The sequence below is a fragment of the Streptosporangium saharense genome, from assembly GCF_014203715.1.
Taxonomy (GTDB): Bacteria; Actinomycetota; Actinomycetes; order Streptosporangiales; family Streptosporangiaceae; genus Streptosporangium; species Streptosporangium saharense.
In genome coordinates this window covers 1-55,748 of record NZ_JACHJP010000015.1, presented here as the reverse complement: position 1 = coordinate 55,748, position 55,748 = coordinate 1, and the positions used below count along the sequence as shown (strand labels likewise).

Here is a 55,748-nt window from a genome sequence, read left to right as displayed (position 1 = left end):
GACCACGTAGACGGAGCCCTTGGAGCCGTAGCCGCTGCTGCCCGAGAGGATCTTCTCCAGCTCGACGCTCCAGCCGTTGGAGCCGTTGGGAGCCGACTTGGAGGCGACGTACTTGTTGTCGCTGATGCTGTAGCCGCCACCGGTCGCGAGCTCGCCCGTGTTGCAGCTCGCCGTACCGCCGCTGCTGTCGAGGCTGGCCGAGGCGGTGCGCACGCTCAGCGTGACGTTCCCGCCGCCGCTGCCCGGCTCGCCCTTGGGGCCCTGCGGACCGGCCGGACCCTGCTCACCCTTCGGGCCCTGGGCGCCCTGCTCGCCCTTTTCACCCTTGGGACCCTGGGAACCGGGCCTGCCGTTCTCGCCGTCACGGCCGTTCTTGCCGTCCGTACCGTTCTTGCCGGCCGGACCCTGGGGACCCTGCTCGCCCTTGGCCCCAGGCTCGCCCTTGTCACCCTTGAGACCCTGCGGGCCCTGAGCGCCCTGCTCGCCCTTGGGGCCCTGCTCGCCGTCCTTGCCGTCCTTGCCGTCCTTGCCGGGGACGCCCTGGGGACCCTGCTCGCCCTTGTCACCCTTGAGGCCCTGCGGGCCCTGCTTGCCCGGGAAGCCGCGGTCGCCCTTGAGGCCCTGCGGACCGGCCGGACCCTGTGCCCCGTCCTTGCCCGGCGCGCCCTGCGGCCCACGGGGGCCGGAGCTGGCGATGCCCTGGCTGCCGCCGCTGCCGTCACCCCAGGTCACCCGGATCTCGGTGGTCCTGCACACGGCGGACGCGTTCACGATCCTGGCGTAACGCGTCTTCTTGTTCACACAGGCGTGAACCTCGGAACCGGCCGTGGCGGCGACGGCGCTGCCGCCCACGGTGAGCATGGTTCCGGCCAGCACTCCGACGGCCGCGACACTGAGTGTGCGGGCGCCCGGCACCTTGAAAGCCACGAGGCTTCCTCTCTGCTACACCAGTTACTGGTGTGGTGGAAGGGGTCATTTAGGACACGCTTGAACCGTTCCAACCGTTGCCATATGAAACGTCACGTTTTCATATCGCCGTCATCCGCGCAGGTAGACGGGACCCTCGAAGGTGCCGGGAATCCCGGTAGGTCAAACTGGGATATATGGTCGCCAACCCCCAGGACGTGCCAGACTCCCCCGAATACGCCGCGAAGCTCCGGCACGCCTGGCGCGTCTGCTCGGTGACCAGCCTCGGCATGCTGCTCATCGGCATCTCGGGCAGCACGCTCAACGTCGCGTTGCCCGAGGTCGTCAGGCACTTCCACGCCGACGCGTTCGCCTCGGGGTGGATCCTGCTGTCGTTCCTGCTCGTCAACACCGCGTGCCTGGTGTTCTTCGGCAGGGTGGCCGACCTGCTCGGGCGCAGGGAGGTCTACCTGACCGGATTCGCCCTCTTCGCGGTGGCGTCGCTGCTGGCGGGGCTGTCGCCGGGGGTGTGGTTCCTGGTCGCGATGCGGGTGCTCCAGGCCGTCGGGGCGGCGATGATCCTGGCCAACGGAACCGTGATCATCACGGACGCCTTCCCCCCGGACCGGCTCAGCCAGGGCATGGGCGTCTACATCGGCACCCTGTCGGTCGCCCAGCTCGCCGGTCCCACGCTCGGCGGACTGGTCGCGCAGGCCGCGGGCTGGCAGTGGATCTTCTGGGTGAACGTGCCGCCCGCGCTGGCCGCCGTCGTCTGGGGCGCCGCCACCCTGCGCAGGACACCGCGTGGCCGCCGCGAACCGATCGACATCCTCGGCAACCTCCTGGTGTTCGCCATGCTCTCCGCCGCGCTCGTCGCGCTCTCCGAGGCGGGCTCCCGCGGCCTGTCCAGCCCCGTGGTGATCACCGGCGCCGTGGTCGTCACGGTCCTGGCCCCGCTGCTGTTCCTCGTCGAGCGCAGGACCTCCAATCCGGTGCTGGACCTGCGGCTGTTCGGGCGGCGGATGCTGGCCTTCGCCAACGCGGCCTCCTTCTGCAGCGCGCTGGCCCGCGCCGCGCTGATCCTGCTGGTCGCGCTGTACTTCCAGGCGGCCAGGGGCGTGGACGCCGTCACCGCGGCGCTCGGCGTGCTCCCGCTGCCGATCGGCCTGGGGATCGCCTCACCGCTCGCGGGCGCGCTCGGCCGCAGGATCTCCCCCTACGCGATGAGCGTCGGCGGGGCCGTGATGAGCGTGACGGGCCTCGGCGTGCTGGCGATGACCACCGATCCGGCGACGCCGTACTGGATCGTCGGGGGTGGGCTGCTGCTGTGCGGGGGCGGCAACGGGGTCTTCCTGACCGGGAACACCACCCAGGTCATGGCCGCGCTGCCCAGCGGCAGTCTCGGCGTGGTGAACGGTTTCCGGCTGATGGTGATCAACGTCGGGGTCGTGCTCAGCGTCGCGGTCACGCTGAGCGTGCTGACCAGCCCGGTCAGCGCCGAGCTGCGCGGCCAGGTTTACGCGGGGACGCTGTCCAGCGTCTCGCCGGTCGCCGTCGAGCAGCTCATGACCGGTTTCCACAGGACCTACGCGGTGCTGTTCGCGGTCGCGCTCGCCGGTGCCGTCTGCGCCGCGCTCGCCAGGACGCCGAAGGGGCGCCCAGCCGTACCGGAAGAGGTCAGCGCCTCACGCTGACGATGCCGTACGGCGGGCCGCCATGACCTCGACACCGCCGATCAGCAGATCGACGCCGAAGGTGTCGTAGACCTCGGCCGAGCAGCCGTCCACGAGCGGGGCGGCCATCTCCACGATGTGCGGGTAGGAGTCGCGTGGCAGCGACTGCAGGCCGAGCCGCTTGACCCGTCTGGCCTCCGCCGCCTCCAGGTCCGACCGCCCGTGCCTGTCGCGGGCCTCCCCTCCGGCGAGGGCGATGGCGCCCTTCAGGAGGTATCTGGCGATCAGGCAGCTCTCCTCGTAGGTGAACCCGGCCTGGTTGATCAGGCCGAGAGCGGTGTCCCACACGCGCAGGAAGCTCGGCACCTCCATCTGGTCCACTTCCTCAAGCACGGAGGCGGCGCACGCGTGCCGCCGCAGCACGTCGACCAGGCCGCCGACGAGCCTGCGCAGCCGCTCGTTCCACGGCCCGGTCGCGTCCTCCTCGGTCGCGAAGCCGCGCACGAGGTGGTCGCCCATGCCGACGGTGAGCTGCTCCTTGTTCTTGAAGTGCCAGTACAGCGCCATGGGCGTGACACCCAGGTCCTGGGCGAGCCGCCTGATGGTCACCGCCTGGAGTCCCTCGTCGTCACCGATGCGCAGAGCCTGCTCGATGACGGCGTCGCGGGTCAGTTTTCCCATCACGGTTGACAACTATACGCCGTACAAGCTCAACTATGCCATGTACATGTACAACGTATAAGTACGCCGTATAGGAGTTGACGTGGCAACCGGCCGTAGATGGTGGGCACTGGGAGCGATCTCCCTCGGGACCTTCACGACATATCTCGACAACAACGTGGTGAACGTCGCGCTGCCGACGATCCAGCGGGACCTCGGGCTGAGCCTGTCCGGGCTCGAATGGATCGTCAGCAGCTACATCCTGGTCTTCGCCGGACTGATGCTGGCCGGAGGACGGCTCGCCGACGTCCTCGGACGACGGCGGATCTTCGTGATCGGGCTGAGCGTCTTCACCCTGGCCTCCCTCGCCGCGGGCCTGGCCACCAACGGCGCCACGCTGATCGCCGCCAGGGCCGTGCAGGGCGTCGGCGCCGCGCTCCTGACCCCGACCGCGCTCGCCCTGATCAGATCCGTCTTCCCTGACGCGAAGGAACGCGCGACCGCCATCGGCCTGTGGAGCTCCGTCGGCGCGCTCGCCCTGGCCCTCGGCCCGCTGACCGGCGGATTCATCAGCGAGAACTGGCACTGGGGCTGGATCTACCTGATCAACGTGCCCGTCGGGCTGGCGACGATCGGCCTGACCCTCTGGGCGATCAGGGACACCTCCGACGAGCGCGTACGGCACGGCCTCGACCTGCCCGGCCTGGCCACGTCGAGCCTCGCGATGTTCACCCTGACCTACGCGCTCATCGAGGGCGGACGGGCCGGATGGACCTCGCCGGAGATCCTCGGCGCGTTCGGGCTGGCCGTCGCCTCGGCGCTGGCGTTCGTGGTGATCGAGCGCCGCAGCCGGGAACCCATGATCGACCTGTCGCTGTTCAGGTCGCGGGTGGTCAGCGGGGGCATGCTCTCGATCGGCCTGTGGGCGTTCGGCGTGTTCGGGATCTACTTCTTCACCGCGCTCTACATGCAGAACGCGCTGGGCTTCTCCCCCCTTGAGGCCGGGGCCTCCTTCGTGCCGATGGCCCTGCTGATGGCCGTGAGCGCCGGTCTCTCCCCCAGGATCAGCCAGCTCATCGGCACCGCGCTGACCGTGGCGGTGGGCCTCCTGGTGATGGCCGTGGCGTTCTTCGGGATCTCCTTCGTCGGCCAGGGCGGCACCATCGGCGACCTGCTGCCGTGGTTCCTGCTCTACGGGCTCGGCGGCGGCCTGCTCGTTCCGGTCACCACGACCGTGCTAGGCATGCTCCCCGCCGACCGCGCCGGGATCGCCGCGGGCGCGCTGAACGTCTCACGGGAGATCTTCGGCCTGCTCGGCATCACGATCCTCGGGGCCATCCTGAACGGCAGGCAGACGGCCTTCCTCGCGGACGGCGTGGCCCCGCTGACGGCCTTCCTCGACGCCTACCGGGGAACCCTGGTGATCGCGGCGGCCATCGTGCTGGTCGGAGTGCCGGTCAGCCTGTTCTCCCTGCGCCGCTCCGGCCAGGGACGGGACGAGGACAGGCCCACGGAGGCCGTACCGGCGATGGCCCAGGGATGAGAGGTACGGCGCCGCCCGCGCACCCCGCCCAGGGGGGCACGCGGGCGGCACCGGGCTCACCGGGTCAGGAACCGACCCTCCCGCCCCGCCGGTGCCAGGTGACCACCACGGCGGGGCGGGGCTGGCTCGTGCCCCCGTCCGGCCAGTGGCTGCTCGGCGCCTCCGGGGTGGCGCCGTTGGTCTCCCCGGGGTGCTGGATGGCCGTGAAGACACTGCGCTGGTCGGGACTGACCAGGGGACCGCAGGTCTCCGCGCCGACCGGGACGCTCAGGAACTGCTTGAGGTGGCCGCGCTCAGAACCGCGCACCGGCATGACGAACAGGCCGTCGTTGGCGCCGAGCTGGTTGCCGTCTGTGGAGATCCAGAGGTTGCCCTCGCCGTCGAAGGCGACGTTGTCCGGACAGGAGATCGGCGAGACCTTCGTCTTGTCGAACCCGGCGAAGTAGGTCGTCGGGTCGCTCGGGTCACCGCAGACCAGCGGCAGCGACCAGGAGAAGGTCGTGGCGCCCGCGTCGTCCCGCAGCTCCGTGATCTCCAGGATATGGCCGTGCTTGTTGGCGGGACGCGGGTTGGCCTCGTCCACCTGGGCCGGGGTCCGGTTGGTGTTGTTGGTCAGCGCCACGTAGACGCCCCCGGTGACCGGGTTGCGCTCCACGTCCTCGGGGCGGTCCATCTTGGTGGCGCCCACCTTGTCCGCCGCGATCCTGGTGTAGACGAGGACCTCCTGGGCCGTCATCCCCGGCACGTGCGAGACACCACCGGTCACCAGCGGGATCCACTGCCCGGAGCCGTCGAAACGCCCGTCCGAGGGCAGCTTGCCACTGCCGTCGATCTCCTTCACGGGGCTGTCGCCGGTGAACTTCGCGACGTACAGCGTGCCCTCGTCGAGCAGCGTCCGGTTGTGCCGGTCGAAGCCGGGGATGTAACGCCGCTTGGAGACGAACTTGTAAACGTACTCGAACCGGGAGTCGTCGCCCATGTAGGCCACGACCCGGCCGTCCCTGGCCAGCGTGGTGGTCGCGCCCTCGTGGGCGAGCCTGCCCAGGGCGGTGCGCTTGATCGGGGTCGAGGTGGGGTCGAACGGGTCGATCTCCACGATCCACCCGAACCTATTGATCTCATTGGGGTGCTTGGCCAGGTCGAAACGCTCCTCGACCCGGTCGAACCTGCGGTTGCCCGACGGGATGCCGGTCGTGGGGCTCACGCCGTACCGGGTCAGGTACGGCTTCTGCGCCTCGGGAACGCCGTTGCCGTTGACGAAGTACTGGTTGAAGTTCTCCTCGCCGCTCAGCACCGTCCCCCACGGCGTCGTGCCGCCCGCGCAGTTGTTGAGCGTGCCGACCGGGGTGGTGCCCGCCGGGTCGGCGGCCGTCCTGAGCAGGTCGCTGCCCGCCGCGGGGCCGGTGAAGCGCATCGGGGTCAGCGCCGTGATCCGCCGGTTGTAGCGGCGGCGTCCCCGGGTGACGAGCCGCCACTGCCCGGTCCCGCCGACCCGCTCGACCTCGACCACCGAGCCGCCGTGCGCGGCCAGCGCGATCCTGATCTGCTCCTCGGTCGCGGCCTCGCCGGTCGTGTAACCGCGGAACATCAGGTTCTCGTCGGTGTACTCGTGGTTGACCCAGAGCAGGCCACGCTGGGTGCCCAGCGGGAAGAAGGTGACGAAGTCGTTGTTGTAGCCGAACTGCTTGGCCTGCGCGGCCGCGGTCTGGTTCTCGAAGTCGAAGGCGGGCGCGTCGGGCAGCACCGGGTCACCCCAGCGCACGACCGGCGCCGTCTGGTAGCCCTCGGGAACCGTCACCCTGTCATCGGTGTTCGGCGGCACCGCGGTGAACCCGAGCCTGCCGTTGTTACCACTGTGACCGTGGTTGCCGTTGTGACCGGGGGTGGCCGCCGCGGGGGCGGCGCCCACGGCGACGGCGCCGAGCGCGAGCGCGCCGAGGGTGCCCGCGCGCAGCACCCCGCGACGCGAGACGATCTCGGCGACCACGTCCCCGAAGTAGGCGTTCTCGCTGGTGTTCTGCACGTCGTGGGCGCACTGGTTGCCGCAGCGGAACCGGCAGGTCAGCGCGCTGCGTCCCCCCTTGTGGGGGCTCGTCAGCAGGGGAAGCGCTCTACTCGGTGACACGTTCGCCACGTGGGCCTCCAAGGTTGTGTGCGATCGGTTCGGCTGGACGTTACGAGGACCCGGGTAACCCGAAGTGAACGACGCCTGCCCACCCGATGAAGCATGCGTCGCGATCCCCATCCACCCCCGGCCGGACTCGCGGGATGATGGGGGCGTGCCTCCTCACAAGCCGGACCCCGCCAAGGTCCACGCCGCCCTCGACGCCCAGCTCGACGCGCTCGGCGAGCCCCCCTACGACGGTGGGGAGACGCTCGCCGAGCTGCTCGGGGCCTGCGTCGCCGTGGTGCTGCGGGCCTACGACCGCGGTCTGCGCCCCGAGCGGGAGGCCGCCCGCCTCGCCGTACGGCACCTGCTCGACCGGCTGGCCACGGCGGCGCCCGGGCGGACCGTCGAGGTGCGGGTCCCGCCGTACGCCGCCGTGCAGTGCGTCGAGGGTCCCCGGCACACCCGGGGCACCCCGCCGAACGTGATCGAGACCGACGCGCTCACCTGGCTCGAACTGGCCACGGGCCGCCTGACCTGGGAACGCGCCTCAGACGAGGGCAGAGTCACAGCGAGCGGAAGCCGCGCCGACCTGTCCCCCCACCTCCCCGTCGTCTGAGGCCCTCACCGGCTCCCTCACGCGCCTTCCCGTCGCCTGGGAACCCTCACCACGCGGCCTTGCCCGTCATCTGAAGGCTTCCGCCGCTACGGCAACCACTGTGGCGCGCTCTGGACCTGCACGCCCAGCCGCTCCTCGACGCAGCGCTGCTGCAGATTCTGCGGCAGGTTCATGCAGTCGCCGACCCTGCTGTAGAACCACGTCAGGAACACCACGGCGAGGACCAGCGCCAGCGCGCTCAGCGCGATGCCCCAGATGGCACGGCCCCGGTTGGAGTTCTTGGCGAGGGCGACGAGGCCGATGATCAGTCCGGCGATGGCCGTCAGCACACCGAGGCCACACGCCAGGAGCAGGAAGATGCTCGCGATGCCCAGTACGAGCGCCGTCGTGCCGAGCCCGCCTCCCGACTTCTGGTACGGGCTCTGATAGCCCCCCTGGTACGGCGGCGCCCCCGGATAGCCGGGTCCCCCCGGTGTCAGCGGAGCCTGGTACGGCTGCCCCTGCCCGGCCCCCGGATACTCCTGACCCGCCCCTGGATACCCCTGACCGGTTCCCGGGTACCCCTGGCCTGTCTCTGGATACCCCTGAGGTCCCTGGCCGGTTCCCGGATAGCCCTGCTGCCCCTGGCCGTAGGGGCCTTCCTGGCTCTCCTGGCCGTGGGCGGCCTGCTGGCCGTAGGACGGCGCCTCCCACTCCCCGGGCCGCGCCTGCCCACCCTGCCCGCCGTACGGCGTGCCCCGCTCACCGGGTTCCTGCCCGTACGGCACGCCCTGCCCCGAAGTGCCCTGTCCCGAAGACTCCTGCCCGTACGGCGCGCCCTGCCCTGAAGCGCCCTGGGCCGGGGTGCCCCAAACCGGAGGCTCCTGTCCCGAAGTACCCGGAGGCTCCTCCCGGCCTGCGGCGTGGGCTCCCCGGCTCGGGGGACTCTGGCCGTACGGCGTGCCCTGGCCCCCGTAGGGACTGGTTCCGGGGATGCCCTCGGGACGCCCGGCGTGCTGCCCGCCGTACTGGCCGGGCTCGGGGTGCTGGAACCGCTCCGTGGAGTCGTTCTGAAGGGGTTCGGGAACCTCGGGAGCCGTCGGCATGTCGGGATGACGCGGGGTCACCGGCTCGTCGGGTATGGAGAGCGGCTCCCCCGGCGGCCTCTCCCACGGAGGCCTCTCGCCGGGCGGTCTCTCTCCCGGCCCGGGCGACCCCGGCCCCGGCCCTCCCGGACCCGGCGTTCCCGGCTCTCCAGGTTCGGGTGTTCCCGGCTCGCGGGGTACCGGGCCGCGTGGTTCGGGGGACCATGGCTCAGGCTCCTCGGGGATCGGGCGCCTGGGGTCGGGAGAGCGCGGCTCGGGCTCCTCCCCCGGGGCCGGGTCCCGGCCTGGCGTCTCCTCCGGCTCCCCCTCGGGCCACCGGTCCCGCTGCTCCCGCCGCGGATCAGGCTGGTTCGGGTCCTCAGGTGTTGTCACGTCCACGCTCCCGACGTGTAGGGATGCCGGATATCTACCCTCCCCCGGCTCATTGCCGTGAAACAGGCCGACACGGCAAAACGCCGACGATTGTTCGGCAAGGGTGCGGCAGACGGTGGATACGGCCCCCGGGTTCGAGCAGCGAGGAAGCCGACCTAGACTGAAGCATGTGCTGAAAGGCGACGGCCAGCTGAGCCATGACCTTGACCCCCGTGACCGGCCCCCGAAAGACGCGTGCGGCGTCTTCGGCGTCTGGGCACCAGGGGAGGAAGTCTCCAAACTCACCTACTACGGGCTGTACGCGTTGCAGCACCGCGGACAGGAGTCCGCGGGCATCGCGGTCAGCGAGGGCAGCCGCATCCTCGTCTACAAGGACATGGGGCTTGTCGCCCAGGTCTTCGACGAGTCGATCCTCGGAACCCTCCGCGGCCACCTGGCGGTCGGTCACTGCCGCTACTCGACCACCGGGTCGAGCGTCTGGGAGAACGCCCAGCCGACACTGAGCTCGACCGAGGAGGGCGGCCTTGCGCTCGCCCACAACGGAAACCTGATCAACACTCCCGAGCTGTCCCAGCGGCTCGCCCCCGGCTCGACCAGGGCGACTACCGACACCGAGGTGCTCGCCTCACTGCTCGCCCAGGACCGCAGCCAGCCCATCGAGGACGCGGCCGCCGAGCTTCTCCCCCAGGTCAAGGGTGCCTACTCGCTCGTCTTCATGGACGAGCGCACCCTCTATGCTGCCCGTGACCCGCAGGGCATCCGCCCGCTGGTGCTCGGCCGTCTCGAACGCGGCTGGGTCGTCGCCTCGGAGACCGCCGCGCTCGACATCGTGGGCGCGACCTTCGTCCGCGAGATCGAGCCTGGCGAGCTGCTCACCATCGACGAGCGGGGCGTGCGCTCGCGCAAGTTCGCGATCGCCGAGCCCAAGGGCTGCCTGTTCGAGTACGTCTACCTGGCCCGTCCCGACACCACGATCGCCGGGCGTGGCGTGCAGACCACCCGCGTCGAGGTCGGCCGCGTGCTGGCCCGCGAGCACCCCGTCGAGGCCGACCTGGTCATCCCGACGCCCGAGTCGGGCACCCCCGCCGCCGTCGGCTACGCCGAGGAGAGCGGCATCCCGTACGGCCAGGGCCTGGTCAAGAACTCCTACGTCGGCCGCACGTTCATCCAGCCGTCCCAGACGATCCGTCAGCTCGGCATCCGGCTGAAGCTCAACCCGCTGAAGGAGGTCGTCGCGGGCAAGCGCCTGGTGGTCGTCGACGACTCCATCGTGCGCGGCAACACCCAGCGGGCGATCGTCAAGATGCTGCGTGAGGCGGGTGCCAGGGAGGTCCACGTCCGCATCTCCTCCCCGCCGGTCGCCTGGCCGTGCTTCTACGGCATCGACTTCGCGACGCGGGCCGAGCTGATCGCCGGTTCGCTCAGCGTCGAGGAGATCCGCGCCTCCCTCGGGGCCGACTCCCTCGGCTACATCTCGCTTGAGGGGCTGACCGCGGCGACCACGATCCCCGCGGACCGGCTCTGCCGGGCCTGCTTCGACGGCGTCTACCCGATCGCCATCGACCGCGACAACGTCGGCAAGTACGTCCTTGAGGCCAAGCTGTGATCCCGCAGAACACCCCGGAGACCGCATGACCAGTTACGCCGCCGCCGGTGTGGACATCGACGCCGGAGAGCGCGCCGTCGAGCTGATGAAGGCGAAGGTCGCGCGTGCGCGGCGGCCCGAGGTGGTCGACGACGCCAGCGGCTTCGCCGGTCTGTTCGACGCCTCGGCGCTGCTCGGCTACCGGCGTCCGCTGCTGACCACCTCGACCGACGGGGTCGGCACCAAGGTCATGCTGGCCCAGCGCCTCGGAAAGCACGACACGATCGGCATCGACCTGGTCGGCATGGTCGTGGACGACCTGGTGGTCTGCGGCGCCGAGCCGCTCTTCATGACCGACTACATCGCCTGCGGCAAGGTCGTCCCGGAGCGGATCGCCGAGATCGTCGGGGGTGTCGCCGAGGGCTGCCGCCTGGCTGGCTGCGCCCTCGTCGGTGGTGAGACGGCCGAGCACCCGGGCGCCATGGGCGCCGACGAGTACGATCTCGCGGGCGCGGCGACCGGTGTGGTCGAGGGCGACGAGCTGCTCGGCCGGGACCGGGTCCGTGAGGGCGACGTGGTGCTGGCGCTCGCCTCCTCGGGCGTGCACTCCAACGGCTACTCGCTGGTACGGCACATCATCGCGCAGGCAGGTCTCTCCCTGGAGGACCAGCCCGCCGAGCTGGGCCGTACGCTCGGGGAGGAGCTGCTCGAACCGACCAGGATCTACGCCCTGGACTGTCTTGAGCTGACCCGCGCGACGGAGGTCCACGCCTACGCGCACATCACCGGTGGCGGCCTTGAGGGCAACCTGTCCCGCTCGCTGCCGCCGACGCTCGACGCCCTGCTCGACCGCTCCTCCTGGACCCCGCCCGCGATCTTCGGGCTGCTCGCGGGGCACGGGAAGGTCGCGCAGGCCGACATGGACCGCACGTTCAACCTCGGGGTCGGCATGGCCGCGATCGTCGCGCCGGAGGCCGTCGATCCGGCGCTGGCGCTGCTCGCCAAGCGCGGCCTGCCCGCGTGGGTGCTCGGCGAGGTCGTCCCCGGCACGGGCGTCGCCCGCTACCGCTAGCCGTACGGCCGCGCCCCGGGGCTTCCTGGGCGCGGCTTCGGGGTGGAAACGCCGAACAGCGCCCCGGGGACCGGAGCGCTGTCTGGGTCAGATGCAGGGAAAGAGCACCCGGTGGCCATTGGACCTCCGGGTGCCTCTCACTCGTATTCGAAGCGAAGCCGCCTAACGCCGGCCGGACGTGCCGCCTTCACGGTCGTCTCCGGAGCCGTAGTCCTCCGCGTAGTCGGCGTATCGCTCAGCCAGTTCGTCATAGGAGTCGTTGGCGTCGTCATTGTGGTTGGAGTCGTCTCTGACTCCGAGCTCGTCACGAAGACGCTCAAGATCAGTGCCACCGCTGTTGTACTTCAGCTGGCGAGCAACCTTGACCTGCTTGGCCTTTGCTCGGCCGCGCCCCATTGGCTCGACCCCCTCGTGTGGGGTCGTGCCCGACCCCTCGTCGCTAACGCACCACGCACTGACGCCACCTGACTTGAGGCGTCAGCTCTCGTTCGACTACAACCGTACCCGTTTTACGCCCGGCTCGGTACGCCGTATGGGCGCGAGGGGCTAGCGGCCCAGCCAAATGCCCCTAATTCGCCCGACTTCCGACATTCTGCGCTCCGCTAGCCTATCGGCTGCGACCGCCGGAGGGACGCCATCCTCGGCCGCCGTCGCGAAGATCTTGAGAGTCGTGTCGTAGATCTGGGTGGCCTTTGCCTTCGCCCGGCCCATGTCGAACCCGTGGATCTCGTCGGCCACCTGGATGACGCCGCCGGAGTTGACCACGTAGTCGGGCGCGTAGAGGATGCCGCGGTCGGCGAGCTCCTTCTCCACCCCCGGGTGGGCGAGCTGGTTGTTCGCCCCGCCGCACACGATCCTGGCGCGCAGCCTGGCCACCGTGGCGTCGTCGAGGGCCCCGCCGAGGGCGCACGGCGCGTAGACGTCGATGTCCGCGCCGGTCAGCGCCACCAGGTCGGCGACCACCTCGACCTGGGGGTGCCTGGCGCGCACCCGCTCGACGGCCCGCTCGCTGACGTCGCAGACCACGACCTCGGCCCCGGCCTCGACGAGGTGGTCTACCAGGCGGTGGCCGACCTTGCCGACGCCCTCGACGCCGACCCGCCTGCCGCGCAGCTCCGGCGTGCCGTGGGTGTGCTCGACCGCGGCCCGCATGCCCTGGAACACGCCGAAGGCCGTCAGGATCGAGGAGTCGCCCGCCCCGCCGTTGGCCTGGGTGCGGCCGGTCACGTAGGAGCTCTCGCGGGCCACGAGGTCCATGTCCTCGCTGTAGGTGCCGACGTCACAGGCGGTGAAGTAACGGCCGTTGAGGGACTGCACGAACCTGCCGTAGGCGCGCAGCAGGGCCTCGTTCTTGTCGGTCGCGGGGTCGCCGATGATGACGGCCTTGCCGCCGCCGAGGTCGAGACCGGCCAGGGCGTTCTTGTAGGCCATCGCCCGCGAGAGGTTGAGCACGTCGGTCAGGGCCGCCTGCTCGCTCTCGTAGGGGTAGAACCTGGTGCCGCCGAGGGCGGGGCCGAGGGCGGTGTTGTAGATGGCGATGATCGCGTACAGGCCGCTTCGCTCGTCGGAGCAGAACACGACCTGCTCGTGCCTGGCCTGGCTGTTCGCAGGGCTGGCGTCCTTGTGGGACAGCCCGAAGACGTCGGTCACGGTAGTGGCTCCCGGTCGTCCGTCCGCCGCTCCGTTGCGGCGGAGATCACCCTCAGCGTAGCCAGAACCGCGCCCCGAACCACGGTCGCGGCCCCGGGTTCTCACCAGCCGAGACACCCCGTACGGCCCCGCCGGGCACGACGACGGCACCGGACAACGACGGGGTCTTCGTGACACGATGCGGACGTGCTGCCCTATGCCGCGTACCTCCGTGTCTACGAACCGCTGACCGCGTTCGCCCCGCCGGAACGCTCCTCATGGGCCGCCTACGCAGAGGCCACCGACCGGCCTCGCCGCGCGGGCGCGCTCCACGCCGAGCACGGCGAGGCCGTACGGCGCCTGCTGGGGGTGCCCCCGTCCCCCGTCCCCGCCCAGGAGAGCCCCAACGCCTATCTCAGGCGTGTCGAGGACGTCCTCTACGTCTGCCCGTGGCAGAGCAGGCTGCGGTCCTGGCTGGCCTTCTCCCGCTTCCGTGGCTCGACCCCCGTGCGGCTGATGGAGCGGTTCGTGCCGATCTCCGTCGCCGAGCAGACGGCCGACGACTTCGACAGGTTCAAGCGCCGTGGCGGGGCCGCCGCGCTGCGCACCCACATCCGTACCTCGACCTGGCACGTTCCCACGTCGTGGTTCGTCCCCTTTGACGGCAACGAGCGCTGGCTCGTGCTCGACGGCGAGGGAGACCCCGAGGGCACGACGACCACGAGGAACCTCATCTACGTGACGTCCATGGCCCACGCCAGGCGGCGCTGCGCCCGTGCCCTGCAGATCATCCGCAGGCAGGTCGGGGAGGTCGCGGTCGCCGCGGAGGTCGAGGAGATCGCCCGCTGGCTTGAGGAGTTCCACCCGCACTCACTCGTGGAACTCGACTACGGCGGCATCGTCCATCTGATGGGTGACGACAAGCTCCAGGGCGACCAGTCGGTCGCCGAGATCGCCGCCGCGCTGACGGGTCTGGAGAACGGCGAGGAAGAGTTGGCCTACGCCATGTACCAGCGCGTGATCCTCCGGTGGAGATCAATACAACTTCTCGAATCAGCAAACTGAGTCGCAAATCATCCCTCTGACCTGCATAAGTAGGTTCGTCGATGACCGGTGACACGTCTACGAACTGAGTAGTTTGCCGTTTTCACTGCGATACCACGAAACGTGTCGCTAGAATCACCGAGCGTGACAACAACAGGTGCACAAGAGAGATGAGCCACTCAAAGGCTCGCCAATCGCTCTACGTGGCTGTATGGTCACATCGGGTGATGCCGCATATGGCCCGAACAGCCGCACGCAAGGGGTCATAGGGGGACAACATCCGTGACAAGCGTCAAGTCGCAGGATCGCTGTCGCCGGTCCACATGGAGGAGAGGCCGCACAAATGTCAGCTCGTACACCCGAGGCAGAGCCGCTGCTCACCCCGGCGGAGGTCGCAACCATGTTCCGGGTCGATCCCAAGACCGTCACCCGGTGGGCGAAGGCGGGCAAGCTCACGTCCATTCGCACGCTGGGCGGACACCGCCGTTACCGGGAGACCGAGGTTCGCGCGCTGCTCGCGGGGATTCCGCAACAGCGCTCGGAGTAAGACGGGGGCCGTCACGGACCTAGGGGGGATCCAGCGCGCGCTCACGTCGAGTTCGTGAGCGCGTGAGGCCACACGGGTTATGTGGGATGCGGCGTCGCCCGCCCGGCGCCGCCCCACATCGTCCCGTACGGCCAAGCCGCCCCAACAGGTCCCACCCCTGCCCCGGCCCCCACACTCCCCACCAGGCTTTCGCACCGGTCACGGTGCGTGTTCGGAGACCAGGTTCTCCAACAGCGGCACGACCCTCGGGTCGTGTCTGGCCGCCACGCCGAGCGTGGCCACCATCTGGTCGACCAGCATCCGCTCGACCACCCGCCGATCGACGTCACGGCGCTCAAGCCAGTCCAGGGCCGCCGTCTCGACCGAGGCGATCCACGAACGCAGGGTGACACGCAGGACAGGTCCTGCCTCCTCGACCCGCAGCAGTCTCATGACCAGGCCGAGCAGGCGGTGCCGTACCCCGTCGACGATCTCGCCGACCTCACCGCTGCGGTTGGCGGGCCCGCCCCTGACCAGGGCCGCGAAGCCCGCGGCGCGCTCCTCGACGAAGTCGAAGTAGCGCCCGAGCCCCACACCGAGCCGCTCGACGGGCCGTTCGACGAGTCCGCCGGCCTCGCTTGGCCGCAGCCGCGCCTCAAGTTGGTCGGCCGCGCTGCGCAGCGCGGCGACGTAGAGCTCCTGCTTGCCGCCGAAGTAGTGGTAGACCAGTGCCCGCGACGTGCCCGCGACCGAGGCGACGTCGTCGATGGAGACGTCCTCCGCGTCGCGCCCGCCGAACAGTTCGAGGGCCGCCGCGACGAGCTCCTCCCGGCGCCGGTCAACGCTGAGCCTGCGCCGCGCGGGACGCGCGCCCCCGGACGGTGGAGCCTCGGGTGGCGAGGCGCCGGATGACAAGGCTTCGGATGACGAAGCCGCGGATGACGAGGTCCCGGATGTCGAACCCACGCCCCGCACACTAGCCGAGCCGATCAAGAAGTGGCGGGGAGAACAAGAGCCGTTTTTCGGGCCTTTGCCGTGGTGAGCCGCCATCTGGGTGACCGGAGTGGGCGGAAAGATCCAGGAAACAGCCTTCAGGCCGTACCCGATTCGTGACTCGATCGTTTTGAGTGACAGGTGCCCATCCACCACTTCCCGGGGGAGAGCCATGTCAGGACCACCGGTCAACACCACCGTCACCCGAGCGCGCGAGTTCGCCGACCCCGTTCTGCAGGACGGCGCGGGGCCGCGGCCGCGGCCCACGATCCGCAACGTGGCCGAGCGCGCCGGTGTCTCCAAATCACTGGTCTCGCTCGTGCTGCGCGGATCGCCGCACGTCAGCGAGCACCGGAGGCAGGCGGTGCTCCAGGCGGCCAGAGAGCTCGGATACCGGCCGAACGCGGTCGCCCGCAGCCTCGTCGAGGGCCGCACCCACCTGGTCGGGGCGCTCGTCGCCGACCTGCACAACCCCTTCTACGCCGAGTTCCTCGACGGCCTGCAGGAGAGCCTGCACGGCGACGGGCTGCGGCTGCTCATCGGCAACAGCCAGTGGGACCCGGCCTTCGAGGACGAGGCGGTCGAGGCGTTCCTCGAACTGCGCGTGGACGGCCTCGTGCTGCTCGGCATCGCGCCGACCAGCGAGACGCTCGTCGAGGCCACCGGCTACACGCCGACGGTCGTGGTCGGCGAGCGTGACATCGAACTCGGCGGCGTGGACATCGTCGTGGACGACGACCAGCTCGGGGCACGGCTGGCCATCGACCACCTCGTCGAACTCGGCCACCGCAGGATCGCCCACATCGAGGGCACCCGCTTCTCCTCCGGCCGTTTCCGGTGCGAGGGCTACCTGGTCGCGATGCGCAGGCACGCGCTGGCGCCGTACATCATGGTCGAGCAGGGCGAGAGCACCGAGGAGGGCGGCGCGGAGGCGGCACGCAGGCTGCTGACCCGCGACCCCCGCCCCACCGCGATCTTCGCCGCGAACGACACCGTGGCGATCGGGGTGCTCGCAGCCGCCGCGGAGCTCGGTCTGCGGGTGCCGGAGGACCTTTCGGTCGTCGGGTACGACAACGTCCACCTCGCCGGGACCCAGCCGATCTCGCTGACGACCGTCGAGCAGCCCCGCAGGGCGATGGGGCGTTCTGCGGCGTCGCTGCTGAGCGACAGGATCGGCGACCCGGGCAAGACCGCGCGGCTGCGGGAGATCACCCCCAAGCTCGTCGTACGGCGCAGCACGGGCCCCGCGCGGCCGTAAGGAACCCGCCTGGAGCGTTACACGCCCAGGCGGGTTCCAAGTCCCCGTCAAGAGCGGGTCAACCCTCGACGTGGTGGCGACACGCGGGTGTTGACTGCGATGTGACGAGGGGGTAGCAATGCGTGATCCTGAGCTGGTTTCGTGCGCCCAGCGCGCGGCCGCCGAGCTTGAGCGGGCGTGGGCGCACTGGCGGGCCACCCGAGGGCGCGGCGGGGACACGGGCGCCGAGTCCGTCGCGAGCTACGTGGCCCATTCGATCGACCATCCCTGGGGCCGTCCACGTGTGGTCCTGGGGCTGGACGCCGACGACGCCAGGGAGCTCGCCGCCCTGCTGCAGAAGCAGGAGGCGGGCGAACGCGTCTGGTGACCGCCAAGCCGGGCCGGGGCGGCGGGGTCACGGTGCTGAGCCACGTAAGTTGGGTGGTTGACGAATTCCTTCGAGGAGGATGAGCGTGACCAGCAAAGCACTCGTGGCCACTCTTGCTCTGTGCGGCCTCGGCGTCGCCGCCTGCGGCGGCACCTCGGGCGGCACCGGCGCGGGCCCGGCGCAGGACGGCGGGCCCGCCTCCGGTACGGCGTCACCCGCCTCAGCGCTGTCCGCGCAGACGGCGACCCCGTCTCCCAAGACTCCGGCGACGGGCGGGAGCGTTCCCGCGGAGCCGCTCAAGGGCAAGGTCATCGTCATCGACCCGGGCCACAACGGGCAGAACTACAAGCACCCGGCCGAGATCAACAAGCAAGTCAACATCCTGACCGAGAAGAAGGCCTGCGACACCACCGGCACCGCGACCGACAGCGGCTACAGCGAGGCGGCCTTCACCTGGGACATCTCCCAGCGCCTGGCCAAGATCCTCAGGAGCAGGGGCGCCACGGTCGAGCTCACCCGGCCGAACAACTCGGGTGTCGGGCCGTGCATCACCGAGCGGGCCGCGATCGGCAACAAGGCCCACGCCAACGCGGCGATCTCCATCCACGGCGACGGGGCGCCCGCCAAGGGCCACGGCTTCCACGTCATCATGCCGAAGAAGATCAACGGGCCGGTCGACCCCGTGGTGAAGGCGTCCAGCAAGCTCGGCCTCGCCGTACGAGACGCCTACAAGGCCGGCACCGGGGTGGCCTACTCCACCTACATCGGCTCCCAGGCCCTCGACTACCGCAACGACCTGGGCGGTCTGAACCTGTCCACGGTGCCGAAGATCTTCATCGAGTGCGGCAACATGCGCAACGCCGGGGACGCTGCGAAGTTCCAGAGCCCGGCGTTCCGGCAGAAGGCCGCCCTCTCCCTGGCGAACGGCCTGCAGAACTATCTCAAGTAATGCGCGATCATGTTCGGTTTGACATGATCTGAAGCATGAATGCGCTGCTGCCACGTCCTGTCGCCTTCGAAACCTCCACCGGCTCGTTCGAGCTCTCCCCGGGGGCTCCCGTCGCGGGCCCCGCCGACCTGGCCGGGGCCGTACGGCTCGCGCTGTCCACGCTCGACCTGAGGCCCGCGGCGGCGGGCGAGGCCGGGGCCGTCACGGTCGAGCACGACGCCTCGCTCGGCCACGAGGCCTACACGCTCACGGTGACGGGCCAGGGGGTGCGGATCTCGGCCGGTGACCGCCAGGGAGCGTTCTACGCGGGCCAGACGCTACGGCAGCTCCTGCCCGACGCGGCCTTCCGCGCGGCTCCCGGTGAGAGCTGGAGCGTTCCCGGGGTCACGGTGAAGGACGCGCCGCGCCTGGCGTGGCGCGGGGTGCACCTGGACGTCGCGCGGCACTTCCTGCCCAAGCGGGAGGTGCTCAGGATGATCGACCTCATGGCGGTCCACAAGCTGAACCGGCTCCACCTGCACCTGGTCGACGACCAGGGGTGGCGGGTCGAGAGCCGGGCCTACCCCAGGCTGCACGAGGTCGGCTCGCACCGGCCGCGCACGATCGTCGGCCACCACGAGGACGACCCGGTCTACGACGGGGTGCCGCACGGCGGCTACTACACGCTCGACGACCTGGCGGAGATCGGCGGATACGCCCGCGCCCGGGCCGTGACGGTCGTGCCCGAGATCGACGTGCCGGGGCACGCCTGCGCGATCCTGGCCGCCTATCCGGAGCTGGACGCGCGGGCGACCGGCGGCAGGACCCCCGAGCCGTTCACCGTGCTCGACCGCTGGGGCATCTCGACCGCCATCCTGTCCCCGCTGCCGCCGACCGTCGAGTTCCTGACCGTCGTCATCGACGAGATCCTGGGAGCGCTCGGCGAGACGCCGTACGTGCACATCGGCGGTGACGAGTGCGTGCTCGACGACTGGGCCGCCTCCCCCGAGATCGTCGCCTTCCAGGCGGAGCTCGGCCTGGAGAACGTGGGCGACCTGCACGCCTGGTTCCTGCGCAGGCTCGCGGACGTGCTGGCCGAGCGCGGCAGCAGGGCCGTGGTGTGGGACGAGGCCTTCGTCAGCGGCACGCTGCGGCCCGACACGATCGTGATGCCCTGGCGCGGCCCCGGCGTGGCGCAGCGGGCCGCCCAGGCCGGGCACGACGTCGTGCAGACCCCCGTCTTCCCGCTGTACTTCGACTACGCGGAGGTGGCCTCGGAGGAGGAGCCGCTGGCCATCGGCGAGACCATCACCGTGGGTGACGTCCTGGCCTACGAGCCCGTGCCGTCCTCGTGGCCGGACGCGCAGCGGGAGCGGGTGATCGGGGCGCAGTTCCAACTGTGGAGCGAGCGGCTGCCCGACGCCAGGGCACTCGACTACCGGGCCTGGCCCAGGGGCTGCGCGCTGGCCGAGATCGCCTGGTCGGGCGCGCCGGGAGCCGACTTCGACACCCGGCTCGAACGGCACCTGCGCAGGCTGGACGCTCTCGGCGTCGAGTATCGCCCGCTCTCGGGCCCGCGCCCGTGGCAGCTCGGCGGCACCGGCCCGCGCCGCCACCGCCCCGGCTTCGTCAACGCCGAGGACGTCATGAAGCGCCTTGAGGGCATGACCCACGCCGCCGACTCCACCCGCCCCAGCATGTGACCGTACGGCCCGGCCCCGGGAGCCATGGTTCTCGGGGCCGGGGTCTCCACGAGGGTGGTCGTGGGCGTGGCGGCGGGAGGGTGGAGCGGTCGGGGGGCGTGTGAGGGCGGGGGCGCGCCGGGTGCGGTGGGGGGCGCCGGGGGGCTTGCCGTACGGGAAGAGGGGCGGGTCAGGATGTGACCTGGTAGCCCGCCTCCTTGATGGCGGCGCGGATGGCCGCGTCGTCGAGGGTTTCGCCGGAGACGTCCACCCGGCCGGTGGCCAGGTCGACCTCCACGCCGGTCACGCCGGGGACCTCACCGACCTCCTCCTTGACCGAACTCACGCAGTGGCCACAGGTCATGCCGGTGACGGTGTATGTGCTCAGGCTCATCACGCCTCCAGGTGTCGAGGTTTACCCTCCCAGGGTATTACCTCAGCCCGCGGTGCGGCCGATGATCTGGCGCACATCCGCGACGCCGTGCCTCCGCAGGCGCCGGGACAGGTCACGGTTGATCCGCCAGGCCCACAGCGGCCCCTCGTAGATCATGCCGGTGTAGCCCTGCACGAGGGTCGCCCCGGCCAGCAGGCGCTCCCAGACGTCGTCGACGCCCTCGACGCCGCCCACGGACACCAGCACGAGGCGGTCGCCGACCCGCGCCCTGAGCCTGCGCAGCACCTCAAGGGAGCGGGCCTTCAGCGGGCGCCCCGACAGGCCGCCCGTCTCGGTGCTGCTCACGTCCTTGCGGCTGATCGTGGTGTTGGTGGCGATGACGCCGTCGAGGTCGAGTTCGAGGGCCAGGTCGGCGACGGCGTCCACGTCCTCGTCTGCCAGGTCCGGTGCGATCTTGACGAGCAGCGGGGTGCGCCTCGGCGTGCCGTCGGCGACCTCCTTGACCGCCCGCAGCAGGGGGCGCAGCAGCTCGACGGCCTGCAGGTCGCGCAGCCCGGGGGTGTTGGGCGAGCTGACGTTGACCACGAGGTAGTCGGCCAGCGGGGCGAGCTCCTTGGCGCTGGTCACGTAGTCGTCGGCGGCCTGCGACTCGGGCACGACCTTGGTCTTGCCGATGTTGACGCCGACCACGACGGGGACCCCGCGGGTCCTGCCCAGCGCCTTGGCCGCCGCGGCCGCGCCCGCATTGTTGAAGCCCATCCTGTTGATCACCGCCCGCTCCCTGACCAGGCGGAACAGCCTGGGCCTGGCGTTGCCGGGCTGGGCGTGCGCGGTGATCGTGCCGACCTCGACGTGGCCGAAGCCCAGCGCGGACATGGCCTCGACACACCTGGCGTCCTTGTCGAACCCCGCCGCGAGCCCGAAGGGGCTGGGGAAGTGCACGCCGAAGGCCCGCACCCGCAGGGCGGGGTCGCGCGGGGCGAGCCTGCGGTGGACGAGCCGCCTGACCACCGGGGTCGCCGACAGCAGGCGCAGCGCGCCGACCGTCAGGTGGTGGATGTCCTCCGGGTCGATGCGGCTGAGGACCTGCGTGAACACGATTCGATACATCACCGATCAGGGTAGTCCCCCTGCCGTGCCGTACGAGATCGGGGCGGGGTCAGCGTGGCTCGCCCGCCTCCTCGCCGAGCACCTCGGCGGCGAGGTCGGCCACCCTGCGCCTGCTGTCCCTGGCCTGCTTGCGCAGCCCGGTGAAGGCCTGGGCCGCGGTGAGGTCGTGTTTGCCCATCAGGTAGCCGATGGCGCGCTCGATGACCACGCGGTAGTCGAGGGCGTACTGGAGCTGGTCGGCCAGCGCGCTCTTCTCCTCGGCGGCCATCGCGGCGGTGAGCAGCTGCTCGATCACGTCCGCGTAGGCGTAGAGCGCCTGGACATCTGACTCGTCCCATTCGTACGGCTTGGCCTGGTAGACGTTCAGGGTGCCGACGGGCTGCCCGCCGAGTCGCACGGGGACCCCGGCCACGGCCCTGACCTCGGGGTGGAGCCGGTCGGCGAGCTTGGGCCAGCGGGGGTCGGAGCGCACGTCGAAGGCCGTCACCGCGGTGTTCTCCGTGTAGGCGGAGACGCACGGCCCCTGTCCGAGGTGCAACTGGGCGCCCTCAAGGCTGCGTCCCCGCTCGTCGGTCGCGACCAGGTAGCGCAGTTCCTTGCCCTCCTCGGCGAACATCAGCCCCGCGCCGGAGTAGCCGAACAGCGAGTTCACGACGTCGACGGCCCGTTCGAGCCGCTGGACGATACCCGTGGTCGGGGAGGACGTCCTGAGTCTTCTCAGGCCGGCGACCAGCGCCTCCGGATCAATGTGCGTCATATGTGTGGCGCCTTTCAGCGTCGACCTGGGTTACTTGACCTGGGCACTACGACTTCCCAGGAATGGGAGATCTATGGGCGGCGACCTGCGGACGGACGATCGTCCGTGAACAGGATCAGGTCGTGGGAGGGGGGTTCGCGACCGCGCGCCCCCCGCCGGGATCCTCCGGCGGCGCCTGCCGCGAGGGTTCCTGCCGTGTCGGCGTCCGCCGTCCTGTGGTTCCCGCTCGGGGGATGCCCGCTCGGGGGATGCCCGCGAAGACACACGTCGCGCGGCCGGACGGCCGGAATTCAACGCCTTCGCCCATGGGGCTCCCCCTGAGTCGCCGAGGTGGCTCCGCGGACACAGGGCGGATAGATCTGCGGCTCGCAGCCTAGTGCCGGGTGAGGAGTCCGGCCAAGCCGTTCTCATGTCACAGACCCGGCAGGCACCGTATATTGCCGTCAACAGATCGTTAAGCGTTCGGCAAACTGGGGGCGGCAGGGTGTGGACATGAACATCCTGTCACGTTCGACCATCATTCGTAGGCGTCGCGCCCTGGTGCACACCGTGCTCAGGGACATGGCGGAGACCGGTGACACCACGGTCCCTCCGTGGTGGGAGGCGGACATCGAGCAAGAGTTCGGCGGCCTGAGCGGGTTCCTCGCCGAGCTGAGCCGTCAGTGGTGGACGGCCTACGCCGCGCACGTGGACGCGTTGATCGAACTCGGCTGTGACGAGCCCTCCCAGGCGTGGACCGACGTGGCCGAGCAGATGCCGCAGTTACGCGCGGTGCTCGACTCCTACCTCGACGAGTCCGCCCTGGCCGAGGCCGAGCGGCGGCACTGCGACGTGTTGCGCTGGACCACCCGCCGTGAGAGCAGGAACGCCGCTTGAAGAGCTCCTGAGTGAGGCCCACAGCGCCGATCATGTCGCGCGGGGGACGAATCCATGGCATATCCGTCGTCTCTCGGGTAGCGATGGATGATGGCCAGGACACTCAGAGAGCGAAGCAGTCAGGAATCCGACCGTCGCCTGGGGATGCGGCTGACGTTCGCGGTCGGGGCCGCGGTGCTGTTCTCCGTACCGTTCGTGCTGCTGCTGGTGCTCGTGCTGACCTCCTTCAAGCCGCTGAGCGACCTCGACGAGAGCATCGCCCACTGGCTGCACGCCTACGTGCTGGCCGACCCTGACTACGCGCGGCTGCTCAGCGTGTGGACCGAGGTCCTGGGGCCGAACACCTGGCGTGCGCTGGTGGTCCTCGCGGCGGCCTGGGCGTGGTTCCGGGGGGCGCGCCGCCCGGCGATCTGGGCGGTCGTCACGATCACGGCGAGTGGCCTGCTGAACCTGCTGGTCAAGGAGGTCGTGGACCGGGCCAGGCCCGTCATGCCCGATCCGGTCTCCTGGGCTCCGGGGTCGTCCTTTCCCTCGGGGCACTCGATGGCCGCGGCTACCGGGGCGAGTGTGCTCGTGCTGATGCTGCTGCCCCGGCTGAGGGACCCGGCCGCCAGGGCCTCGGCGTGGGTGGTGGCGGCGATCCTGGCGCTCTTCGTGGCGTACTCGCGGGTCGCGCTCGGCGTCCACTGGTTCAGCGACGTGGTCGCGGGGCTCGCGCTCGGCATCGTGGTGACCGCGGCGACGACCGTGGCATTCGAGCGGTGGCGGCGGGAGGAGGGGCGCAGGCCCGCCGAGCCGCACATGGAGGGGGTCGAGCCGGAGGCGTTCTCCCGGGGCGATCGCGGGTAGCCGGGACCCCATGGCGAAACCCTCCTTCGACCTCCGGGGCGCGCTGCGCCTGATCCTGCTCCCCCTGGCCATCATGACCGCGCTGACGATCGGCGTCGGGCTGGTGATCACCAGAATCCTGGAGACGACCACGCTGGCCGCCAACGATGAAGGGGTCAACCGGGAACTGGCCCACGGGCGCACGGCGATCCTGAACACGATCACCGACAGGATGACCAGCCTGTCCGACATGCCGACGATCATCATCGCCACGGCCGTGCTGCTGGTCGCCTTCAGACTGGTCTTCCGGCGCTGGAACGAGTCGGCGTTCCTGGTGCTGGCCGTCTTCTCCCAGTCGGCGATCTTCCTGCTGGCCACGGTCTTCGCCCAGCGCGAGCGGCCCCCGGTCCAGCGTCTCGACCCCGCGCCTCCCACGTCGAGCTTCCCCTCGGGGCACACCAGCGCCGCGGTCGCCTTCTACTGCGGTCTCGCCCTGGTGCTGACCCTGCACACCCACCGCCACAGGTGGCTCAACGGGCTGTGGTGGCTGGTCGGCCTCGCGGTCCCGCTGGGGATCGCCTACTCCCGGATGTACCGCGGCATGCACCACCTGAGCGACGTGGCCTGGGGGCTGCTGCTCGGGGCCGTCTGCGTGGCGGTCGCGGCGAACGCGCTGCTGCTGCGGCCGGTGCTGACCTCACCTCGTCAGGAGGACCGGGAGGCCCGGGACGCGGTCGCCTCCCCCTGAGAGCTCCTTGAGGGTTCTAGCTGAGGAAACAACAAGGGCGCGGATTCTGACAAAGATCAGCAATGAGCGCCGTCAATCTTGTGATATGCGACCGTTTACTGAATTTTCCACTCGAAGCCGGGGCGAGACAGGGAAGATGATGGCAAAAAGGTTTGTTGCCAGAGTCACACCGTTCGATCCCCCACACTGGACCTTCGAAAGCCACAATGGCCAACGCGGGGCGTCGTGATACACGGATGAGATCATGAAAAATCATCCAATATTACGATCCGTGCATATAAAGCTACTTTACGCTACGAAGTAGGATAGAAGCCTCGATTGGGAGATTAAGGACTTTCCATCGGGGAACCAGAAGCCAGCCGGCCGGACATCCAGCGTTCGACGGCTACCCTCAGGAAGGAAGCCGTCCCATGGATCGTCAGCCGATTGTGTGCAATACCTGTACGGGCGTTCTTCTCACCACGGACTCCCGTGACTACACCACGCAGCGTGGCCGCCTGATCGTCACCAACGGTTACTGCTCCTGCCCGCCCGCGCAGAAGGCCACCCCCGCGGTCACTTCGGCGACCGCCCCCGAGCCCCTCGCGCAGCGCCCGGTGACCGAGACGGCGATGGTGAACGCCTGAGTACGGCTCAGCCGTACAGGGAGGCGATGACGGCCAGACCGCTCGTCCCGACCAGGCCGATCAGGACGAGGACGGCGATGATCCGGTTTCTCATGGAAAACGAGCCTACCCGGCCTCCCGAGCGCCTCCCCGGAGTCGGAGACGGGATCGCCTCGACGTGAAGCGCCGGATGTAGGCATGATCTAGTCTCGTCAACGAGAAACATCGAAGGCCGGGGCGGGGAGCACACCACCCCGCCGGGGACGGGGTGCACGTGGTCGCGGAGGACGTGGAGCAGCCGGCCAGGGGCGGCAAGGGCAACAAGAAGAAGGGCTCTCTCTGGCGGGAGCTGCCCATCATGATCGTAGTCGCTCTCCTGCTGGCCCTGCTGATCAAGACCTTCATCGTCCAGGCGTTCTACATCCCGTCCGGATCGATGGAGAACACGCTCCAGGTCAACGACCGGGTCCTGGTCAACAAGCTCGTCTACCGGGTGCGCGACATCGAGCGCGGTGACGTGGTGGTCTTCTCCGGGGTCGACTCCTGGAAGGACGAGGTCGACTTCGAGGAGCCCTCGAACCCGGTCACCGGCGCCCTCAACTGGGTCGGCTCCCTCTTCGGCCTGGTCCCCACCGAGAAGGACTTCATCAAGCGGGTCATCGGTGTCCCCGGCGACAAGGTGCAGTGCTGTGACGGCCAGGACCGCATCACGGTCAACGGCGTCCCCCTTGAGGAGAAGGCCTACCTGTTCCCGGGCAACAAGCCCTCGACGACGCCGTTCGAGATCACGGTCCCGCCGGGCCGCCTGTGGGTGATGGGTGACCACCGGCAGGTCTCCGCCGACTCCCGTGCCCACCAGGGTGACCCCGGTGGCGGCGCCGTACCGATCGACCATGTGGTCGGCAGGGCCTTCGTGATCGTCTGGCCGTTCTCGCACGCCGGTGTCATCTCCATCCCCGACACCTTCTCCCAGCCCGCGCTGAGCGCGACGGCGGCCCTCGGCTCCGAGGCGCCACTGCTGGTCGGGGCCGCCTTCGCGGTCCCCCTCGTCCGCTGGCGCTCCCGCAGACGCCGCAACCGCTGACCCTCTAATCCCCGAGGTTTTACGGGTGCGGTGTTCCCCCTGGTCAGCAAAGTGTGACAAGGATGGAGACAGGGGACACGGGGGGAGGCACCACGATGCGGTACAACGCCGAAGAGCGGCCTGTGGTCGCCGGGTACGACGGCTCCGAGGCCAGTGAACGGGCCCTCAGGTGGGCCGCGGAAGAGGCCAGGCTGCGGTTCGCCCCGCTGGTCGTCTGCCACGCCTGGCAGTGGTCCCAGGGGACGCCGGTCCCGCTGGCCAGCATGGAGACCGTACGGCGCCTCGGCAGTCAGGTGCTCGACAAGGGCGTTGACCTGGCACGGAGGCTGGCCCCCCGCATCGAGGTCAGGACCTCGCTCGACCTGGGGTCGCCGTCCGTCGTCCTGATGAGCGAGTCCGGCGCCGCCGACCTGCTCGTGGTCGGCAGGCGCGGCTCCGGCGGCTTCGCGGAGCTGCGGATCGGCTCGACCGCCGTCCAGCTCGCCGCGCACGCCTACTGCCCGGTGGCCGTCGTCGGGGAACGGCCCGCTCCCGCGACGAACCTGGTGGTCGTCGGGGTGGACGCGACAGCCCCGGAACGGCTTGAGCTGCGGCTGGCGTTCGAGCAGGCGTGGCTGCGCAAGGCGTCGCTGCGGGCGATCTGCCTGATTCCCGAGGAGGCCAGGGACGCCCGGGAGTACACGGTCGGCTTCCGGCGGGCCGTCTCGCTCCTTGAGGAGAGGTACGGCCAGGTGAACGTGGAGACCGTCGTCGTGGACGACTCCCACGTCGCGGCGCTGCAGCGGGCAGCCCAGGACGCGGACGTGGTGGTCGTCGGGGACCGGGGCTGGGACGACCCTGTCGAACTGCCGCTGGGCGTGGTCTGTCAGGCGCTGCTGCGCGGGGCGCCCTGCCCGGTCGTCGTCGCCCCCTCCCACCGGCCGCTCAGCGTCTCCCGCTGACCCGGTCTCACAGCGGGTCGGTAGCGGGGTTGCGCCAGGTACGGCCACCGAACCTGCCGCGTTCGGCCCTGATGATGTGGATGACCGCGTTGATGAGGGCCAGGTGGGTGAACGCCTGGGGGAAGTTCCCGAGCTGACGCCCGCTGAGGGGGTCGATCTCCTCGGCGTAGAGGCCGAGCGGGCTGGCGAAGGAGAGCACCTTCTCGCAGAGCCTGCGGGCCCTGAAGTGCTCCCCGATCTCCGTCAGGGCGGAGACCAGCCAGAACGAGCAGATCGTGAACGTCCCCTCCTCCCCGGTCAGGCCGTCGTCGGTCTCCTTGGGCAGGTAGCGCAGCACCAGGTCGTCCACGGTCAGCTCGTCGGCGATGGCCAGCACGGTGTCGCGGACCCTGGGGTCGGTCGGCGGCAGGAACCCGACCAGCGGGATGAGCAGGAGCGAGGCGTCCAGGGCGTCGGAGCCGTAGCGCTGGGTGAAGACCCCCCGCTCGCTGACGCCGTTGGCGCACACGTCGGCGTGGATCTCGTCGGCGACCCGCCGCCAGCGCGCGGCCAGGGAGGTGTCCAGGCGGAGCCTGGCCAGCCGGGCGCCCCTGTCCACGGCGACCCAGCACATGATCTTGGAGCTGGTGAAGTGCTGCGGTTCGCCGCGCACCTCCCAGATGCCCCGGTCGGGCTCCCGCCAGTATTTGATCGCGGCCTCGACCTGGCGCCGCAGGACGGGCCAGATGCGCTCGTCGAGGCGGTCCCTCGACCTGGTGTGGATGTAGAAGGAGTCGAGGACCGCCCCCCAGACGTCGTTCTGCCGGTGGCTGTAGGCGTCGTTGCCGACCCGGACGGGCCGGGAGTTCTCGTAGCCGGTGAGGTCGTCGAGGACACGCTCCTCAAGGACGCGTTCGCCGTCCACGCCGTACATGACCTGGAGTTCCCCGCCACGCTCGGCGACGTCGGCGATGAACCAGAAGAAGTCGTCGGCCTCCCAGTCGAAGCCCAGCGTGTACAGGCCCCACAGGGCGAAGGTCGAGTCCCTGATCCAGCTGTAGCGGTAGTCCCAGTTGCGGTCGCCGCCGGGCGTCTCGGGCAGGGAGGTGGTCGCCGCCGCGACCAGCGCGCCGCTGGGGGCGAAGGTCAGGCCCTTGAGGGTCAGCGCGCTGCGCTCCAGGAAGCTCCGCCACGGGTGGTCGGGGAAGTCTCCCCTGGCCAGCCAGTGCTGCCAGTGGTGGGCGGTCCACACGAGCCTGTCATAGGCCTCGTCGAAGGTGTAGGGCGGCTCGTGGACGGTCCAGGTCAGCGCGCAGAAGCGGGTGTCGCCCTCCTTCAGCAGAGTGCGCGCGGTCGCCCTGGTGGCCTCGAAGCCGAGCCGCATGTCGGTGGTGAGCCGCAGCTCCAGGCTCTCTCCCTCGGCCCTGGCGAGGCCCTGGTGGTAGCCCCTGTCGGTGTAGGACCACTGGGCGGGAGTGCGGCCGTAGCCGAACATGGGCTCGCAGTCCAGCGTGACCTGCACCTCCCCGCTGACGCAGCGCACCGTGCGCAGCAGGACGTGGCTGGCGTCGTAGTCGGTCGGCGCCCTGCGGTGGGTGTGGGACAGCTCGTCGTGGTGGTGCCACGGGCCCATGACCAGCAGGTCGCGCACGACGATCCAGCCGGTCGCCGTGCCCCAGCTCGTCTCCAGGACCATGGTGCCCGGCAGGTAGCGCCGCGCCGAGGGAACCCTGATGTCGGCGGGACCGAGGCGGAAGCCCCCGGCGTCCCGGTCCAGCATGGCGGCGAACACGCTGGGTGAGTCGATCCGCGGCAGGCAGAACCATTCGACGTTCCCGCTCGGCGCGACCAGGGCGGTCGTCTCACAGTCGGACAGGAACGCGTAGTCCGCGATGGGAGGGAACGGGGAGCAGTCGCGGAGCACGCCCGTCAAGGGGTTCACCGTCATCGGACCCCGCCTTCCCAACCGGCCCCAAGCCGGTCGTCTCTTCCCATTTTAGGGATGAAACCGCAGGTGGGAAGGGGTGCACCCTCAGTCGGCGCCGGGTTGGGGCAGGGGTATCCTGAGCCTTCGCAACGCGGCGGCGAACTCCTTGGCCGGGTCGCCGAGATAGCTCCACGGGGCACCGCGCCCGACGCGGTTCCCGACCTGCCTGAGATGCCTGGCCGCGAGGTCGTGTGTGCCGGCCTCGCGGATGAAGACGGCCCCGAACAGGTGGTGGGCCTCCAGATCGCGGGGGTGCGCGGTGGCGTGGGCCGTCCAGCGGCGTTCCGCCTCCTTCAGTTCTCCGACGACGCGCTCGGAGAAATACCGCATGCTGAACTTCATGTAGGCCACCATCTTGTTCTCGACCACGAGACGGCGTTCCTCGGCGCGTAGATACTCCAGATGCGCGAGCGCCAGCATCGAGGTGAGCGGATTTCCCGGGGGCGCGAGCGCCACCGCTTCACGGGCGTGCGAGAACATCTCCTCGTGGGAACCGCCCCACTTCTCCGAAAGCGCCTGAAGCCTCGCCCAGTGGGCGGAGAAGAGCGTGGCGGAACGGGCGACGGTCTCCTCCCAGATCTCGTCCTCCTCGGTCCTGTCGAACTGCATCCCCAGCGCGAACCAGATCATGGACTCCCACGGCACGGGGTCGTACGGACGCAGTCTCGCGGCCTCCATGAGGGGCTCGTGGGCACCGGACAGGGTGGCGAAGAACATCTTGAACCGGTCCTCACCCGTCTCTCCTGAGAACCCCGCGCCCCGGATGACCCACGCCTCGTCGATGACCGTACGGCCAAGCCAGAGCAGGATGTCGGCGCGGTCGCGGGACCCGGCGAGCAGGTCGGCGATGCCCTGGCTCCTGCCGACCGCGGCCCGGCTGAGCGCGTCGAGCCGGAGCGAGCGTAACTCCGGGTCACGGTGGGTCTCCCCGAGGAGGACGAGCCCCGCGTTGAGGTAGCCCTCCTCGACCGCCTCGACGGCGGCGTCAAGGGCGATGTCGTTCCAGGGGCGCCCCACGACGAAGGTGCCTCCGACAGCTCGTCCGCCTTTCCGGCGCCGGAAGATTCTCATAGAAGGCCATTTTTAGCACTTCGCGTTTGCCAAGGTGATCGAAAAACACAAAAGACGCGATCTCCCGTCCATATGACATACCTGAAATACAACTTTATGGAGAGATTCGTTGGAGAATCTGGGCAGGCTAATCAGGGGATCGTCCCGTCCCTCAGGAAATCGTGGAAAGCTCCTGTTCACGGCTAAGGTCCGACCAGGTGACACAGAACCGGAACGTCGAGGGACTCCTGTTCGACCACGACACGGCCGCGGCGTTCACGGCGGCGCTCACCGAGACCGCGGGCCCCGGCGTCGACCACGAGGCGGCGCGGCGCCGCTGGTCGGAGCTCGAACACCACGCCATGGACCGCTATCTCGCCGGTGAGCTCACCTTCACCGGGCAGCGCCGTCTGCGGGTGACAACCCTCTTCGCCGAACTCGGCCTGGGATCCTGGGAGGCGCCGCGGGCGGACGCCTGGTTCACGGGCTACCTGCGGCACTACGAGGCCGCCTGGCGCGCCTTCCCCGACGTCGCGCCCTGCCTGGCGGCACTGGCCGCGTCCGCCGGGGAGCCGCTCCGGCTCGGGATCATCACCAACGGGGACGCCGCGCAGCAGCGGAAGAAGGTCGAACGCGTCGGGCTCGGTACGGCGCTGCCCGTGCTGGTCACATCGAGCGAGGTCGGCGTCGCCAAGCCGCGGGCGGAGATCTTCCACGCGGCCTGCGCGGCGATCGGGCTGCCTCCCGAGCGGGTGGCCTACGTCGGCGACCGGCACGACGTGGACGCCGCCGCAGCGACGGCCGCCGGGCTGAACCGGGCGGGGGCTCCCGGCCCTGACGGGCTGCCCGCCGTACGGAACCTGGTCGAGGTTCCCGCGCTGCTCAGGCCCGCCTGACGGGTGTGTCGCCGGTACGGCTCCCGCGTGCCGTACCGGTGACGCCCTCCGCGTGGATCAGCGGCCGGTCACGGCACGCACCCGCCGTCCCCGGTCACGTGGATCTCAACGGGACGTCCGTATCCTCCGGCGCGTCAGGACCCGAGTGTCCACCCGTCAACTCCAGGTCGCGGGGGGTCAGGGTGAAGACCGCGACGGTGATCCCGAGCATGATCAGGCCGCTGATCAGCCCGACCTGGGCCAGGGAGGTGGTGAAGGCCTCCTGTGCCCGTACGGCGAGCTCCACGGCGCCGTTCCTCGTGGCGATCTCCAGCGCCGCCCCCAGCGACTCTCCCGCCGGGTCGGAGTCGGCCGCCCCCAGGTGGGAGCGGTAGACGACGGCGGCCACGCTGCCCAGGATCGCCACGCCCAGGACGCTGCCCAGGTCGTAGGAGGTCTCCTCGATGGCCGCGGCGCTGCCCGCCTTCTCCTGCGGGCTGCTCGACATGATGACCACCGAGGCCACCGCCAGCGACCCCATCGCGGCCCCCTGCAGCGCAAGCACCACGGCGACCCACGGGTAGGCCAGGGGCTGCGGGGCCAGCGGCAGCAGCAGGAACCCGGCCGCGGACACCCCGAGGCCCGCCGCCAGCACCGTGCGGGCGCCGATCCTGGTGGCCAGCGCGGGCGCGAGCGGGGAGACGACGGCCGCGCCCGCCGCCAGCGGCAGCAGTAGCACCCCCGCCATCAGCGGCGAGTGCCCCTCGACCAGTTGCAGCCACTGGGCGACCAGCAGCAGCGCCGCCGACATCGCGAGCATCGCCGTCAGCGCGGCCATGACCGAGGCGGTGAAGGCCCGGCTGCCGAACAGGCGCACGTCAAGCAGCGGATCGGGACGGCGCAGGCAGCGCACCACGAACCAGGTCAGCGTCATGATCGCCAGCACCAGGACCGTCCAGGCGAGGGGGTTGGCCAGGCCGTCGGCGGAGAAGTGCTTGGCCAGGTCCTTGATCGCCCACACCAGCGCGACCATGCCCGCGATCGACAGGCCGGTCGCCAGCGGGTCCAGCCTGCCGGGCCGTGCCGCGCGGGCCTCGGGCAGCAGCCAGATCCCGGCTACCAGTCCCGTGAGGGCCAGCGGCACGTTCAGCAGGAACGCCGCGTGCCAGGAGAAGCGCTCAAGCAGCAGCCCGCCGATGATCGGCCCGAACGCCACGCCTCCCGAGGAGACCGCCGCCCACACGCCCAGCGCCTTGGCCCGCTCGGCCGGATCGGTGAACACCGTACGGATCATCGAGAGTGTCGTCGGCATGATCATCGCCCCGCCGACGCCGAGCAGCGCCCGCACGGCGATCACCGCCTCCGCGGTGTCGGCGGCCAGCACCAGCAGCGAGGCCAGGCCGAAGACCCCGAACCCGGTCAGCAGCATCCGCTTGCGGCCCCACCGGTCGGCCAGCGCGCTCATCGTCACCAGCAGCCCGGCCAGGACCAGGGAGTACACGTCCACGATCCACAGTTGCTGGGCCGCCGAGGGCCGCAGGTCGGCCGCCATCTCGGGGAGCGCGACGTTCAGCACGGTCAGGTCGATCCCGATCGCCAGGAGGCTGCCCGACAGCACCGCCAGGGCCGCCCAGCGCCGCCACGCGGCCCCCTCCTGGATCTCCTTGGCACGGTCGACGGTGCTCACTCGCCACCCTCCCTCAGGAGGCGGGTGGCCATCTCGGTCACGAAGGCCGCGTCGACGGGCTCGTCGTGCAGGATCGCGTGCACGGACACCCCGTCGGCGAACAGCGAAAGCGCCCGCGCGGTCTCCATGTCGGTGTGGGCGGACAGCACCTCGGCCAGGCCGTCCGACCAGCGCCGCGCCAGGGGCCGCAGCGCCGGATGCCGGACCGCGGCGACGAAGAGCGCCGCGTCCGCCCGGACCCGCGCCTGGTCGCTCATGTAGGCGTGCAGCATCTCCGCCAGCGTCTCCGACTTGGACATGCCCGCCGCGAGCCCCTCCTCGGTCTCCCTCAGGTCGCCCTCGATGTGCTCGGCCAGGTGCCGCAGGGCCTCCTCGCGAAGCTCGTCGAGGGAGGAGAAGTAGTAGGTCGTGGCCCCGAGCGGCACCCCGGCGCGCTCGGCCGCCCGCCGATGGGTCAGCTCGGCTCCGCCGTCCTCGACGAGAAGCTCGGCCGCGGCCTCGATGATCGCCCGGCGACGCCCCTCGGGGTCCCGCTTCGCCTGTGCCATCTCTGCCCCCTTTTCTAGTACAAATGTACCTGTACGAATGTACCAGAAGGTTGGCATGCCGTACGGCGCGCACTCGGAGGAGCGGTCAGTCGGCGAGTTCGTAGGAGAAGGTGGCCGCGAGGCCCCGTTTGCCCGGTTCCGTGAGGTGGACGACCCGGGGCGAGACGCCGTACCGCAGCCAGCCGAGGGCGAACAGGCGGGCGGTGAGCGCCGCGCCCAGGCTCCCGGCGAGGTGGTGGCGCCGCTCGCTCCAGTCGACGCAGTAGAGCACCACCGGGCGCCGACCGGCGCGCAGGCGGTCGAGGTCGATGCCGAAGCCGCCGAAGACCTCCCCGCCCGCCTCGGTCAGGTGATACTCCACGGCCCGGCCGTAGGTCGCGGGCAGGTCGGTTCCCCGCGCGCCCTCCGGCCTCAGCAGTCCCCGGCTGACGAAGGTCTCCATGAGCCCGACCCCGAGGGAACCGGCGAGGTGGTCGTAGCAGGTGCGTGACCTGCGCAGGGCGTTCTCCCTGGTGCTGACCCGCAGCGAGGCGACCGGGGCCGGGAGGGGCGGGGCGATGACCGCGAGCGCCTCAAGGGCGGTGACGACCTCGGGACCGGCGAGCCGGTGCCGGTGGTGCCGCCCGCGCTGCTCGCCGACGACCAGTCCGGCCTCGGTCAACTGCCGCAGGTGCACACTCGCCGTCGCCAGGCTGACCCCGGCCTCCTCGGCAAGGTCGCTCGTGGTCAGCGGGCGGCCGTCGGCGAGCGCCTTGAGCATGCGGGCGCGGGAGGCGCCGGCGAGCAGGCGCGCGGCGCGGGCGATGTCCGGGTCCCGTCGCGGCTGGTCCACGGCCCGAACGTACAACGACGGTTAGGGAGATGACTAAGCGACCCCGCCAGACCATACGGTCATGAGTCTCCCCAAACCGCTCGTGGCGCTGAGCCTCGGCTACTTCCTGGTCATGCTCGACGTCACCGTCGTCAACGTCGCCGTCCCGGCCATCGGGGAGTCCGTCCACACCGACGCCTCGGCCCTGGCGTGGGTCGTCGACGGATACAGCACGGTCTTCGCGGGCCTGCTGCTGCTCGGCGGCGGTCTCGGCGACCGGCTCGGGCACCGCGGGGTCCTCCTGACCGGGCTCGGCGTGTTCACCGTCGCCTCCCTCGGTTGCGGGTTCGCGACGGCTCCCCTGCCGCTGGTCGCGGCGAGGATGCTCCAGGGTGTCGGCGGGGCGCTGCTGGTGCCGACGTCGCTGGCGCTGCTGGCCGCCGCCCACCCTTCTCGTACGGCCAGGGCCAGGGCGATCGGGGTGTGGGGCGGCGTCGCCGGGGTCGCCTTCGCCGCGGGTCCCCTGGTCGGCGGTCTCCTGGTGGCCGGGCTGAGCTGGCGGGCCGCGTTCTGGATCAACGTGCCGGTCGCGCTCATGGCCGGGTGGCTCACCCTTCGGCACGTCCCCGCGACCCATACCGTCAGATGTGGGCTCGACCCCGTCGGGCAGGTCCTCGGCGTCGTCGGCCTGACCGCGCTCGCGGCCACGCTCAACGAGGCCGGAACCCGGGGCTGGACGTCACCGCCGGTGCTCACGGCCCTCGGGGTGGGGGTCGTCGCGCTCGGGCTGTTCGTCCTGGTCGAACGGCGCCCCGGAGCCCTGCTGCCGCCCTCGCTCTTCCGCTCCCCCGGTTTCTCCCAGGCCGCCGCGATCGGGGTGCTGCTCAACCTCGGCTACTACGGCATGCTCTACCTGGCCACGCTGTACTTCCAGAACGAGCGCGGCTACGGCGCCCTCGGCACCGGGATCGCGCTGGTGCCGACCGTGTGCACGGCGGTGTTCGCCGCCCCGCTCTCCGGCCGCCTGACCGCCCGTTACGGCCCCCGCCTCCCGATGGCCGGGGCGCTGCTGCTGGGGGCGGCCGGTTTCCTCGGCTGGCTGCTCGCCGGGCCGGGCACCCCCTACTGGCAGTTGCTGCCCGCCCTGGTCATCACGGGCCTGGCGACCCCGGCCACCGTCCCCGCCGCGACCGCCGCCATCGTGCAGGCCGTACCCGACGACAGCGCGGGCGTCGCCTCGGCGGTGTTCAACGTCGCCAGGCAGATCGGCAACGCCGTGGGCGTCGCCCTGTTCAGCACCGTCCCCGGCCTCCACCCCGCCGCCCTGATCGCCTCCGGCGCCTTCCTCACGGGCGCGCTCCTGGCCCTGACATCAGCCACGACCACCTCACCGCGCGCCCTCATCGCGTGAGCCAGGGCGCAGCGTGTAGCCGCGAGTGATCGCGACGAGGTCGCCGTCCTCCCTCGTCGCCGCGACCAGTTCGCCGGGTCTGGGCACGAACCCGGGCACCCTGGACAGGCCGTCGGTCTCGGAGATCGCGATGACGCGGACCTGCTCCGCGGGCGTGAGCCGTACGGTGACCTGGACTCCTTGGGCGGGAATGCCACGGAAGCGGATCTCGCCGGGCCAGGTGCCCGCGCGCTCGCCGGTGACGGGCACGTTCGCCTGACCGAACCGGCCCGCGGACACTCCCGCCCAGGTGATCGGGCGGTCCAGCCGCAGCGTCACGGAACGGGCGCCCCTGCCCGCGGTCACCCGCATTCTGAGCGTGGTGCCGTCGTAGGCCGAGACGGCGACCCTCGGGCCGTCCGCCGTGATCGCCGGGGCGGGCCCGGTCCACAGGGAACCCCGCGCGTAGCCGGGCGGCAGCGCCGTCACGTCACGGCCGGTGACGTACCGCCGCGTCCACTCGGCGGGCTCGGGGTCCGCGCTGACCCAGCGCGCGGCGCGCGTGTCGGCGTCCATGACATACGCCAGGTGCGTACGGCCCGGCCGCCCGGCGTCGAACCCGTCCGTGACCAGCCCCACCCCGACCAGGACGAGAGCCAGGACGGCGGCGGTCAACGGTACGGCGCGGCTCGGCTTGAGCGGTTCGGCGAGCGGCGAGACACCCAGCCAGAACAGTGCCAGCACCAGCGCGCCGACCCCGCCGAGCGCCAGGCCCATCCCGTCGAAGACGTTCCAGGCCAGGGAGGGCAGCAGCGCCCCGGCCGTGACCGGTCCCAGCGTCGTCGCGGCCACCCGCACCCAGGCCGGTGCGCCGGTCACGAGGGCCGCGAGCGCGCCGAGCGCGCCCGTCAGCGCGGGCAGGGTGAACAAAAATGCCGCTCCCGGGGCGAACCAGGCGCACAGCGCGCCAAGCCCGGCCAGCCAGAACAGCCCGCCCGCCGCCAGCGCGACCGGGCCGAGCCTGCGGCGCAGCGACAGATACCAGCAGAGCACCGCGAACGCGGACAGCGCCGCGATCGACCCTTCGAAGGCCAACGGCCGGTGCAGAAGACCGCCCATCGTGTCGTAGGCGGGCCGCAGGCCGACCAGCAGTTCCCACAGCCCCTGGGCCAGCACGACCGACACGACCAGCGGCAGGACGGCCGAGACCGTCGCGACCGCCAGCCGGGGAAGGGTCAGCAGCCGCCGTGCCCTGCCGTACACCACCAGGGCGATCACCGCCAGCAGGGCCAGCACCGCCAGCGGCAGGACGGCCGTGTCCGGGTAGGTGATCATGACGCCGAAGGCGCGGAAGTAGGTGACGTCGTGGTCGGAGGTCAGCGTCCGCAGGTCGGTGCCGCCCAGGGCGCGGGTCATCGCGAGCATGTTGGAGCCGTGGTGCTGCAGGCTGCCGGGGTCGAGGTTCGCGATGGAGTCCCCGGCGGTGTGGTAGAGCGAGGAACCCCTGATGTAGGCGAAGTTCATGCCGGTGAACCCGGCCCTGGTCAGCGGGGTGAAGTCGGTGTTGTTGGGCAGCAGCCGGTACAGCTCGACCATCGAGGAGTCGCCGCGCGGGGCGGGGACGGCACCGGCGAACATCTCGACCAGCCGGGCGTTGTTCCTCGATGTCTCGAACATCAGCGAGGGGCCGCGCACTCCCCTGGCCTCCCAGTTCAGCAGCACCCCGCCGCCCCGGCCGAGCGGGTGTCGCCTGACGAACGCCTCGGCGCCGAGCACGCCGTCCTCCTCGCCGTCCGACATCAGCAGCACGACGTCGTTGCGTGGGCCGGTTCCCGCGCGCAGCGCCCTGACCGTCTCGATCATCGCGGCCACCGCCGTACCGTCGTCCGAGGCGCCCGGCCCCATCGCCGCCGAGTCGTAGTGGGCGGCGATGAGCACCGTGCCCGTCGGGTCGGTCCCGGGGAGCTTGGCCACGACATTGTCGACCTGGCCGAACGTCGCCAGCCCCGAGGCCGGACGGGCTCCCACGGCCCGCTGGACCTCGACCTGGAGGCCCTCGGCCCTCAGTTTCCCGGCCAGATAGTCCCTGGCCCGGTCACCCGCCGGGCTGCCGACGGGCCGTGGTTCGGTGGCGAACTCCCTCAGGTGGCCCAGGGCGCGTTCCGCGCTGAACTCCCCGGTGGGCGCCGAGGCGGGCAGGGGTTGCATGGTGCTGTCGGCCATCGCGGTCAGCACGATCACCATGACCAGGACGGCGAGGACGGCCAACTTCGGTTTTGTGGACATGGTCGGCGACGGTAGGTACTGCCGCCGCCCCCGCGACATGAGGCGGCTGCCCGAACCTCGCTGTGGTTTCCCGCAGGTGTGGTTTTCCACAGCCTGAAACGGTCACACGCCTCATGGTGGCCATATCCTGTGCGTTCATAACCTGCCGGACATGACGGATTGGCTGGTTGAACTGATGGAAAGCCTCGGCGCGCCGGGGGCCGGATTCGCGGTCGCGATGGAGAATCTCTTCCCTCCCATCCCGAGCGAGGTGATCCTGCCGCTGGCGGGCTTCGCCTCCTCCCGGGGTGAGATGAACCTGCTGGGCGTGCTGCTGTGGACCACGACCGGCTCGGTGGTCGGCGCGCTCGCGCTGTACTGGATCGGCGCGATGCTCGGCCGCGAGCGCGTCCTGGCCCTGGCCGCGCGCGTCCCGCTGCTGAAGGTCGCCGACATCGACAAGACGGAGGCGTGGTTCCTCAGGCACGGCCGCAAGACCGTGTTCCTCGGCAGGATGATCCCGATCTTCCGCAGCCTGATCTCGATCCCGGCCGGGGTCGAACGCATGCCGCTCGGCGTCTTCACGGCCCTGACCGCCGCGGGCAGCCTCATCTGGAACACCGTCTTCGTGCTGGCCGGATATCTCCTCGGGGAGAACTGGTCCCTGGTCGAGCCCTATGTCAGCTTCGGCACCAACGTGGTGATCGCCGTGGTCGCGCTGGCCGTGCTCGTCTTCGTCGCTCTCCGGCTCAACGAGCGGTACAAGGGGCGGCATGCGGCCCGTGGTTAGGGGGCTCCGGCTGCTCGGGGCGGTGGTCCTCGGCACGTTCACGGCCCTGGTCGGCCTGCTCTTCGTGCTGGTCACGCTGCCGTTCCCGGGACGGCCCCGGGTTCGGGCGGCGGCCAGGCGGCTTGCCGTACTCGAAACCCGGCGGCTCGGTCTCGACCTCACCCCGCGGGGCGGGAGCGAGACGCGCTACCTCGCTGCCAGGGCTCCGGTCGGCGTGCTCGGCGGCCTGGTGGTCTTCCTGCTCGGGTGCGGCGTGGCCACGGCCGCCGCCCTGGCGTGGTCGTGGGGCAGGGGCCTGCCGTTCGACGGCATGATGCCGACCCCGCCGCTGGTCGCCTACATCTGCCTGGGCGGGATCGTCCTGCTCTTCCTCGACCTGTCCGGCCTGGCCGGGGTGGACGCGCTCGAACGGCGGCTGGCCGTACGGATGCTCGCTCCCGACCCGACGGAGGCGCTGCGGCGCAGGATCACCGAGCTGACCGAGAGCAGGGCGGGGGCGCTGGCCGCGGTCGACTCGGAGCGGCGCAGGATCGAGCGTGACCTGCACGACGGGGTGCAGCAACGGCTGGTCGCGCTGTCGATGCTGGCGGGACGGGCCCGCAGGGGGCGGACCGAGCTGCTCGAACAGCTCCACGAGCAGGCCCAGCAGGCGCTGACCGAGCTTCGCGAGGTGGCCTGGCGGGTCTACCCCTCCGCGCTCGACTCCCTGGGGCTCTCCGAGGCGCTCGCCGGGGTTGCCGAACGCGCCGCGGTTCCGGTCAAGGTCGTCTGCGAGCTGCCCGGACGGCTGCCCTCGACTGTCGAGACGGCTGCCTACTTCGTGGTCAGCGAGGCGGTGACCAACGCCGACAAGCACTCGGGGGCGGGCCTGGTCACCGTCGAGGTCCACGGGTACGGCACGATGGTCGTCGTGCGCGTGCGAGACGACGGTGTCGGCGGGGCCGACGCGACGGGTGACGGTCTGTCCGGGCTGGCGGGCCGGGTGGCCGCGCTCGACGGCCGCCTCACCGTGAGCAGCCCGTACGGCGGGCCGACCGTGATCATGGCCGAGCTGCCGTGCGGGTGATCCTGGCCGAGGACTCGACCCTGCTCAGAGAGGGTCTGGTACGGCTGCTCGCCGAGGAGGGCCACGAGGTCCTCGCCGCGGTCGGCGACGGCGAGGCCCTGGTCGAGGCCGTCTTGCAGGCCGGGACGGACGTCGACGCCGTGGTCGCCGACGTCCGGATGCCGCCGACCCACACCGACGAGGGCCTGCGCGCGGCCCTGGAGATCAGGCGGCTCCGGCCCGACGTCAGGGTGCTGGTGCTGTCGCAGTACGTGGAGAAGAAGTACGCCACCGAGCTGATGAGCGGCGACATCGAGGGCGTCGGCTACCTCCTCAAGGACCGGGTGGCCCAGGTCAGCGACTTCCTTGAGGCACTCGACCGCGTCGGGGCCGGGGGGACGGCCTTCGACCCCGAGGTGGTACGGCAACTGCTCGCGCGCACCAGCCACGCCGACCCGCTGACCAAACTGACCGCGCGGGAACGGCAGGTGCTTGAGCTGATGGCGCAGGGCCTGACCAACGCCTCGATCGCCCAGACGCTGCACGTGTCGCAGAGCGCGGTCGAGAAGCACGTCAACGCCCTGTTCGACAAACTCGAACTGTCACACACCACCGGCTACAGCCGCCGGGTCCTGGCCGTACTGCGCTACCTGGGCTCCTGAACACCAGGCAGGGAATCGAGCCCGGGCCTTGGCCGTACCGCGCCACCTGAGCTTATGAAGCACATCGAACCAGGCCAGGAGACGGCCCGGGTCCTGGCCGTACCGCACTACCTCGGCTCCTGAGCACCGGGCAGGGAGCCGAGCCCGGGGCTTGGCCGTACCGCGCCACCTGGGTTTATAAAGCACATCGAGCCAGGCCAGGAGACGGCCCGGGTCCTGGCCGTACCGCGCTACCTCGGCTCCTGAACACCGGGGAAGACGGTTCCCCTCGCGGACCCGCGGGTCCTGGCCGTACCGCGCCGCCTGGGTTTGTGAGCACCGGGCAGGAAGTCGAGTCCGGGCCCTGGCCGTACCGTGCTATCTCAGCTCCTGAGCACCGGGCAGGGAGTCGAGCCAGGTCAGGAGGCGGTTTCCCTCGCGGACCATGATCTCCGGGTCGCGCAGGGCGTTGGCCAGCAGTGACATCCCCTGGTAGGCGCCGACGAACGTGAGCGCGAGGTCGCCGGGCTCGGGGCATCCCAGCTCGCGGAACTGCCCCTCGGCCCAGTCGAGCAGCAGCCGGATGACCCTGCCCGCCTCCAGGTCCATGCCTCCCTCCTCGCGCTTGTCGAGCTCGACGGCCAGGGTGCCGGTCGGGCAGCCGTACCTCGCCGCGACCTCGCGCTGGTCGATCCACCCTCCGACCAGGGCCCTGAGGCGCTCGCGCGGGCCGGGGAGCTTGTCGAGCTCGCCGGTGAGCCGCTCCAGGTGCCCGGCGTGCTCGGCCAGGGCCGCCTGGACCAGCGCGTCCTTGGTCTTGAAGTAGTAGTACACGTTCCCCACGGGAACCTCGGCGGCGTTGGCGATGTCGGCGATGGTGGTGCGCTCCACCCCCTGCCGGTGCAGGACCTGGGCGGCCGCGGCCATGAGCTGCCGCCGCTTGTCGCTCCCCCGGTATCTCTTTGAGTCAGTCACCTGACTAACCATAGCCGACCTGTGCTACGGTCTAACTAAGTCATACGACTAACTAACAAACAGGAGACGGAAATGATCGTTGTAACGGGAGCAACCGGTAACGTCGGACGCCCGCTGGTGCGGCTGCTCAGCCAGGCGGGCGAGCGGGTGACGGCCGTCTCGCGGAAGATCACCGCGTCCGACGTGCCCGAGGGCGTCACGGCCCTCGCCGCCGACCTGGCCGACCCGGCCAGCGTACGCCCGGCCCTCGACGGCGCCGACGCGCTGTTCCTGCTGGTCGGCGGTGACCTCATAGCGGCGACCGGCGACGCGGGCGCCGTCGTCGGCGACCTCCTCGCCGACGCCGTAGCCGCCGGAGTCCGACGGGTCGTGCTGCTGTCCTCCCTGGGAGTCGTCACCCGTCCCGACTCGCTCTCCCACGGGCTCCTCGGGAAGTCCATCGAGGACGCCGTCCTGCGCTCCGGCCTGGAGTGGACGATCCTGCGGCCCAGCGGCTTCGCTTCCAACGCCTATGCCCACGCCGAGCCCGTCCGCGCCCTGCGGACCGTCGCCGCGCCGTCCGGCGACGTCGGCCTGCCGCTCGTCGATCCCGACGACATCGCCGAGGTCGCCGCGGCGGCCCTGCTCCAGGACGGTCACGCGGGCCGGAGCTACGAACTGACCGGCCCCGCCCTCGTCACCCCCAGGCAGCAGGCCGAGGCGATCGGCGCGGCGATCGGCGAGGCCGTACGGTTCACCGAGCTGACCGGGGAGGAGGCCCTCGCGCGGATGCTGACGTTCATGCCGGAGCCCGTCGCCGAGACCACCCTGGACATCATCGGCAGGCCGACCCCCGCCGAGCTGCGCGTCAGCCCCGACATCGAACACGTCCTCGGCCGCCCCGCCAACCCCTTCGCCGCCTGGGCCGAGCGCAACGCCATGGCCTTCCGCTGAACCCTGTGGACCAGAGGGTTACCGTGGGGCCATGACCAGCGAGTCCACCCGGCGCCGCGAACGGCTGCGCGACTTCCTGCGCGCCCGCCGGGCCCGGCTCACCCCCGGCGACGTCGGTATCCCCACGGCCGGACGGCGCCGGACCCCCGGGCTGCGGCGCGAGGAGGTCGCGATGCTGGCCGGGGTCGGGGTGTCCTGGTACACCTGGCTCGAACAGGGTCGTGACATCACCGTCTCGACCGACGTGCTCGACGCGATCGCCGAAGCCCTGCGCCTTGGCGAACCCGAACGGGCACACCTCTACTCCCTGGCCGGTCTCAACCCGCCGCCCAGTTCTGGTTCTGACCGGCCCTCCCCCGAGCTGCGCCACCTGCTCGACGGGTGGGAGGGACGGCCCGCCGTGCTACGGAACCGGCACTGGGACGTGCTGGCGTTCAACGACACGGCGCGGAACGTCTTCGAGTTCACCGACGACGCCGTCCACAACTGCCTGGTCACGTTCTTCACCAACCCCCGCTATCTGGCCATGCGCGAGACGTGGCTCTCGGCCGCCCCCGCCGTCGTGGCCGCCTACCGCGCCGACTGGGCCCGTTTCCCCGGCGACCTCGGCTTCGAGCGGGTGGTCACCGATCTCAGTGCCGTCAGTCCCGAATTCGCCGAACTGTGGGAGCGCCACGAGGTCGGCGTCCCCGCCCAGGCCGTCAACGCCCTGCGCCATCCCCAGGATGGTGAGCTGTTCTTCGACACGACGACCCTCACGATCGCCGACCGTCCCGACCTGCACCTCGTGCTCTACAACCCCCGCCCCACCCTCGTCTGAGCCTGGTGGTGCCACACCCACGACAAACACGCACTGTATGCCCGCGCGCCGTACCGGCACGCTGACCCCATGACACGCTTCTTGGGAAAGATCGCCCTGATCACCGGCGGCACCAGCGGTATGGGCCTGGCCACCGCGCACCGCCTGCTCGCCGAAGGCGCCCGGGTCGTCGTCACGGGCCGCGACAAGGTACGGCTCGACACCGCCGTCACGAGTCTTGGGGACCGGGCGCTCGGGGTGCCCGGCGACGCGGCGGACCTCGCCGACCTGGAGACCCTGGCCTCGACCATCCACGACCGGTACGACCGGCTGGACGTGGTGTTCGCCAACGCGGGCGTCGGCGCGTTCCAGTCCTTCGGCGACGTCACCGAGGCCGAGTTCCACCGGGTCGTGGACGTCAACTTCAAGGCGGCGTTCTTCACCGTCCAGAAGACGCTCCCGCTGCTGTCCGACGAAGGAGCGATCGTGATCAACGCCTCGTTCGCCCTGCACCGGGGAACCCCCGGCACCGCGCTCTACTCGGCGACCAAGGCCGCGGCGCACAACCTGACCCGGACCCTCGCGGCCGAACTGGCGCCCCGGCGCATCCGGGTCAACTCCGTGAGCCCGGGCACCATCGACACCCCGGCGTTCCGCGGCGAGGTCTCCCCCGAAGCCCGCGCCGCCGTCGCCGCCTCCATCACCGCCGGCCGCGTCGGCACCGCCGAGGAAGTGGCCGCCGTGGTCGCCTTCCTGGCCTCCGACGAGGCGTCCTACATCACCGGCCAGGACATCCTCGTCGACGGCGGCCTCACCCACACCACCCCGGCCCCGATGCTCTAGTCATCCAACGAGACGCCTCACAACACCCTGGTAGACGACGGTCCCGTCCCTTCACCCGACGAGACGCCCACACCCAGAGCACCTTCGCGAACGATGGCCTTGTCCCTCAGCCGGTCGCCCGTGCGTAGCGCTCCGCCAGGCGGCGCAGGTGCTCGACGAGTTCCGGGGGCTCCGTTACCTCGAACTCCTCGCCGAGCAGGCCCAGATAGACGCCGAGGGTCTCGACCGTGTCGGCGCCGGTGTGCAGGACGCAGGTGCGCTCGTCCACCCGCTCGACCGTCCCGACCGCCGGGTTGATCCGCTCGGCGACGACCTCGGCGGCCGCATGCACGGTGACCCTCGCCCGGTAGCGCCAGGCCGCCGCCGACACCCGGCGCGACACGTAGGCGGCGACGTCCTCCGGCAGCTCCCGAGGCGTGAACCGGGGACCGGTCGGGATCCGTGGACGCATCCGGTCCACGCGGAAGGTGCGCCAGTCGTCCCGCCCGACGTCCCACGCCAGCAGATACCACCGCCGCCCCCAGTTGACCAGCCGGTACGGCTCGACATCGCGCGTGCCCGCCGTACCGGAATGGTCGTGGTAGTCGAACCTGAGCCGTTCCCGATCGCGGCAGACGGCGGCCAGCGTGGTCAGGAGCGAGGGGTCGACGCCGGGGGCGGTGTCGTCGCGGGGAACCGGCACCGTGTAGGTCTGCAGGGCGTTGACCCGGTGCCGCAGCCGGGAGGGCAGCACCTGCTCCAGCTTCGCCAGCGCCCGCAGGGACGCCTCCTCGATGCCCGCGACGGCGCCACCGGTCGCGGTACGCAGGCCGACCGTGACGGCGACCGCCTCCTCGTCGTCGAGCAGCAGCGGGGGCAGGGCCGCCCCGGCGCCGAGCCGGTAGCCGCCGACGGCACCGCGCGTGGCCAGCACCGGGTAGCCGAGGGTGCGCAGCCGTTCCACGTCGGCGCGGACGGTCCGCCCGCTCACCCCGAGCCGTTCGGCGAGTTCGCTACCGGTCCAGTCGCGCGCCGTCTGCAGCAGGGAGAGCAGCCGCAGCAGGCGGGCCGAGGTTTCCAACATGACCCAAGGTTCTCCGTCAATTAGGAAGGGACTCATCCTAATGCTCCGGCAGAGTTGGGGACATGAACGAGATCCGCGAATTCCACATCGACATCCCGCAGGCCGACCTGGACGAGCTGAACAACCGCCTGGCCCGGGTCCGCTGGGCCGACGAGCTTCCCGGCGCGGGCACCGACTACGGCGTCTCGCTGGAGTATCTGCGGAGCCTCGTCCAGCGCTGGCGCGACGGCTACGACTGGCGTGCGTGGGAGGCGAGGCTCAACGCCCACCCGCAGTTCACCACGACCATCGACGGGCAGAACATCCACTTCATGCACGTCCGCTCTCCCGAGCCTGACGCGACGCCACTGCTGCTCACGCACGGCTGGCCGACCACGGTCGTCGAGTATCTCGACATGATCGACCGGCTGAGCGACCCGCGCGCCCACGGCGGCGACCCGGCCGACGCGTTCCACCTGGTCATCCCGTCGATCCCCGGCTTCGCCTTCTCCGGCCCGACCACCGAGCGGGGCTGGAACCGCTACCGCGTCGCCAGGGCGTGGGCCGAGCTGATGCACCGCCTCGGCTACGACCGGTACGGCGTGCACGGCAACGACGCCGGTTCGCTCATCTCCCCCGAGGTCGGCCGCCACGACCCCGAGCACGTCATCGGCGTGCACGTCACCCAGGTCTTCTCCTTCCCCTCTGGCGACCCGGCCGAGCTGGCCGCCCTGTCGGAGGAGGACCGGGGGAAGGTCGAGTTCCTGCAGTGGTGGCTGGTGAACGGCGGCGCCTACGACAAGCTGCAGTCCACCGCGCCGCAGACCCTGGCCCACGCGCTGGCCGACTCACCTGTGGGACAGCTCGGCTGGAACGCGCAGCTGCTCGGCCCGATCCTCGACCCCGACTACGTGCTGACCAACACGACGATCTACTGGCTCACCAACACGGCCGCCTCGGCCGCCCGCCTCTACTACGAGGACTTCCACACCACCGACAGGCCGACCGAACCCACGACCGTACCCCTCGGCCTGGCGAACTTCGCGGGAGACTTCCCGTCGATCCGCCCGTTCGCCGAACGCGACCACAAGAACATCGTGTCCTGGAACGTCTACGAAACCGGCAGCCACTTCGCCGCCCACACCGCCCCCGACCTCCTCATCGCCGACCTCAGGTCCTTCTTCCGCGCCCTGCGCTGATCTCCACTCAAGTCGCCCCCCGGCGAAACCGGGGGACCTGTCAGGCCACCGCCCCCACGGCGCCCGCTGCTCGGCCTCGCCGTACCGCCTTTGACCAATGCTCAGAGCCGGCCGCGCTGGCATGGCGGCTACTTTCCCGGCTGTGCGTCGCTACCAAGGCCATCCAGAGCGGGACAGACGGACGCCTCATCGTTTCGACCGGTAGGCAGGCCCGGGCCGTACAACGACTCGCCGAACCCTGATGCCCGGGCGCGTCGCTCAGCGCTCGCGTCGGCGCTGGGCCTTGCCGCCCACTCCGCCGAACACCGCCAGGCCCTTCACCACGACCACCGGTGCCGACGGGTCGATGTCCCCGCCGCCGTGCACGTCGAAGCCGCCGAAGATGCCCACGCCCTGGCAGCGCACCTCCACCCCTTCGGGCACGACGATCTCGGCCCCGCCGAAGAAGGCGTTGACCGTGATCTCGATCTCCTTCGCCTCGAACTCGGCGTCGGTCAGGTCGAACCGCATCCCACCGAAGATGGCCAGCGCCCTGGTCTTTCGCCGTACCCGCCAACGGCCCTTGCGCTCGGTACCGCTGAAGATGGCGATGATGTTCTCGGGCTCGGAGCTGGCACCGGGAGCGTAGGACACCGGGCTCGCGGCCGGACGGCTCCGCTCGACCTGCAGATCCTGGGTGAGGACCTCAAGCTCCCCCACCGTCTTGACCTTGTAGAGGCTGTCCAGGCGCTCCGAGTACTCCTCGTAGCCCAGCTGACCGGTGCTCAGAGCCTCACCGAGCAGGGCGGCGACCTGCTCCCTGTTGCTGTCCGAGGCGCGCAGGTGCGACGTCTGGGAGTCCCTACGCATAGGGGAGTTTTCCATGTAAGTCACGATAGTTCTCATTCACCCCCACAGGGAGCACGGCAAGGCCCCAAGTTGTATGCCTCGCACCAGTTTGTCCCTTTACCAGCTCCACCGATCCCGGCGACATCGTGCGCGAGAGGGGTAACGCCAGCGTTACCACGAAGACGGTGGACGGCTTCCTTGTCGCGAGGGTGGCTCGCGGCGTGGGATTGACCCATGACGAGCTCGCCGCCAGCTTCCCCATCCGCGGCCCCGGGCAGCGTGCCCGTGGTCTTCGCCTCGCAACTGTCGAAGGCGTTCGGCCGGTACGGCACCGCCGTCACCGCCCTGGACCGGGTGACGGTGGGGTTCGAGGCTGAGCGGTTCACGTCGATCATGGGGCCTTCGGGGTCGGGCAAGTCGACGTTGTTGCACTGCCTCGCCGGCCTGGAGCGGCCGACATCCGGCTCGGTGGTCATCGGCGGGAGCGACCTCGCACGCCTGTCCGAAGCACAGTTGACGACGCTGCGCCGTGACCATCTCGGGTTCGTGTTCCAGGCGTTCAACCTGGTTCCGACGTTGACGGCCGAAGAGAACATCACGTTGAGCGAGCGCATCGGTGGGCGCCCGGTGGATAGGCGGTGGGTGGAGCATCTGGTGCAGGTGCTCGATCTGGGTGACCGCCTGCGGCATCGCCCAAGTGAGTTGTCCGGCGGCCAGCAGCAACGGGTGGCGATCGCCCGGGCGCTGGCGCACCGTCCCACCGTCGTCTTCGCCGATGAGCCGACGGGCAACCTGGACTCACACACCGGCGGGGAGGTGCTGCGTTTTCTGCGGCTGGCCGTCGAACAGCTCGGGCAGACCATCGTGATGGTGACGCACGACCCCGCCGCCGCGGCGCATACCCACCGGGTCGTCTTCCTGCGGGACGGTCGGGTGGAGGCGGAGACGAGAAACCCGTCGGCCGAGGACATCCTGGCGAGGGTAGCGACGTGATCACGATTGCCTGGCGCAGCCTGGCGGCACGCAAGCTCGCAATCCTGGCAGCGCTGCTCTCGGTCGTCGTGGGCTCGGCGCTGGTCACGGCGACCCTGCTGATCGCGGGAGCCCAGGAACGGCAGGGCGCGGCAAGCGTGACGAGTTGGCGGTTCGATGCCGTCGATGCGGTGGTCAAACCACCGGCGAGCGTGACGCTCAACAGCGGCCTCAAACTTGACCTACCGTCCATGCCCCGGCTCAGCCCTGCCCAGATCGACGCCGTTCGCGACGCCCCGGGAGTGGCCTCCGTCGATCTGGAGCCGCCTTTTCCTGCTTATCTCGTGAATTCGGACAGCACGGTGATCGGCGACGCCTTCACCCGCTCCTGGGGACACCCTTGGTCGACCGCGATCGCCGATGGCGCCTCGGTCGTCAAGAGCAGAGAACCCGCGACCGCCCGCGATGTCGTGGTGGACGAGTCCGTCGCCACGGCTGGCGGTGTCAGTGTGGGTGACGAGGTACGGATCCAGCTCGCCACCGGTACCGAGAAGTTCACGGTCAGCGGCATCGCCCGGCGCGCGAGCGAGCAGTTCGAGCACGCGCTGTTCTTCGACGGCGGGGCCGCCTCACGGTTCGGCGGTGCACCCGTCATGGCACTGGTGTCGACAACGGACACCGCGGCGCTCCAAGCCGCCGTCCCCGGACTTGAGGTGATCACTGGCAGGTCGCGAGCGGGCAGCCTCCAACTTGACCTGCGCCAGGCCGAGCTCGCCGGTGGCTCCGGTCAGTTCCTGATGGTCATCGCGTTCCTGGCTCTGACGATCGCGATGTTCGTCATCTCCAGCACGCTCACCGTCTCGATCGGACAACGGCGCCGCGAGCTGGCGATGCTGCGCGTCGTGGGGACCAGGCCACGGTTGCTCCGACGCCTGGTCACCTGGGAGGCGTTCTTCATTGGAGCTTTCGGCGGGGTTCTCGGCACCGGAGCCGGAATCGCTCTGGCCGACGTGGCGCGACGGTTCTTCGTCGCGCAAGGACTGATGGCCCGGGGCGCCGCGGTGTCCGCTGAACCGTTCGCCTTGCTGATAGGGATCGGCGCAGCCGTGGGGGCGGCGCTCGTGGCGGCTTGGCTTCCCGCTCGTCGCGCCACGCGTATCGCACCGCTGGAAGCGCTGCGAGAGTCCGATGTCCCCACCGGTCACGCCGGAGGTGGACGATCGGTCTTCGGCTGGGTCTTGTTGACGACGGCCGCGGGCTGTACGGCGGGAGCGTTCGCCATAGGCGGTCCAGTGGCGACGGCGGGTGGCGCGGTCGCGCTGCTGCTGGTGATGACCGCGTTCTTGCTGTTCATCGGAGCGGCAGTCCTGTTGGGGCCGCACCTGCTACGCGGCGTGCTGACACCGCTCGGCTCGTTTCTGCGTCGCCGGTTCGAGGGGTTCGTCGCCGAGCGATCGATCCGTTCCGACCTGCGTCGAGCGGCCGGGGTGTCGGTTCCCCTGACATTGCTGGTCGCCGTCAGTGCGGTGCTGATGTTCCAGGACAGCGCGAACTACCAGGCGCGAGCCCAGGTCTACGCCGAGCAGGTGACCGCTGATGCCGTCGTATCCGGCGGGGTCCAGCTCGGTGTACCGCTCAGCGCGGTCAACGCAATCGAACAGGCGCCGAGCGTCGCGACGGCGTCGGCAAGCATCTCCTCGCGTCTGGTGATCGACACCCCGTCGACGATGCGGTCCAACGGAACCGTCACTGGTGTGGACCCAGACGGATTCGGCGAGGTACTCGCCTACGACGTCATCTCAGGGAGTTGGGCGAATTTCGGCGAGCACAGCATCGGCGTGTCACAGATCGTGGCCGAGGAGAAGCAGTGGCGGATCGGCGGCACCGTCACCTTCCTCTACCCGGACGGAACTCCGGGCAGTGCGGTGCTGAGCACCATCTACCGCGACCTTATGGGGGTCAGTGACATGGTCCTGCCGGTCTCAAAGCTCGCCCCGCACCTGCTGGAGCCTTACGCCTCGGCCGTCTACGTCGCGTTCAAGCCCGGAGCCGACCAGGAAGCGGCTCTGGCGGCGATCAACGACAAACTGGCCTCCGTCGCCCCCGGCGCGCAGGCCACAGACCGCGACGGGCATCTGGCGCAGGTGGCCACACAGGCGAGCGGGGACAACTGGATCATCCAGATGGTGGTGGTGCTCCTCGGCGGTTACGCGGGAGTGTCGGCCGTCAACGTCCTGATCGGCTCCACCATGTCACGTCGCCGCGAGTTCGCCCTGCTCCGACTGGCCGGCGCGCGACGCTCTCAGATCGCCAGGTCGCTTCTGGTCGAATCCCTCCTGGTCGCCACCACCGCGGTTGTCGCCGGCAGCGCGATCGCCACGGTGACCATGATCGGATACGGGTACCTGCTCACCGATACGATCTGGCTGCCCTTCGTCGGCTCCGCCTTCGTCGCGATCGTCGCCTGCGCGTACCTGGCTGCCGCCGTTGGAACTCTCGCACCGGCTCGAACCGCCATGAAGGTAGGCGCACTGGAGGCGACACGCTGAAAACATGCTCCAGAAGGACAACGTGACCAGTCCCACCCCGCCGATCGGTGTGTCCGCTCGGCCGCTGGCCGACGCGCCGGGGAACGCGCTGCGTCGGCACCCGGTCCGGCTACTGGGGACCTCGTGGCCGTGGAGGTCACTGGCCTACCTGGCTTCCACTCCGGTAGTGGCGGGCATCTGGCTGTTCGTCTCCTGGCCGGCGCTGGCCCTAGCGGGGCTTCCCCTCGGCCACATCGAACGATGGCGCCTTCGGTGGGTCGATCACCGCCCGATACCCGACCCGCATCTCCCCTACACCTCGGACGGGCTCGGCGGCTGGGTGCGTCTGCGCCTCAGCGAACGGGCGACCTGGACCGAGCTGCTGTACGGCGTGCTGCTGATCCCGCTGTCGATGCTGAGTTTCGCCGTGACCACAGTCGTCCTGCTCGCTCCGGCAATCATGATCGCCACCAGCACCGCGCTGTTCGTGATCCTCGCCCTGGGCGTCGATCCCGATGCCGTCACCACGGTGTCGGATCTGCCGACCTCGACGGTCAACGAGAACCCGATCGCGCAGCTCGGGTTCGTGCTGCTGGGTGTCGTCCTGCTCGTCGCCGGCCTCTATCTCGTGACCCTCGTGGCCGAGGGCCAGCGGTACCTGTGCCGGCTTCTCATCAGTGAGCCGTCGATCCAGCTGACCGAACGACTCGTCGATGTGACCCGCTCACGTGCCCGCATCAGCTCCGCGTTCGACGAGGAACGACGGCGAATCGAACGCGACCTGCACGACGGCGCCCAGCAGCGCCTCACGTCCCTGGTCATGACATTGGGAATGATGAGGTACCAGCTGCGTCGCGGGAAAGACATCGAGCCTCTCCTCGAACAGGCGAGTGCCGACGCCCAGCGTGCCGTCGACGAACTGCGGGAGATCGTGCACGGCATCTACCCATCGGCACTGCGCGAGCACGACCTCGCCGAAGCGCTCAACGAACTGGTCTCCCGTACCGAACACGTCGGACTCACCACCCATGTCCAGCTCACCGTCCCGGCGGATCTGGATCCAGACGTCGAGGTCGGGCTGTACTTCGCCATCAGCGAGCTCGTCACCAACGTCACCAGGCACAGCGAAGCCACCACGATGACCCTCAGTGTCGCCCCTACTCCCCAGAAGACCCTGCTCGTCACCGTCGAGGACAACGGACGCGGCGGAGCGTCACCAGATCACGGCACCGGGTTGGTCGGTGTCGTCGACCGCATCGAGACCCTGGGCGGCAGCGTCCGTCTCCACAGCCCCGCCGGAGGGCCCACCCTTGTGAGCATGGAGGTGCCATGCGCATCGTGATCGCCGAAGACTCCGTTCTGCTCCGCGAAGGTCTCGCCACGCTGCTGAACGCCGCCGGGCACCGGGTTGTCGCATGCGTGGGAGACGCGGAACAACTCCTCGACGCCGTCCGCACCCACGAGCCGGATCTGTCCATCGTCGATGTCCGCATGCCTCCAACCCACAGCGACGAAGGCATCAAGGCCGCACGCACGTTACGCCGCGAGAACCCGGACGCGCACATCCTCGTGCTCTCCCAGATCGTCTCCGGTCGGGAAGCAGCCGACCTGATCTCCTCCGGCAACGGCGGGATCGGCTACCTCCTCAAAGACCGCGTCGGCAACGTCGAGGATTTCCTCGCCGCACTCGAAACCGTCGCGGGAGGCGGCCGCGAGGTGATCGACCCACACGTCGTCCGTCAACTGCTACGACGGCGCAGTTGCATCGAACAACTCACGCCACGCGAAACAGAAGTGCTGGCACTCATGGCCGAAGGCAAAACGAACACGGCGATCGCCGCAGAACTCGTCATCAGCGACGCCGCAGTCGCCAAACACATCAACCGCGTGTTCGCAAAACTGGGCCTGAGCGACAACGACCTCGTACACAAACGAGTCCAGGCCGTCCTGACCTACCTGCGACGATGACGGTGATGCTGTCCATTCAGGCGAAGCACTCCTCGCGTACGGCTTCGGCCGCTCGCCAAGGCGTACGAGCCAACGTTGCTGTCACCGAAGATCAAAATCCCCGAACAACAACCATTCGAAGCTTCCATACCGCCCAGCTGCTGTGGCCAGGGACAGGCTCGAACCGCCGACCTTCCGCTTTTCAGGCGGACCAATCACCCGGCTTGGATACCAGAGACCGTGGCCAGAGGAGTGTAGACGGTAGCCGGCATGTGATCACCTCCATGCGCCTATGCCCGGCATGAGAGCGCGGCGCAGCTAGATCATGGGATTCTGTGGCATGGACTCGGTGACACTGCACGTGGCGGCGCGCCGGTATCTGATGGGGCGCTACGACGAGTTGGCTGACAGGTACGGTGAACTGCCCAACCGGGGGCGAGCGGTGGACGGCTACAACTACAGTCCCGAAGCCTGGCGCATCTTCCCTCGCTACAACGTGGTCGCAGCGATCCTGGAACAGGTCGAGCGGCTTGACCCAGACCACCTGCCCGAGTTCTCCGCCCTCGTCGACGCTCTGGCGGAAGCGGCCGACACGGCCCAGTCCCCGTTCACCCAGCCGGAGTCCAACGAGGCGGCGGCCAAGGTCATGGCTGAGGAACGCCACCTGTTCCAGTCGACCCTGCAAGGCTGGGTTACGCGGGACGGCCTTCGGGTGGAGCCGCTGCCGTACCGACGCGTGTTGACGCCCGCCGAGTCGGCCGAACGGCAAGAACAGCTGCAGCAGCGGTGGGGGCTTGAGGGCAGGTCATGGCACCCGATGCTCGCCGGGCCGATCCCGCCCGACGTGCTCGTGCTGACGGAGGCATCGATATGGGACGAGCAGGGACTCGCCCAGGTGCGCACCGCACTGATCGAGATGGACGGCGGTCGCGTGACAGAGCTACGCGAGTACGGCGCGGACTACCTCGTAGACGTAGAGCTGTTCGAACCCCAGTACACCGGCGCTGAGGGCGTGTGGAGCGATGACACGCTCACCTGGATCGCGTTCGCCTCCCATGAGGGAACCGTCACCTTCGGTGGCCAACTCGCCGCCGCCCTCGAAGCGGAATGGGACGACCTCGACCGATGGCGCTGGTCGGCTTGAGCCACTCCGGCAGGGAAGGGCAGATGCCTCGTCACGAGTCTTATGGCCTGGTGAGACGGCAGATACCGTCTGTAAGACGGTGCTGCTGTACACCGCTTCCGCGAATGTGACCTACGGCCGACCGAGAGCTTCTTCCTGGTAGCCACGAGGAGGTCGCGATCTCCTGTTCCCCGATGAAGGCATCACCGTCACCCAGACGCCTTCACGGCGTCGGCCGCTACGGCAGCGGAGAAGGCGAGTTCGTCTGCGGCTTCAGCGAGGCGACGTAGGGCCTGTGATGACGTGCTGGATATGTCAGCAGGGCTACCGATGATGATCATCCGGATGCACAATTCACTGCATGCGCGCATATGTCGGAGTCACTGACGGCAACTGGTACCGATTCCTCGCAGACCGCCCGGCCTTGACCGAAGCCAACTTCTGGCGTCCATCGGGAGGCATGCGGTTCCGCGCGCTCAAGCCCGGAGAGCCGTTCTTCTTCAAAACCCATCACGAGGACAAGCGAGTAGTGCGCCGCGGCCCGTACAACCGCGTGGTTGGCGGCGGCCTCTTCGCCGCCTTCGAGCCGCTGCCTCTCTCCGAGGCCTGGCAGATATTCGGTGAGGCCAACGGTGCTGCCGACATGGAGCAGATGAGACAGCGGATCAGCCAGTACCGCAAGCAACCTATATCCGAGGGTGAAGACCCTGTCATCGGCTGCGTCTTGCTCCGAGACACTCGCTTCTTCGACCCTCCCGCTCCGGCTCCTCCCGACTTCGCCCCCAACATCGTTCAAGGCAAGAGCTACGACCTGGCAGCTCCCGAGGCCGACTACTTTCACGAACTGGTTGCCCGCCTGCTCGGCACCCGCCATGTCGAGAACGATCTCACCCAACCATGGCGGCGCGAAGGCCCGGTCTTCGGCGATCCCCGGCTGGTTCCCCAACGCCTCGGACAGGGGGCTTTCCAAGCGGTCGTCCTCAACGCCTACCACCGGCGATGCGCGATCACCGGCAGCAGAATTCTCCCTGCCCTCCAAGCCGCTCACATCCGCCCGGTCTCCTCCGGCGGTCAGCATCGCCTGGACAACGGCATCCTGTTGCGCTCGGACGTACACACGCTGTTTGATCGTGGCTATCTGGGCATTGATGCGGAATACCGGCTATGTGTCAGCCCCCATCTGCGAGAACGGTTCGGCGATGGCGACGAGTTCTATCAGCGTGCCGGAGCCGTGATCGCTCTGCCCGATGAGCGGCATGACCACCCCGATCGCGACGCCTTGGAGTGGCATCTGAGAGAGGTGTTCCTGGCCTCCTGAGGACCGCGCGCGGGGTGCTCATTCGCTGCGAGTGGCTCTCGATGCGCATGATCCAGTCCGCGTACGCCGTACTCCGGAACGCCCTGGAACCCACGGTGCGTGAGGAGGCCATCCCCCGCAACGCGACCAAGCTGGTCAAGATCCCGGCGCCCAAGCGGCCTGACCGTGCCCAGGCCGTACGGTACTCAAGGGCGCCAGGAACCGACCGCCTCACGGGCACTGGCACACCTGCGTGACGTTACTGCTCAACCTCGACGTACCGCCTCAGACCGTCCGTGACATCTACGCCCACGTCTCCCCCGACGACAAGCGCAACGCCCACGCGCAGGCTGGGCGATAGCTTCAGACACGCTCGGTGACGCCGTTACCGAGCGTGCTTCCATTTGATCCGATCGCGAAGAACACGAACGTAGTCGAACCCCGCACTTTCCAGGTGTTCCGCGACCCACTGGGCGGCACGATCGTCGGGATCGAGTTCCCGTAGGTGGAATCGGAGACTCTTGATGGCCTTCCGCTCGCGGGCCTTGCGCCTCTTGGGCAGAAAATCGCCCGGCAGGTTGTGACACACGTCGGCGATCATGCGCATGTGCTCCAGATGCCTCAGCGCCGTATCAATCTTCCCATCGACCAACGCGCGCTCCGCCAGGTGGCTGACGGCACGAATCTCCACGAACCCTTTGGCCATCAGAGGGTGTCTGAAAAGTCATGATCGCTGTGTTCCGAGGCGGTGCAGGAGCAGCATGCAGGTGGCTGTGTAGATGACGTTCTCGGAGGTCGTGAT

At 70.0% G+C, this 55,748-nt stretch carries 53 protein-coding genes (1 of these 53 running past the window's edge); 33 read left to right on the top strand and 20 right to left on the bottom strand.

Annotated features, from left to right (window positions below):
* A protein-coding gene (locus FHS44_RS38340) for a collagen-like domain-containing protein (RefSeq protein WP_221461800.1) crosses the window boundary here: on the bottom strand, nt 1-927 show its 5' portion. It extends 18 nt beyond the left edge of the window; only the first 927 of its 945 coding nucleotides appear in the window; the start codon lies at nt 925-927; its stop codon lies off the left edge, out of view.
* A gap of 176 nt (nt 928-1,103) precedes the next feature.
* Here FHS44_RS38340 and FHS44_RS38335 point away from each other — a divergent pair, with 176 nt between their 5' ends.
* Nucleotides 1,104-2,600 (top strand): MFS transporter, encoded by a 1,497-nt coding sequence (locus tag FHS44_RS38335; RefSeq protein WP_184725173.1) that lies wholly within the window; start codon nt 1,104-1,106, stop codon nt 2,598-2,600.
* On the opposite strand, the gene FHS44_RS38330 is transcribed toward FHS44_RS38335, so the two are convergent.
* Nucleotides 2,592-3,260, bottom strand: coding sequence for a TetR/AcrR family transcriptional regulator (locus FHS44_RS38330; protein ID WP_246436696.1), 669 nt, complete (start codon nt 3,258-3,260; stop codon nt 2,592-2,594). The two genes, FHS44_RS38335 and FHS44_RS38330, sit on opposite strands and share 9 nt — an antisense overlap.
* 82 nt (nt 3,261-3,342) lie before the next feature.
* Here FHS44_RS38330 and FHS44_RS38325 point away from each other — a divergent pair, with 82 nt between their 5' ends.
* Nucleotides 3,343-4,782 (top strand): DHA2 family efflux MFS transporter permease subunit, encoded by a 1,440-nt coding sequence (locus FHS44_RS38325; protein ID WP_184725169.1) that lies wholly within the window; start codon nt 3,343-3,345, stop codon nt 4,780-4,782.
* A gap of 64 nt (nt 4,783-4,846) precedes the next feature.
* Here the strand turns inward: FHS44_RS38325 and FHS44_RS38320 are convergent, their stop codons facing one another.
* Nucleotides 4,847-6,916: a PhoX family protein gene (locus FHS44_RS38320; protein WP_312863989.1), complete on the bottom strand. Its 2,070-nt coding sequence runs from the start codon at nt 6,914-6,916 to the stop codon at nt 4,847-4,849.
* Nucleotides 6,917-7,061: 145 nt separating this feature from the next.
* Between FHS44_RS38320 and FHS44_RS38315 the strand changes: the two genes are divergently transcribed.
* Nucleotides 7,062-7,508 (top strand): sterol carrier family protein, encoded by a 447-nt coding sequence (locus tag FHS44_RS38315; RefSeq protein ID WP_184725165.1) that lies wholly within the window; start codon nt 7,062-7,064, stop codon nt 7,506-7,508.
* Nucleotides 7,509-7,594: 86 nt separating this feature from the next.
* Here the strand turns inward: FHS44_RS38315 and FHS44_RS38310 are convergent, their stop codons facing one another.
* Nucleotides 7,595-8,593, bottom strand: a complete 999-nt coding sequence (locus tag FHS44_RS38310) for a hypothetical protein (protein ID WP_221461816.1) — start codon at nt 8,591-8,593, stop codon at nt 7,595-7,597.
* 541 nt (nt 8,594-9,134) lie between these two features.
* Here FHS44_RS38310 and purF point away from each other — a divergent pair.
* Together purF and purM are read left to right on the top strand one after the other, a co-directional pair.
* Nucleotides 9,135-10,571, top strand: coding sequence for an amidophosphoribosyltransferase (purF, locus tag FHS44_RS38305; RefSeq protein ID WP_184725161.1), 1,437 nt, complete (start codon nt 9,135-9,137; stop codon nt 10,569-10,571).
* Between the two features lie 25 nt (nt 10,572-10,596).
* Entirely contained in the window at nt 10,597-11,622 is a 1,026-nt protein-coding gene (gene purM / locus FHS44_RS38300) for a phosphoribosylformylglycinamidine cyclo-ligase (RefSeq protein WP_184725159.1), read from the top strand.
* A gap of 162 nt (nt 11,623-11,784) precedes the next feature.
* On the opposite strand, the gene FHS44_RS38295 is transcribed toward purM, so the two are convergent.
* Together FHS44_RS38295 and FHS44_RS38290 are read right to left on the bottom strand one after the other, a co-directional pair.
* On the bottom strand, nt 11,785-12,018 hold the full coding sequence (locus tag FHS44_RS38295; RefSeq protein WP_184725157.1) for a DUF3073 domain-containing protein: 234 nt from the start codon (nt 12,016-12,018) through the stop codon (nt 11,785-11,787).
* A 150-nt stretch (nt 12,019-12,168) separates the two neighbouring features.
* Nucleotides 12,169-13,272, bottom strand: a complete 1,104-nt coding sequence (locus FHS44_RS38290) for a Leu/Phe/Val dehydrogenase (protein ID WP_184725155.1) — start codon at nt 13,270-13,272, stop codon at nt 12,169-12,171.
* Between the two features lie 186 nt (nt 13,273-13,458).
* Here FHS44_RS38290 and FHS44_RS38285 point away from each other — a divergent pair, with 186 nt between their 5' ends.
* Complete coding sequence (locus FHS44_RS38285) at nt 13,459-14,316, top strand: DUF8083 family protein (protein ID WP_184725153.1); 858 nt, start codon at nt 13,459-13,461, stop codon at nt 14,314-14,316.
* Nucleotides 14,317-14,638: 322 nt separating this feature from the next.
* On the top strand, nt 14,639-14,842 hold the full coding sequence (gene bldC, locus FHS44_RS38280) for a developmental transcriptional regulator BldC (protein WP_013133571.1): 204 nt from the start codon (nt 14,639-14,641) through the stop codon (nt 14,840-14,842).
* 198 nt (nt 14,843-15,040) lie between these two features.
* On the opposite strand, the gene FHS44_RS38275 is transcribed toward bldC, so the two are convergent.
* Nucleotides 15,041-15,736: a TetR/AcrR family transcriptional regulator gene (locus FHS44_RS38275; RefSeq protein ID WP_246436690.1), complete on the bottom strand. Its 696-nt coding sequence runs from the start codon at nt 15,734-15,736 to the stop codon at nt 15,041-15,043.
* Between the two features lie 250 nt (nt 15,737-15,986).
* Between FHS44_RS38275 and FHS44_RS38270 the strand changes: the two genes are divergently transcribed.
* The 4 genes from FHS44_RS38270 to FHS44_RS38255 all read left to right on the top strand — a co-directional run bounded on the left by FHS44_RS38270 (nt 15,987) and on the right by FHS44_RS38255 (nt 20,070).
* Entirely contained in the window at nt 15,987-17,072 is a 1,086-nt protein-coding gene (locus tag FHS44_RS38270) for a LacI family DNA-binding transcriptional regulator (RefSeq protein ID WP_246436689.1), read from the top strand.
* Between the two features lie 118 nt (nt 17,073-17,190).
* Nucleotides 17,191-17,439 (top strand): hypothetical protein, encoded by a 249-nt coding sequence (locus FHS44_RS38265; protein WP_184725149.1) that lies wholly within the window; start codon nt 17,191-17,193, stop codon nt 17,437-17,439.
* A gap of 85 nt (nt 17,440-17,524) precedes the next feature.
* The gene (locus FHS44_RS38260; RefSeq protein WP_312863988.1) at nt 17,525-18,388 is read left to right on the top strand and encodes an N-acetylmuramoyl-L-alanine amidase; all 864 of its coding nucleotides are present in this window, start codon (nt 17,525-17,527) and stop codon (nt 18,386-18,388) included.
* A 35-nt stretch (nt 18,389-18,423) separates the two neighbouring features.
* Nucleotides 18,424-20,070, top strand: a complete 1,647-nt coding sequence (locus tag FHS44_RS38255; protein WP_184725145.1) for a beta-N-acetylhexosaminidase — start codon at nt 18,424-18,426, stop codon at nt 20,068-20,070.
* Between the two features lie 169 nt (nt 20,071-20,239).
* On the opposite strand, the gene FHS44_RS38250 is transcribed toward FHS44_RS38255, so the two are convergent.
* From FHS44_RS38250 to FHS44_RS38240, 3 genes are read right to left on the bottom strand one after another with little or no spacing between them, the layout of a single operon-like run.
* The gene (locus FHS44_RS38250; RefSeq protein WP_184725143.1) at nt 20,240-20,443 is read right to left on the bottom strand and encodes a heavy-metal-associated domain-containing protein; all 204 of its coding nucleotides are present in this window, start codon (nt 20,441-20,443) and stop codon (nt 20,240-20,242) included.
* A gap of 42 nt (nt 20,444-20,485) precedes the next feature.
* Entirely contained in the window at nt 20,486-21,553 is a 1,068-nt protein-coding gene (locus FHS44_RS38245) for a quinone-dependent dihydroorotate dehydrogenase (RefSeq protein ID WP_184725141.1), read from the bottom strand.
* 49 nt (nt 21,554-21,602) lie between these two features.
* A complete protein-coding gene (locus FHS44_RS38240; protein WP_184725139.1) occupies nt 21,603-22,310 on the bottom strand; it encodes a GAF and ANTAR domain-containing protein in 708 nt (235 codons plus the stop codon).
* Nucleotides 22,311-22,802: 492 nt separating this feature from the next.
* Between FHS44_RS38240 and FHS44_RS38235 the strand changes: the two genes are divergently transcribed.
* From FHS44_RS38235 to FHS44_RS38210, 6 genes are all read left to right on the top strand, one after another.
* On the top strand, nt 22,803-23,186 hold the full coding sequence (locus tag FHS44_RS38235; RefSeq protein ID WP_184725137.1) for a hypothetical protein: 384 nt from the start codon (nt 22,803-22,805) through the stop codon (nt 23,184-23,186).
* Nucleotides 23,187-23,330: 144 nt separating this feature from the next.
* On the top strand, nt 23,331-24,035 hold the full coding sequence (locus tag FHS44_RS38230; protein ID WP_184725136.1) for a phosphatase PAP2 family protein: 705 nt from the start codon (nt 23,331-23,333) through the stop codon (nt 24,033-24,035).
* A gap of 10 nt (nt 24,036-24,045) precedes the next feature.
* A complete protein-coding gene (locus FHS44_RS38225; protein WP_184725134.1) occupies nt 24,046-24,762 on the top strand; it encodes a phosphatase PAP2 family protein in 717 nt (238 codons plus the stop codon).
* Nucleotides 24,763-25,172: 410 nt separating this feature from the next.
* Nucleotides 25,173-25,388, top strand: a complete 216-nt coding sequence (locus FHS44_RS38220; RefSeq protein WP_184725132.1) for a hypothetical protein — start codon at nt 25,173-25,175, stop codon at nt 25,386-25,388.
* Nucleotides 25,389-25,635: 247 nt separating this feature from the next.
* Nucleotides 25,636-26,451: a signal peptidase I gene (gene lepB, locus FHS44_RS38215; protein ID WP_312863987.1), complete on the top strand. Its 816-nt coding sequence runs from the start codon at nt 25,636-25,638 to the stop codon at nt 26,449-26,451.
* Nucleotides 26,452-26,546: 95 nt separating this feature from the next.
* Complete coding sequence (locus FHS44_RS38210) at nt 26,547-27,392, top strand: universal stress protein (RefSeq protein ID WP_184725130.1); 846 nt, start codon at nt 26,547-26,549, stop codon at nt 27,390-27,392.
* A gap of 7 nt (nt 27,393-27,399) precedes the next feature.
* Here the strand turns inward: FHS44_RS38210 and FHS44_RS38205 are convergent, their stop codons facing one another.
* Nucleotides 27,400-29,319: a glycoside hydrolase family 15 protein gene (locus FHS44_RS38205; protein WP_184725128.1), complete on the bottom strand. Its 1,920-nt coding sequence runs from the start codon at nt 29,317-29,319 to the stop codon at nt 27,400-27,402.
* An 84-nt stretch (nt 29,320-29,403) separates the two neighbouring features.
* Nucleotides 29,404-30,375: a hypothetical protein gene (locus FHS44_RS38200; protein WP_184725126.1), complete on the bottom strand. Its 972-nt coding sequence runs from the start codon at nt 30,373-30,375 to the stop codon at nt 29,404-29,406.
* Nucleotides 30,376-30,626: 251 nt separating this feature from the next.
* On the opposite strand from FHS44_RS38200, the gene FHS44_RS38195 reads away from it, so the two are divergent.
* The gene (locus FHS44_RS38195; protein ID WP_184725124.1) at nt 30,627-31,304 is read left to right on the top strand and encodes an HAD family hydrolase; all 678 of its coding nucleotides are present in this window, start codon (nt 30,627-30,629) and stop codon (nt 31,302-31,304) included.
* Between the two features lie 94 nt (nt 31,305-31,398).
* On the opposite strand, the gene FHS44_RS38190 is transcribed toward FHS44_RS38195, so the two are convergent.
* From FHS44_RS38190 to FHS44_RS38180, 3 genes are all read right to left on the bottom strand, one after another.
* Nucleotides 31,399-32,943, bottom strand: a complete 1,545-nt coding sequence (locus FHS44_RS38190; RefSeq protein ID WP_312863994.1) for an MFS transporter — start codon at nt 32,941-32,943, stop codon at nt 31,399-31,401.
* A 23-nt stretch (nt 32,944-32,966) separates the two neighbouring features.
* Nucleotides 32,967-33,518, bottom strand: coding sequence for a TetR/AcrR family transcriptional regulator (locus FHS44_RS38185; RefSeq protein ID WP_184725122.1), 552 nt, complete (start codon nt 33,516-33,518; stop codon nt 32,967-32,969).
* An 85-nt stretch (nt 33,519-33,603) separates the two neighbouring features.
* On the bottom strand, nt 33,604-34,350 hold the full coding sequence (locus FHS44_RS38180) for an ArsR/SmtB family transcription factor (protein WP_312863986.1): 747 nt from the start codon (nt 34,348-34,350) through the stop codon (nt 33,604-33,606).
* A gap of 61 nt (nt 34,351-34,411) precedes the next feature.
* On the opposite strand from FHS44_RS38180, the gene FHS44_RS38175 reads away from it, so the two are divergent.
* Nucleotides 34,412-35,740 carry an MFS transporter gene (locus tag FHS44_RS38175; protein ID WP_184725120.1) on the top strand — a complete coding sequence of 443 codons (1,329 nt, stop codon included), beginning with the start codon at nt 34,412-34,414 and terminating at the stop codon, nt 35,738-35,740.
* On the opposite strand, the gene FHS44_RS38170 is transcribed toward FHS44_RS38175, so the two are convergent.
* Nucleotides 35,717-38,005 carry a M28 family peptidase gene (locus FHS44_RS38170; RefSeq protein WP_246436688.1) on the bottom strand — a complete coding sequence of 763 codons (2,289 nt, stop codon included), beginning with the start codon at nt 38,003-38,005 and terminating at the stop codon, nt 35,717-35,719. The two genes, FHS44_RS38175 and FHS44_RS38170, sit on opposite strands and share 24 nt — an antisense overlap.
* 151 nt (nt 38,006-38,156) lie before the next feature.
* Between FHS44_RS38170 and FHS44_RS38165 the strand changes: the two genes are divergently transcribed.
* From FHS44_RS38165 to FHS44_RS38155, 3 genes are read left to right on the top strand one after another with little or no spacing between them, the layout of a single operon-like run.
* Nucleotides 38,157-38,774, top strand: a complete 618-nt coding sequence (locus FHS44_RS38165) for a DedA family protein (RefSeq protein ID WP_184725117.1) — start codon at nt 38,157-38,159, stop codon at nt 38,772-38,774.
* A complete protein-coding gene (locus tag FHS44_RS38160; RefSeq protein WP_184725115.1) occupies nt 38,758-39,840 on the top strand; it encodes a sensor histidine kinase in 1,083 nt (360 codons plus the stop codon). Before FHS44_RS38165 ends, FHS44_RS38160 begins: the two co-directional genes overlap by 17 nt.
* Nucleotides 39,831-40,481: a LuxR C-terminal-related transcriptional regulator gene (locus FHS44_RS38155; protein ID WP_184725113.1), complete on the top strand. Its 651-nt coding sequence runs from the start codon at nt 39,831-39,833 to the stop codon at nt 40,479-40,481. Before FHS44_RS38160 ends, FHS44_RS38155 begins: the two co-directional genes overlap by 10 nt.
* A 357-nt stretch (nt 40,482-40,838) precedes the next feature.
* On the opposite strand, the gene FHS44_RS38150 is transcribed toward FHS44_RS38155, so the two are convergent.
* Nucleotides 40,839-41,435: a TetR/AcrR family transcriptional regulator gene (locus FHS44_RS38150; RefSeq protein WP_312863985.1), complete on the bottom strand. Its 597-nt coding sequence runs from the start codon at nt 41,433-41,435 to the stop codon at nt 40,839-40,841.
* Between the two features lie 72 nt (nt 41,436-41,507).
* Here FHS44_RS38150 and FHS44_RS38145 point away from each other — a divergent pair, with 72 nt between their 5' ends.
* The 3 genes from FHS44_RS38145 (at nt 41,508) to FHS44_RS38135 (ending at nt 44,010) form a co-directional block, all read left to right on the top strand.
* Nucleotides 41,508-42,368 carry an SDR family oxidoreductase gene (locus tag FHS44_RS38145; RefSeq protein ID WP_184725111.1) on the top strand — a complete coding sequence of 287 codons (861 nt, stop codon included), beginning with the start codon at nt 41,508-41,510 and terminating at the stop codon, nt 42,366-42,368.
* Between the two features lie 31 nt (nt 42,369-42,399).
* Complete coding sequence (locus FHS44_RS38140; protein ID WP_184725109.1) at nt 42,400-43,188, top strand: helix-turn-helix transcriptional regulator; 789 nt, start codon at nt 42,400-42,402, stop codon at nt 43,186-43,188.
* Nucleotides 43,189-43,257: 69 nt separating this feature from the next.
* Nucleotides 43,258-44,010, top strand: a complete 753-nt coding sequence (locus tag FHS44_RS38135; protein WP_184725107.1) for a glucose 1-dehydrogenase — start codon at nt 43,258-43,260, stop codon at nt 44,008-44,010.
* A gap of 106 nt (nt 44,011-44,116) precedes the next feature.
* Here FHS44_RS38135 and FHS44_RS38130 read toward each other — a convergent pair whose 3' ends face one another.
* Nucleotides 44,117-45,073: a helix-turn-helix transcriptional regulator gene (locus tag FHS44_RS38130; RefSeq protein WP_184725105.1), complete on the bottom strand. Its 957-nt coding sequence runs from the start codon at nt 45,071-45,073 to the stop codon at nt 44,117-44,119.
* Nucleotides 45,074-45,135: 62 nt separating this feature from the next.
* Here FHS44_RS38130 and FHS44_RS38125 point away from each other — a divergent pair, with 62 nt between their 5' ends.
* Nucleotides 45,136-46,251 carry an epoxide hydrolase family protein gene (locus FHS44_RS38125; RefSeq protein WP_184725103.1) on the top strand — a complete coding sequence of 372 codons (1,116 nt, stop codon included), beginning with the start codon at nt 45,136-45,138 and terminating at the stop codon, nt 46,249-46,251.
* A 258-nt stretch (nt 46,252-46,509) separates the two neighbouring features.
* Here FHS44_RS38125 and FHS44_RS38120 read toward each other — a convergent pair whose 3' ends face one another.
* Nucleotides 46,510-47,115 (bottom strand): DUF1707 SHOCT-like domain-containing protein, encoded by a 606-nt coding sequence (locus tag FHS44_RS38120; RefSeq protein WP_184725101.1) that lies wholly within the window; start codon nt 47,113-47,115, stop codon nt 46,510-46,512.
* A 198-nt stretch (nt 47,116-47,313) separates the two neighbouring features.
* Here FHS44_RS38120 and FHS44_RS38115 point away from each other — a divergent pair, with 198 nt between their 5' ends.
* The 7 genes from FHS44_RS38115 to FHS44_RS38085 all read left to right on the top strand — a co-directional run bounded on the left by FHS44_RS38115 (nt 47,314) and on the right by FHS44_RS38085 (nt 55,203).
* Nucleotides 47,314-48,072, top strand: coding sequence for an ABC transporter ATP-binding protein (locus FHS44_RS38115; RefSeq protein WP_184725099.1), 759 nt, complete (start codon nt 47,314-47,316; stop codon nt 48,070-48,072).
* Nucleotides 48,069-50,600, top strand: a complete 2,532-nt coding sequence (locus tag FHS44_RS38110; RefSeq protein ID WP_184725097.1) for an FtsX-like permease family protein — start codon at nt 48,069-48,071, stop codon at nt 50,598-50,600. Before FHS44_RS38115 ends, FHS44_RS38110 begins: the two co-directional genes overlap by 4 nt.
* A gap of 4 nt (nt 50,601-50,604) precedes the next feature.
* The gene (locus tag FHS44_RS38105) at nt 50,605-51,921 is read left to right on the top strand and encodes a sensor histidine kinase (protein ID WP_184725095.1); all 1,317 of its coding nucleotides are present in this window, start codon (nt 50,605-50,607) and stop codon (nt 51,919-51,921) included.
* Complete coding sequence (locus FHS44_RS38100; RefSeq protein WP_184725093.1) at nt 51,909-52,547, top strand: response regulator transcription factor; 639 nt, start codon at nt 51,909-51,911, stop codon at nt 52,545-52,547. Before FHS44_RS38105 ends, FHS44_RS38100 begins: the two co-directional genes overlap by 13 nt.
* 328 nt (nt 52,548-52,875) lie before the next feature.
* Nucleotides 52,876-53,670, top strand: coding sequence for a hypothetical protein (locus FHS44_RS38095; protein ID WP_184725091.1), 795 nt, complete (start codon nt 52,876-52,878; stop codon nt 53,668-53,670).
* Between the two features lie 340 nt (nt 53,671-54,010).
* Nucleotides 54,011-54,967 carry an HNH endonuclease gene (locus tag FHS44_RS38090; RefSeq protein WP_184725089.1) on the top strand — a complete coding sequence of 319 codons (957 nt, stop codon included), beginning with the start codon at nt 54,011-54,013 and terminating at the stop codon, nt 54,965-54,967.
* A gap of 14 nt (nt 54,968-54,981) precedes the next feature.
* On the top strand, nt 54,982-55,203 hold the full coding sequence (locus tag FHS44_RS38085; RefSeq protein WP_184725087.1) for a hypothetical protein: 222 nt from the start codon (nt 54,982-54,984) through the stop codon (nt 55,201-55,203).
* A gap of 128 nt (nt 55,204-55,331) precedes the next feature.
* On the opposite strand, the gene FHS44_RS38080 is transcribed toward FHS44_RS38085, so the two are convergent.
* Nucleotides 55,332-55,652 (bottom strand): HAD family hydrolase, encoded by a 321-nt coding sequence (locus tag FHS44_RS38080; RefSeq protein ID WP_184725085.1) that lies wholly within the window; start codon nt 55,650-55,652, stop codon nt 55,332-55,334.
* Between the last annotated feature and the right edge of the window lie 96 nt (nt 55,653-55,748).

What these genes read in the sequence shown, in the direction of transcription:
- FHS44_RS38335 (WP_184725173.1), top strand. Translation starts at nt 1,104, where the DNA reads ATGGTCGCCAACCCCCAGGACGTGCCAGACTCCCCCGAATACGCCGCG.
- FHS44_RS38330 (WP_246436696.1), bottom strand. Translation starts at nt 3,260, where the DNA reads ATGGGAAAACTGACCCGCGACGCCGTCATCGAGCAGGCTCTGCGCATC.
- FHS44_RS38310 (WP_221461816.1), bottom strand. Translation starts at nt 8,593, where the DNA reads ATGCCGACGGCTCCCGAGGTTCCCGAACCCCTTCAGAACGACTCCACG.
- purM (WP_184725159.1), top strand. Translation starts at nt 10,597, where the DNA reads ATGACCAGTTACGCCGCCGCCGGTGTGGACATCGACGCCGGAGAGCGC.
- FHS44_RS38295 (WP_184725157.1), bottom strand. Translation starts at nt 12,018, where the DNA reads ATGGGGCGCGGCCGAGCAAAGGCCAAGCAGGTCAAGGTTGCTCGCCAG.
- bldC (WP_013133571.1), top strand. Translation starts at nt 14,639, where the DNA reads ATGTCAGCTCGTACACCCGAGGCAGAGCCGCTGCTCACCCCGGCGGAG.
- FHS44_RS38270 (WP_246436689.1), top strand. Translation starts at nt 15,987, where the DNA reads ATGTCAGGACCACCGGTCAACACCACCGTCACCCGAGCGCGCGAGTTC.
- FHS44_RS38265 (WP_184725149.1), top strand. Translation starts at nt 17,191, where the DNA reads ATGCGTGATCCTGAGCTGGTTTCGTGCGCCCAGCGCGCGGCCGCCGAG.
- FHS44_RS38255 (WP_184725145.1), top strand. Translation starts at nt 18,424, where the DNA reads ATGAATGCGCTGCTGCCACGTCCTGTCGCCTTCGAAACCTCCACCGGC.
- FHS44_RS38250 (WP_184725143.1), bottom strand. Translation starts at nt 20,443, where the DNA reads ATGAGCCTGAGCACATACACCGTCACCGGCATGACCTGTGGCCACTGC.
- FHS44_RS38245 (WP_184725141.1), bottom strand. Translation starts at nt 21,553, where the DNA reads ATGTATCGAATCGTGTTCACGCAGGTCCTCAGCCGCATCGACCCGGAG.
- FHS44_RS38240 (WP_184725139.1), bottom strand. Translation starts at nt 22,310, where the DNA reads ATGACGCACATTGATCCGGAGGCGCTGGTCGCCGGCCTGAGAAGACTC.
- FHS44_RS38235 (WP_184725137.1), top strand. Translation starts at nt 22,803, where the DNA reads ATGAACATCCTGTCACGTTCGACCATCATTCGTAGGCGTCGCGCCCTG.
- FHS44_RS38230 (WP_184725136.1), top strand. Translation starts at nt 23,331, where the DNA reads ATGCGGCTGACGTTCGCGGTCGGGGCCGCGGTGCTGTTCTCCGTACCG.
- FHS44_RS38225 (WP_184725134.1), top strand. Translation starts at nt 24,046, where the DNA reads ATGGCGAAACCCTCCTTCGACCTCCGGGGCGCGCTGCGCCTGATCCTG.
- FHS44_RS38220 (WP_184725132.1), top strand. Translation starts at nt 25,173, where the DNA reads ATGGATCGTCAGCCGATTGTGTGCAATACCTGTACGGGCGTTCTTCTC.
- FHS44_RS38210 (WP_184725130.1), top strand. Translation starts at nt 26,547, where the DNA reads ATGCGGTACAACGCCGAAGAGCGGCCTGTGGTCGCCGGGTACGACGGC.
- FHS44_RS38205 (WP_184725128.1), bottom strand. Translation starts at nt 29,319, where the DNA reads ATGACGGTGAACCCCTTGACGGGCGTGCTCCGCGACTGCTCCCCGTTC.
- FHS44_RS38185 (WP_184725122.1), bottom strand. Translation starts at nt 33,518, where the DNA reads ATGGCACAGGCGAAGCGGGACCCCGAGGGGCGTCGCCGGGCGATCATC.
- FHS44_RS38175 (WP_184725120.1), top strand. Translation starts at nt 34,412, where the DNA reads ATGAGTCTCCCCAAACCGCTCGTGGCGCTGAGCCTCGGCTACTTCCTG.
- FHS44_RS38170 (WP_246436688.1), bottom strand. Translation starts at nt 38,005, where the DNA reads ATGTCCACAAAACCGAAGTTGGCCGTCCTCGCCGTCCTGGTCATGGTG.
- FHS44_RS38165 (WP_184725117.1), top strand. Translation starts at nt 38,157, where the DNA reads ATGACGGATTGGCTGGTTGAACTGATGGAAAGCCTCGGCGCGCCGGGG.
- FHS44_RS38160 (WP_184725115.1), top strand. Translation starts at nt 38,758, where the DNA reads ATGCGGCCCGTGGTTAGGGGGCTCCGGCTGCTCGGGGCGGTGGTCCTC.
- FHS44_RS38145 (WP_184725111.1), top strand. Translation starts at nt 41,508, where the DNA reads ATGATCGTTGTAACGGGAGCAACCGGTAACGTCGGACGCCCGCTGGTG.
- FHS44_RS38140 (WP_184725109.1), top strand. Translation starts at nt 42,400, where the DNA reads ATGACCAGCGAGTCCACCCGGCGCCGCGAACGGCTGCGCGACTTCCTG.
- FHS44_RS38135 (WP_184725107.1), top strand. Translation starts at nt 43,258, where the DNA reads ATGACACGCTTCTTGGGAAAGATCGCCCTGATCACCGGCGGCACCAGC.
- FHS44_RS38130 (WP_184725105.1), bottom strand. Translation starts at nt 45,073, where the DNA reads ATGTTGGAAACCTCGGCCCGCCTGCTGCGGCTGCTCTCCCTGCTGCAG.
- FHS44_RS38125 (WP_184725103.1), top strand. Translation starts at nt 45,136, where the DNA reads ATGAACGAGATCCGCGAATTCCACATCGACATCCCGCAGGCCGACCTG.
- FHS44_RS38120 (WP_184725101.1), bottom strand. Translation starts at nt 47,115, where the DNA reads ATGGAAAACTCCCCTATGCGTAGGGACTCCCAGACGTCGCACCTGCGC.
- FHS44_RS38115 (WP_184725099.1), top strand. Translation starts at nt 47,314, where the DNA reads ATGACGAGCTCGCCGCCAGCTTCCCCATCCGCGGCCCCGGGCAGCGTG.
- FHS44_RS38105 (WP_184725095.1), top strand. Translation starts at nt 50,605, where the DNA reads ATGCTCCAGAAGGACAACGTGACCAGTCCCACCCCGCCGATCGGTGTG.
- FHS44_RS38100 (WP_184725093.1), top strand. Translation starts at nt 51,909, where the DNA reads ATGCGCATCGTGATCGCCGAAGACTCCGTTCTGCTCCGCGAAGGTCTC.
- FHS44_RS38090 (WP_184725089.1), top strand. Translation starts at nt 54,011, where the DNA reads ATGCGCGCATATGTCGGAGTCACTGACGGCAACTGGTACCGATTCCTC.
- FHS44_RS38080 (WP_184725085.1), bottom strand. Translation starts at nt 55,652, where the DNA reads ATGGCCAAAGGGTTCGTGGAGATTCGTGCCGTCAGCCACCTGGCGGAG.